This is a genomic window from Polaromonas sp. (genome assembly GCF_012927485.1).
Classification (GTDB): Bacteria; Pseudomonadota; Gammaproteobacteria; order Burkholderiales; family Burkholderiaceae_C; genus Polaromonas.
This window is the reverse complement of sequence record NZ_JABBPC010000024.1, coordinates 1-57,452: the sequence shown is the minus strand read 5'-3', so window position 1 is coordinate 57,452 and position 57,452 is coordinate 1. Positions and strand designations below refer to the sequence as shown.

Sequence of the window (57,452 nt, the reverse complement as noted above, 5' to 3'; positions counted from 1 at the left end):
ACATCGCAGCCGCCTCTGGCCCGATCAAGAATGAAATGCTTTCAGGCGAGACCTTGTTTCGGGCTTTCGGGTTAAAGGGGGTGACCCATGGTGTGAAGGTCGGCGAATCAAAAGCTATTGGCTTTTGGTGGGGGCGCGGAACGGCACCCAGAACGGCCGAAGAATGGCGGCAAAAATACGCAGTGCTCGATGAGTTCAACCGCAACGGCTGGCTGGCCGTGGTGCATATCCCGCCCGGCCATAAAGTCCCCGCTTGCACCAGCACCGTGTCTGAGCAATTTAGTAAAGACATTGCAGGCCAGTTTTTAAAAGGCGGCGGCAAGCAGGCGGCGATCGAGGCTTTGTTCGAGAAAGAAATCATGGCCGAATCAACCCGCCTTTTTAAAAAAGGCGGCGGCAAAGCCACCCTCTCCAATGGGGTTGAAATTGAAGTCAAGCAAAGCGGCTGGAAAGGCATCAACGGCAAGATCGGCTACGGTGAGATCGTGATTCCCGGTGCCTCGGTGACCGAACGCCTGGGGGTGACCGAGATTCAAACCAAAGCGGTCACACAGACCTTGCAAGGTGCAGCCAAACAACAACGCAGCAAATAGGAACACGCCATGGGATTACTCGACATCTTTAAAAGCAAATGGTCGGCGGGCAAGATGACCGAAGGCGACCGCAAGAAATTGTTCTGGTACTTGAAGCGCAAAGCCAGCCACACCGCCTGGAAACGAGAGGCCGATGCGTTTGATAGCTTTGCTGGCGTGTTTGAAAAACAGGTGCGAGAAGAGCCGATTGCAAAAGCTGGCCCCTACTCATATGAGGATATGAATTGGGAGGAGCTCTATCCTGAAATCCTGAAATGCCAAGTTCTCTATGAAAAAGCACTGGCCCAGCTCAAGCAGGGTGACCGCTCGGTCTGGCTGTACAACGAGCGCGGGCTGATGGACGATGCCTCGACCATTTCAGGACATTGGTACACGGAACTGGTGAATCATGGTCAGCAAGGTGATCATTTTCCTGACGGCAAGTACGTTGAGGAAATGACAGCGGCGATAAAGGAATATTCTCTGGCAGCTCGCGATACGGCGGGCGTCCTGCAACCGATGATGGCCGACACGTCAGCCCCATATTTTTGGGGCGAAAGCATGGAGTGCATTCTCAATAATGAGCTGTATCCCAAGGAATTTGATCCGGCTTTCTTTGTTACCCCGCATAAATTGGCGTCTTACATCCAGTACCCTGACCCTCTACCTGAAGTCCCCGTAGCCGACAGCGAAATCTTGATTCCGACCGGCCAGAACACCCCCGTCTTTGGCATCTACGAGCCGCAAGTCAAAGATGGTTGCATGAACTACCTGCTGCAAGACGTGCCCGCACCGTTCGGTCGGGATTTGTCTGGCGACAACAAGCGCGTCACCTGGAAACTCATCTGGGAAGACACCCGCTACCTCGACAGCGAAATTCCTGCTGAAGAACACCTCTATTTTCCACCGGAGCCCAACAGCGCCCAGGTGCAACAGGACGCGCCAGTGAACGATTTGCTTTCTGCCGCTACCGGCCAGCCTTGTCCTAAAGAAGGCCGTTGGTCGGTCATGGACGATCTGCAGGGCACGCTGGAACTTCATCAAGGCGAGCGCATGCCGAAACACAATGGCCGGGACGTGACTTGGGTGTGGGTGGAATAAGGCAGGCCGGGGCAACAAGGGCAGAAGGCCTGCACTTGTTTATGAAATCAGTCGCTGGTTTCCTGGACATATGTGCAAGAGGTCATTGAATAAATGGCCAATGGTTGCATCGCCCATGTCTCCAACCGCCACTCTGTCCCATGGCGTTGAGATTGAAGTCAAGCAAAGCGGCTGGAAAGGCATTAACGGCAAGATCGGCTACGGTGAGACCGCGATTCCCGGTGCCTCGGTGACCGAACGCCTGGGGGTGACCGAGATTCAAATCAAAGCGGCGAGACAACAACGCAGCAAATAGGAACGCGCCATGGGGTTACTCGACCTCATTAAAAGCAAATGGTCGATGGCAAGATGAGTGAAGCCAACCGCAAGAAATTTTTTGGTACTGAAGCGAAAAATCAGCCACACCGCCTGGAAACGGGAAACGGAGGTGCACGCCATCAGCCAAATTTGTCGCTTTGAATCGCCCGTTAACTGGCGATTTAAAGCCAGTAACAAATCTTGACGGTATCATCAGCTAATTCCTCGCCCCAAGACTTACGGAATTTAGATTGGTCTGGTAATGGGCGCGGGGTTGGGGTCTACATTCGGGTTACCCGCAGCTGGTTGCATTTACAGCACTTCAAGTCCATTACCTTCCATTGCAACTTCCGTGCGAGGGGTTTTGCCCGCTTCGCCAAGTCCTGAGGCGCGCTCCGATCAAACACCGATCAGGGGGCGTTACCACTAGGGCCGCCAATGGACTATCCCGCAATCCGGCACGAGGCCGAAGGCTGAAAGCCCCTATTTTATGGGCGACACTATGCTGTCAACGCCGAAAAAATCTATATTCTTGATGCACAACAAGGACACTTTGCGCCCGCTTGGATAGCATCTAATCGTGGCACTTTTACCAACCTTACATGGAAAACGATGGATAAATCTTTTCGGACCGACCCGGCCGTGATGGCGGGTGTTGGCCCGGCAGCGGCAGTCGCCACATTACAGGCACTTTCCCGCGATTCAGGCCTGCGGCCCTTGCAGCTCGGTGGCAAGGAGCTGATTCCCGTTGTGCAGGGCGGGATGGGCTTGGGTGTGTCTGCGGGCGGTCTGGCGGGTGCCGTGGCCTGTACGGGGGGCATGGGCACGGTTTCTTCCGTCGACCTGCGGCGTTTGCATCCGGACCTGATGGCCCAAACTGGCCACTTAAACAAAGAACCAGAGGCCGCCCAACTGATCGACGCGGCCAACCTCGAAGCGCTGGATCGGGAAATTCGCCGCGCCCGCAAACTCGCGCAAGGTCGGGGGCTGATTGCCGTCAACGTGATGAAGGCACTAAGCGCCTACGGCGCCTTGGTGCGCCAGGCACTCGTCAGTGGTGCCGATGCGTTGGTGGTGGGCGCTGGCCTGCCGCTTGATCTGCCTGAGCTGGCGCGCGAGCACCCCGGCACGGCACTGATTCCTATTTTGTCTGACGCCCGAGGCGTGCAATTACTCGTCCGCAGGTGGGAAAAAAGAGGTCGCCTGCCTGATGCCATCGTGATTGAGCATCCACGTCTGGCGGGAGGCCACCTGGGTGCCGCCAAAGTGGCGGATCTGCAGGACACCCGCTTCGACTTTGAGGTCGTCATCCCGCAGGTGCTGGCGTTTTTTAAAAGCGCGGGCATCGAGCGTGAGATTCCACTGATAGCCGCTGGCGGTATCAGCTCTCGGGAAGACATCCTGCGGCTGCAGGCGCTGGGTGCCTCGGCGGTCCAATTGGGCACGGCTTTTGCCGTCACGCAGGAGTGCGATGCAGACGCCTCATTCAAACGGGTGCTGGCCGAAGCAAAGCCGGAAGACATCGTGGAGTTTGTTAGCGTAGCCGGCTTGCCCGCGCGCGCGGTGCGTACGCCCTGGCTGGATAAATATCTCCGCCTGGAGGCCAAGCTCAAAGCGGTGGCGCACGTCAAAGCCAAGTGCAACATGTCGTTCGATTGCCTGGCGCACTGTGGTTTGCGTGATGGCGAGGCCAGCATGGGCCAGTTCTGCATCGATCAGCAGCTGGGCCATGCCTTTGACGGCGACACGCGCAAAGGCCTCTTTTTCCGCGGTGCCGGCCGTCTCCCATTTGGCGATCAAATTCGAACGGTGCAAGAATTAATGCAATGGTTGCTAGGCGGCATTCGCCCGGTAGCCCTATCAATGGAGTCTGCATGATGAAGCGTGATAGCTTTAAACGGCCGCAAGACGTGACGGCCACCCAGCCCATTAGCCACGATGTGCTGAAAGAAAAATACCTTAAACCCGGCGAAAGTGGCGTGGAAGACCTGTACCGCCGTGTGGCGCGGGCACTGGCTTCGGTCGAGGTCGAAGCAGAACGGGCGAAGTACGAGGCGCTGTTCCTGGAAAACCTGCACGCCGGCGCTATTGGCGCGGGTCGCATCATGAGTGCGGCGGGCACCTTGATCCAGGCCACCCTGATCAATTGCTTCGTGCAACCGGTCGGCGACTGCATTCAGGGCATGGATGACGGCGGCTATCCCGGCATTTACGAGGCCTTGCGCGAGGCGGCCGAAACGATGCGGCGCGGCGGCGGCGTGGGCTATGATTTCTCGCGCATTCGTCCACGCGGCGCCGAAGTGAAGGCGACGGCGTCCATGGCGTCCGGGCCGTGCAGCTACATCAACGTGTTTGACCAGTCCTGCTCCACAGTGGAAAGCGCAGGCGCCCGACGCGGTGCACAAATGGGCGTCCTGCGCATTGACCACCCCGACGTGCTTGAGTTCATCACTGCCAAGCGCACCCCGGGCCGCTGGAACAACTTCAATGTGTCGGTGGGTATGCCCGACTCGTTCATGCAAGCGCTCAACGACGACCTTCCATGGGAGTTGGTGCACCGCGCAAAACCGGGTGCCGCGCTGATCGCGAAGGGGGCTTTCCAGCGTGCCGACGACTTATGGGTCTATCAGACTTTGGCCGCGCGCGAACTGTGGGATACCGTCATGCGTTCGGCCTACGACTTCGCAGAGCCCGGCATTCTGTTTCTCGACCACATCAACGAGGACAACAACCTGCGCTATTGCGAGTCCATCGCTGCAACCAATCCTTGTGGCGAGCAGCCACTGCCGCCCTATGGTTGCTGCGACCTCGGCCCCATCATTCTGACGCGCTTTGTCCAGCACCCGTTCGGCTTTGATGGCGTGGCGGCGTTTGACTTCGAGGCGTTCGCGAAGTCCGTGGCGACCCAGGTGCGCGCACTCGACAACGTGCTGGAAGTGACCTTCTGGCCGCTGCCGCAACAACAGGCCGAGGCCGCCGCCAAGCGCCGTATCGGCGTGGGTTTCACCGGCATGGGCAACGCGCTGGCCATGCTTTGCATGCGCTATGACGCGCCCGAAGGCCGCGAAATGGCGACACGGATTGCCGTGTGCATGCGTGATGCGGCTTACACCGCTTCGGTGACGCTGGCGAAGGAAAAGGGCGCCTTTCCGAAGTTCGAAGCCGACGGCTATCTGGCGCCCGGCACTTTTGCCAGTCGCCTTCCACTGGAACTGCAGCAAGCCATCCGCGAGCAGGGCATCCGCAATAGCCACCTGCTGTCGATTGCGCCCACGGGCACCGTCAGCCTGGCGTTTGCCGACAACGCGTCCAACGGTATTGAACCGTCGTTTTCGTGGGTGTACCGGCGCAAGAAACGTGAATCCGACGGCAGTACGACCGAGTATGCCGTGGAGGATCACGCCTGGCGCCTGTACCGCGAATTGGGAGGGGACGTGGAGGCGCTACCCGACTATTTCGTCTCGGCACTCGATATGTCAGCGTCCAGTCACATCGCCATGATGGAAGCCGTGCAGCCCTTTGTGGATACCGCGATCTCCAAGACCGTGAACGTGCCCGCCGACTATCCTTATGACGACTTCAGTGGTCTTTATCAGCAGGCCTGGCGCGCGCGGCTCAAGGGCCTGGCTACCTACCGGCCGAATGCCATTTTGGGATCCGTGTTGGACCTAGGCCCGGTCCAAGCTGAGGCGGTTTCCCCGTCAGTCGTACCGGCTGCAGACCCGATGCGCACCGTCATTGAGAGCCGGCCTAAAGGCGCACTTTCGGCGGTGGCGGAAAAGGTCGATTACTGGACCCAGGAAGGACACAAGACGCTGTACCTCGTGGTGTCCTTCCTGCCGGTGTCGGGCGCCGAGGGCGCGGCCACCTTGGACCGTGCCATCGAGTTCTTCATGCCCGTGGGCCAAAGTGGCGAGTCGCAGCAATGGATCACCTCCAGTATGCGGCTGTTGTCGCTGGCAGCACGCGGAGGATTTTTGGAGCGCGCATTAAGCGACATGCGCAAGGTGGACTGGGACCGCGGCCCCGTGCGCCTGGGAACGCACCAAAAAGCAGATGGCAGGCAGGTGCCGATGTGGCATGACTCCGAGGTCGCGGCGATCGCTTTCGCCATTCAGAACATACTGGCGCGCCGCGCTGGTCATCAGGAGCAGGATGCGCCGCCGCTGAATCAGGAAAATGCGCCGGTCGCCGCCATGCCGCCTGTCATGGCGGGCAAGAAATGTACCGAGTGCGGTGCCCATGCCGTGATTCGCAAGGATGGCTGCGACTACTGCACGCAATGTGGCCACTTGTGAACCTGCGGATGAAACTGCAGCCGGCGATTCATTTTCGAATCTCCAAAGGCAAGACTTCCGCCGAGGATCGAGCGAACTTAGACCGTCGCTGGCGGGTCCGTTTTTTGTTGCTCGCACCGCATCGGCTGGGTTTTTTTCTGGCGCTGGTGGTGCTGGTGACTTCCGGGGCTTGGTGGGCGCTGGTGCAATTTGACCGCGTCAGCGGAGAGTTGGCGTTGCCCTACGCGCTTTCGCCCTCGCTGGTGCATGCCGCCGTCATGACGTTTGGCTTCATCCCGTTGTTCTTTTCGGGCTTTCTGTTCACAGCCGGCCCTAAATGGCTCGGTGTGCCGTCCCTTCAAGCCAGGCAGCTGGTGATGCCGTTACTGTTGCAGGCAAGCGGGTGGCTGCTGTGGGTGGTCGGTTCGCACCTCTACTTGTCCCTGGCCCTTGCGGCGCTCTTTATGGGCGAGATCGGCTTGACCTGGATAACGGTGCTGTTTTGGCGGCTCATCAGGCTTAGCCAGGCCGAAGACCGCCTGCATGCCCTGACCATCGGCGTGGCGTGCGTGGTGGGCTGCTTGAGCCTTGGTGGCCTGTTGCTGAGTTTGATGCTGGACGCGCCAGCCGTGGCCCGGGCCTGTGTGCTGACCGGTCTTTGGGGTTTTGTGCTGGTTGTGTTCGTTACGGTGGCGCATCGAATGATCCCGTTTTTTACTTCCAGCGCCATGCCCCTGATCACCGTGTGGCGCCCGTTTTGGGCACTCGGGCTGATGCTTGCCGCGGCGGCCGCAGAAGTTGGCGCCGTCTGGGTGGAGTTGAATGGTCCACTGCAAGGCGCAGCAGGCGCGGCGTGGACGCTCGCTCGCGGCGTTTTTGAACTGTTGGCGGGGGGTGTGCTGGTATGGCTAGCGCTGGTCTGGGGATTGATGCAAAGCCTCAAGAACCGGCTGCTGGCCATGTTGCACATCGGTTTTCTCTGGTTCGGGTTGGCACTGGTGCTGGGCGGCATCTCGCAGTTGCTGGGTTTGGTACAGGGAACCCCGGTGCTGAGTCTGGGTGCCTTGCATGCGCTGACCATGGGAAGTTTGGCTTCGCTGATGTTCGCCATGGTCACGCGCGTATCCTGTGGTCACAGTGGGCGGGCACTGGTGGCCGACAATTTCATTTGGTCGTTGTTCTGGCTATTGCAGGCGACTACGCTGCTTCGTCTTACAGCGGCGTTGCAAAGCGGGGCTGCTGCCTGGCTGCTGCTGCTGGCGGCCTTGCTGTGGACCACTCTGATGGCCGTCTGGGCAGGGCGCCTGGCAGGCTGGTATGGGCGTCTGCGCGCCGACGGACGTGGCGGCTGACCCAAGCAAGCGTGATGCCCGCGATGACTTTCTTCGTCTTTCCCTTGACCGCGACGCGCAGGATCCGCCGATGACTGACAACGATCTGGCGCCCATGGTTGCGGCGTTGATGCAGTCGCGGCAAACCATTTTGCCGAAGCGCCTTGCAGCGCCCGGGCCCACGGCCGACGAGCTGGAATTGATTTTGTGCGCGGCTGCCACTGCGCCCGACCACGGCCAGCTTCTGCCCTGGCGCTTTGTACTGGTTCCTCAGGAGGCACGTGCCCGGCTGGCGGAGGTTTTTGGTGCGGCACTGCTTGAACGCGACGCTGCCGCCACCCCCGACCAAGTGGCGCAGGCGCGCGAAAAAGCGCACCGCTCCCCGTTGCTCATGCTCGTAGTGGTCGACAGCCGTCGAGGTGATGCCGAGATCGACCTGTATGAACGCATCGTTTCGACGGGTTGCGCGGTGCAAAATATGCTGCTCATGGCGACCGCGTTGGGCTATGGCTCAGCGCTGACCAGCGGCAAGGCCCTTAAATCCAGCGGCCTGCGCGCCCTATTTGGCGTGGCAGACGGCGAACATGCGCTGTGCTTCGTCAACATCGGCACCGTGCAGTCGCGTAAAAGCGAGCGTTTGCGGCCACTGCCAGCTGACTTCATGCGCACTCTTCCCACCTAAAACGATGTACGCTGCGATCTCTTTTACTGGATGCACTCATGGATATTTCGAGTTTTGATGATCTCCTTCAGGCTGCCCGGGCTCAGTCTGCTCCGCAGCGCCTGCTGTTTGTGTTCGCCGGCGTCGAGCTGCCCGAGGACAGCACCGCAGCCCAGCGCGAGCGCTTCGAGGCCGGTGAAGGCGGGGCGTTGGTGCCACTGATGTGCGTGGATAAACGCCCCGAGGAACTGGCGTCCTTTGCAGCGCTGGTGCAGGAGTCCAGTGAATTTGGGCATGTCTGGGGCATCGTATTTGCCGCCGCCTTGGCGGGCACTCCGAACCACGCCCCCAGCAGTGAAGAGGCCGAGGCGCCCCTGCAGCGCATGGTCGAAGCCATTAAGCGAGGCGAGCATGGCGCCTTTATTCCGTTTGACCCGCAGGGGAGAGCCATACAGTTCGGCTGACAGGCATGACTCGCCCCGAATCCCCTGGGCGGTTGGGCGGTTGGGCGGCCGGGATCCCATGCGCCGCCAGGGCGTAGCCCTGAGGACGTGGGCCCGTGATCAACAGTCCAGCCCACGCGGGGTGGAGCGCGTGAGGTGCGGCTACTCCTTGCCGCCGACCGAGCCGTAATTACGGGCAGAATAGAGGCATGAACGCGCCCAATCTTCAAAATGTAATGACGCCACCCAGCGACCTTAACGCTGACGGTGAGGGCAAAGTCCGCACTGGCCCCGCTGGAATTTCGCAGCTGATGAAAATCATGGGATCCAAGGCGAAAGTGGCTTCTGCCGAAGTAGCTAGAGCGGCCACTGCTATTAAAAACAGAGCGCTTCTTGAGTTGGCGTCCTTGCTCCGCCAGGAGGTTGCCAGCTTGCAGGCTGCCAACCAGATCGACCTCGACCGCGCGGCGGCAGCGGGGCTGGCTGGAGCCTTGCTGGACCGGCTCAAGCTGAGCCCCAAAGACATTGAAACCGTCGCTTTGGGCTGCGAGCAACTGGCCGCCATGCCTGACGTGATCGGTGACATCATCGGCATGAAAGAGCAGCCCAGCGGTATTCGCGTGGGGCAGATGCGCGTGCCGATCGGTGTTTTCGGCATGATTTACGAGAGCCGACCCAACGTCACGATTGAAGCGGCCTCGCTCGCCATCAAGAGCGGAAACGCCTGCATTTTGCGTGGCGGGTCGGAGGCCATCGAGTCCAATAAGGCGCTGGCGGCGCTGGTCCAGCGTGCCTTGAGCAATGCCGGGCTGCCTGCGGACGCGGTGCAATTGGTGCCCACCACCGACCGCGAAGCCGTGGGCCAACTCATCACCATGCCGCAGTATGTGGATGTCATCATTCCGCGCGGTGGCAAGGGCCTGATTGAGCGCGTCAGCCGCGACGCCAAGGTGCCCGTTATCAAGCACCTCGACGGAAACTGCCATGTTTATGTCGACGACCCGTGCGACCTCGCGATGGCGGTCAAGATCGCCGACAACGCTAAAACGCAAAAATACAGTCCTTGTAATGCCCTCGAAAGTTTATTGGTGGCGCGTGGAGTGGCGTCCGACTTTCTACCAAAAATCGGAGCTCTCTATGCGGCAAAGGGTGTCGAAATGCGTTGTGATGCCGAGGCGCAGGGCCTTCTGGCGATAGTGGCCGGTGAGCCCGGCGCTATTATCAAACCCGCCACCGAGCAAGACTGGTACGAGGAGTATCTGGCGCCCGTTATCAGCATCAAGGTCGTGACAGACGTTGATGAAGCTATTCGTCACATCAATCAATACTCCAGCCATCACACCGATGCCATCGTCACGCGGGATCACATGCACGCCCAGCGCTTCCTGCGTGAAGTGGATTCGGCCAGCGTGATGGTGAATGCGAGCACCCGCTTCGCGGACGGTTTCGAGTTTGGGCTAGGGGCGGAGATTGGTATCAGCACCGACAAGTTTCATGCCCGGGGGCCGGTCGGAATTGAGGGACTTACCTCGCTCAAGTACATAGTACTCGGCCAGGGGGAAGTGCGTACCTGAAGGTCGGCGCTTAATGGACAGCGCGCTTAGGCCGGCATAGACGCCATCGCGAGTCGTCTTGCAACCCGCCCGGTCGCCCCCACTTCTACATATCGGCTAAAAAAAGCTGAGTTTAATAACAATAGTTAATAGCAGTTCCTTATCGAAAGTGGCCGCATGGTTCCGCACCTCATTACCGCCTTGACCGGCCCTATCAATGAACTCGAACAACGTATTCTCGACACGACGCCGGCGATAGAGCGCTGGTTTCGCTTGGAGTGGATGGAGCACACGCCACCTTTTTACTGTTCGGTGGATATTCGCAACGCCGGTTTCAAGCTCGCGCCGGTCGATACCAATCTGTTTCCCGGCGGCTGGAACAACCTCGCGCCCGAGATGCTGCCGCTGGCCGTGCAGGCTGCCATGGCCGCCATCGAGAAGATCTGCCCCGAAGCCCGTAATTTGCTGGTGGTGCCCGAAAACCATACGCGGAACAGCTTCTATCTCTCGAATGTGTTGCAGTTGCAGCGGATTTTTCACCAAGCAGGCCTCAACGTTCGCTTTGGCTCGCTCAATGCCGAGATCAAGGAGCCCACTACGCTGAACTTGTCAACTGGCGAGAGTCTCACGATCGAGCCCTTGATCCGAACGGACCGGCGCCTGGGACTGAAGGACTTCGACCCGTGTACGATCTTGCTCAACAACGACCTGTCAGCCGGCATTCCCGGCATGCTGGAAGACCTCCATGAACAGTATTTGTTACCGCCGCTGCACGCAGGCTGGTCGGTGCGTCGCAAGTCCACCCATTTCAAGGCGTACGAAGAAGTTTCCAAGCGTTTTGGCAAGTTGCTTGGAATAGATCCTTGGCTCACCAATCCCTTGTTTGCGCAATGCGGGGAAGTCAACTTTGCCGAGGGGACGGGCATGGAGTGCCTGACCACCAACGTCGATGCCTTGCTTGCAAAGATCAAGCGCAAGTACAAGGAATACGGCATCAACGAAAAGCCGTTTGTCGTCGTCAAGGCCGACAACGGCACTTACGGCATGGGCATCATGACGGTGCGTGACGTAAAAGACTTGGCTGCGCTGAGCCGTAAGACCAAAAACAAGATGGGCACGATCAAGGATGGCCAGGCGCTGTCTGACGTCATCATCCAGGAAGGCGTTTTAACCAATGAACGGGTGAATGACGCCGTAGCCGAACCGGTCGTCTACATGATGGACCGTTATGTCGTCGGCGGGTTTTACAGAGTACATGCCGAACGCGGCGTGGACGAAAACTTGAACGCGCCCGGCGCCAGCTTCGTTCCGCTGGCCTTTGCCGACAGCGGTCGTCTGCCGCAGCGGGGCGAGAAACCCGGCTCCAGCAGTCCTAATCGCTTCTACATGTATGGTGTCATTGCCAGGCTGGCCATGCTGGCCGCCAGCTATGAGTTGGAGGCGACTGATCCGAACGCCGAGGTATACGACTGATCCAGAAGCCCTTAAAAGGGCTTTTTTTTATATCTAAATTAGCTGTAAAGCTTATGGCGTAGGTCTAAATAGCTATTTAAATAATAGCGATTGTCGGCAGATAGGCGCAGTAGATACGCGGCATATTTCCCCTGCACGGTCGTATAAGTTGTTGCATTGCAACAAAACCTTCATTTGTTGGGGGCTCGGGTGTTTGCCAAGTGGCAACTTGATCACCTCAAGGCAGAATAGCGCACCCGTAGATAACCGTTACGTCGGCTTTGGTCGTTCTTGGCCGAGTTTTCTTCGGGGTAATTGCCAAAGACAGGAAGTTTTGTGTCCAGTAAAAAATCATCACTTGCAGCGCTAACCCTGGGAGCGATCGGTGTCGTTTACGGCGACATCGGAACCAGCGTCCTGTATGCATTCAAAGAGGTTTTTGTGAGCGGACATGTTCCGATCACGCCAGCCAACATCCTGGGCGTGCTGTCCTTGTTTTTTTGGACCTTGACCGTTGTGGTCTCGATCAAATACGTCGTGCTGATCATGCGCGCTGATAACAACGGCGAAGGCGGGCTGATGGCCTTGTTGGCGCTGGCCTCGCAGTCGGTCAAGGACCAGCCGCGTTTGCGCCGTGCCCTCCTGATGATCGGCGTATTCGGCGTGGCACTATTTTTTGGCGATGGCATCATCACTCCGGCTATCTCGGTGCTGTCGGCGGTGGAGGGTCTCGAAATCGTGACTCCTGCGACCAAGCCCTATGTGGTATCGATCTCGTTGGTCGTATTGGTATTGTTGTTTGCGGTGCAGCGCCGAGGCACCGCAGACATCGGCAAGTTCTTTGGTCCGGTCACCGTCGTCTGGTTTTTCGCCATCGCCTTGACCGGGTTGATCCAGATTGTGCAGAATCCGCAGGTGCTGGCGGCTGTTCTGCCAGTCCATGCGCTGCGCTTTGCGACCGAGCACTACGCCCTGGCTTTCATCACATTGGGTGCTGTGTTTTTGTGCGTCACTGGTGCCGAGGCGCTGTATGCCGACATGGGCCATTTTGGGAAGCAGCCGATCCGCCTGGCGTGGTTTGGCCTGGTGATGCCGTCGCTGATGCTCAACTATTTTGGGCAAGGTGCACTGGTCTTGACTAATCCCGAAGCGGCAAAAAACCCGTTTTACCTGATGACCCCTGAATGGGCCCTGATCCCGATGGTGGTGCTGGCCACTGCGGCAACGGTGATTGCTTCGCAGGCACTGATCTCAGGCGCTTTTTCGGCGACCAAGCAGACCATTCAGCTGGGTTTCTTGCCGCGCCTGTCGATTCTTCATACGTCGGTTCGTGACACCGGGCAAATCTACGTCCCTGCGGTGAATTGGCTGCTGCTGGCGGGCGTCGTCGCGGCGGTCGGCTTGTTTGGCTCGTCCAGCGCACTGGCTGCCGCCTACGGAATTTCGGTGAGTCTGGTGATGGTCATCACGACGGTGCTCACCTTCTTTGTCGTCCGCTATGGTTGGGGCTACCCGCTGTGGTTGTGCATCGCGGCCAGCAGCTTCTTTTTGCTGGTTGACTTGGCGTTTTTTGCTTCCAACTCCCTCAAGATCGTGCAAGGGGGCTGGTTTCCGCTTGCGCTGGCGTTTGGGCTGTACGCGGTGATGGCCACCTGGAAACAAGGGCGTCAGCTCCTCAACGAAAAGATGCGCGCCGATGCCGTCGACCTACCGAGCTTTCTGGACGCCGTGTTTGTCAGCCCACCCGTGCGGGTAGGCGGCACCGCCGTCTTCATGACTGCCGAGCCAGGCATCGTCCCCAACGCGTTATTGCACAACCTCAAGCACAACAAGGTGCTGCACCAGCAAAATCTGTTTGTAACGGTACGCAACCACGAGGTACCCTGGATTGGTTTGAACAAGCGCATTGAAGTGGAATCGCTAGGCCACGACTGCTGGCAGGTCCAAGTTCACTACGGTTTCAAAAACGACTTGGACCTGCCCAAAGCCTTGCGGGAAATCAAGGGCCGGGGCTGCGAGCTGGAGCCAATGACGACCAGTTACTTTCTTTCGCGCGACACCGTGATTCCAACCATCGGCAGCGGGATGGCGCCTTGGCGTGAAAAGCTCTTTGCGCAGATGCATCACAACGCCAGCGGAGCGGCGGACTTCTTGAATCTGCCTAACAACTCGGTGGTGGAGTTGGGTAGCAAAATCGAGATTTAAGGCGGTTCAGGCGCTAGCCGATGCGCGCGGAAGCGAACGCCAGAACGGTCGCGCCGACAAAAAAGTATTCGTGACCCAGTTCGCTGGCCGGTGCGATCACGGCGTTTGTACAACAATACGGTGACGGCGCCAGGCGTTTTTACCCTCGCTGACAGCAGCCGCCACGACACTCACACCCCAAACAACCATGAACATTCTTTTTGTTGCAGATCCGCTTGAGTCTTTCAAAATCTACAAAGACACCACTTTTTCCATGATGCGTGAGGCGCAGCGACGCGGCCACCGCATCAGCGTCTGTGAGCCAGTCGGTATGAGCTGGAAAGCCGGCGCCAGGGTTACCGCGCAGGTGCGGCACATCACCCTCACCGGCCATGCCGAGGCCTGGTTTTCCGCCGATGCTGCGCGTCCCGATGGGCGCGTCACGTTAGCGGATTTCGACGCCGTGGTGATGCGCAAAGATCCGCCGTTTGACAGCGAGTATTTCTACAGCACGCATCTGCTGGAGCAAGCCGAGCGGGAAGGTGCCGCGGTCTTCAACAAGCCGCGCGCACTGCGCGATCACCCCGAGAAACTGGCCATCATGGAGTTTTCCCAGTTTATCGGCCCCACGCTGGTTACGCGCGACGCGGAAGAGATCAAGCGCTTTCACGCAGAGCACAAAGACATCATCCTCAAACCGCTCGACGGCATGGGCGGCATGGGGATTTTTCGGGTCAAGGACGACGGATTGAACCTTGGCAGCATTATCGAGACGCTGAATAAAGAGGGTGCGCAAAGCGTGATGGTGCAAAAGTTCCTCCCTGAAATTGTCTTGGGTGACAAGCGGGTGCTGGTGATCGGTGGCAAGCCAGTGCCCTACAGCTTGGCGCGCATTCCGCAAGGGAGCGAAGTGCGTGGCAATTTGGCCGCGGGCGGCTTGGGGGTCGCGCAACCTTTGTCGAAAAGGGATCTGGAAATTGCCGAAGCGGTCGGTCCTGTATTGGCCGCGCGTGGCCTGCTGTTGGCGGGCGTGGACGTGATCGGCGATTGCGTTACAGAGATCAACGTCACCAGTCCCACCTGCTTCCAGGAGATTTTTGACCAGACCGGTTTCGATGTCGCGGCCATGTTCATTAACGCACTGGAGCAGGCCGTTGCTGCGCGCTAAGTTGGCGGGTTCATGGCTTCAATCCATGACGCTGCGCACAGGAGTTATTTTAAAATGCGCGTTGTTGGGCTGCGTGCTGATGCCTGTGTCGTCCTGGTCGGCCTCACTGGGGGAGTCCCGCGAAGAAACGATTATTTTTATCCGCCACGGCGAGAAGCCGCCTCAGGGCCTGGGACAGATCAACTGTCAAGGGCTCAACCGCGCCCTGGCCTTACCCGCCGTGCTACTGGCCAAGTTCGGCAAGCCGGATTTTGTCTTTGCTTCCGACCCGCATGAGAAAAAACCCGATGGCGGGCAGTCTTACAACTATGTGCGGCCCTTGTTGACCGTCGCGCCCACGGCGGTACAACTGGGCCTCCCCATCAACACCTCATTCGGCTACGCCGACATCGATGCCTTGCAGCAGGAGTTGGCGGCTCCGCGCTATCAGAATGCGGTTGTGCTGGTGGCCTGGGAACACCACAAGCTTGAAGAGATGGTCAGGACCATGTTGAAGCGGATGGATGGTCCGGTGAGCGAAGTGCCGAGTTGGAAAGGCAGTGATTTCGACAGCATTTACGTCGTCACCGTGCGGCGCGGCAACGGCCAAACGACCTCGTTTTTTGCGTTGGCGCGTCAGCAACTCAATGACCAGAGTCTCAGTTGCCCTTTGGCAGCAGCGCTGAAGCCGTAAGCGGCTTGCCGGATACAACCAGCACGCCACCCACAAATACCTTCAGCTCACCCGCTTGGAATGCCGCCCAGCACTCGTTGGTGGTGAGCGGCGCGGTTACTACCAGCGCCACGCGGTCGGTGGGATTGGTCTGCTCCGCAAAGTTGACGGTGACATCTTCATCGCTCAAGGTTGCATGGGCAAACGGGTGGCGCCGCTCGACGTAATACAGGCTGGTGGACGCGTGGGCCCACAATGCCTGGCCGTTGCTCAGCAAAAAGTTAAAAGTGCCGAATCCGGCGATCTGTGCCGACAACTCTCGCAGAGTGAGGCTCAGCTCCTCCACACTGGGAACGCCGGCGTGGGATTTCGCCAGTTCCTGCATGATCCAGCAAAAAGCGCGTTCGCTGTCAGTGGAGCCGACTGGCTTGAAGCTGCCATGCAGCCGTGGCGAGAAATCTTTGAGATCCCCATTGTGCGCAAATACCCAGTAGCGGCCCCACAGCTCGCGCACGAAGGGGTGGCAATTCTCTAACGCGACGCGACCCTGTGTTGCCTTGCGGATGTGCGCAATGACATTGCGACTTTTAATCGGGTAGCGCCGAATCAGCTCCGCCACCGGGGACTCCCAGGCTGACTGGTGGTCCACAAAATGGCGTAGGCCCTTGTCGCCGCCTGGGCTGCCGTCACCTTCAAAAAAAGCAATACCCCAACCGTCGGAATGTTGGTCGGTGTGGCCGCCACGTTGCGCAAAACCCCGAAAACTGAAGGTCACATCCGTGGGCGTGTTGCAGTTCATGCCGAGCAATTGGCACATGCTTAATCTTCTACGGAGGGTTTGGGTGGCAGACCTTTCGCGGCCACCCGAACACGAAGTTTCCAGGCCGCCACCATCGCCAGTGCGCATAAGCCGGCGAGCATTAAAAAAGTTTCGTTGAAGGCGGCCAGACGTGCGGGGCTGCTGCTGGCGTTGGCAAAAGAATCGCCATGCGCGGCGATGCGCCATTCCAGCACAATCCCGCAAAGACTGACGCCGATCGCACCGCCCAGCATGCGTAGAAAGTTGATGGCGCTTGCGCCCTGAGCCAGCAGGTGCTCATGCAGCGGCCGAAGTGAACCGAGGTTGAGCGAAGGCAGGATAAAACCAAGCCCGATGCGTCCCAGCGTGGCCAACATGACCAGCAGCCACAATCCCGAAGTCAGGGTCACCGTCAGCATGAGTGCAAACGAGGCGGCCAGCAAAGCCAGTCCGATGCTGACCAGCAGCCAGGTCGGTTTTTTGTCAGCCAGTCGACCGACCCCGAAGATGGTGACGGCCAGCACCAGACCCGCCGGCAGCAGGATGGTTCCCACATGGGACGCAGACAGGTTCAGGCCGAGCAGCAAGTACATCGGCAGCAGGTAGGTTGAACCAAACAGCGCGGTGCCGTAAATGAAAGCCACCACGCTGCCCATAGCGAAGGGGCGGTAGCCAAAGAGTGCCAGGTTCATTAACGGGGCGCCGCCGCTTGTGGTCATGCGGCGCTGCCACCAGACAAACACCAGCAGGGTCGTCAGGGCAGCGCCGAGAAGTGTCCCAGCTTCACCGCGGTTGCCGCTGTGCAGCTGGACCATCCCGTTCAACAGGCACAGCGTGCCCACGGTGCCTAGCAGCAGGCCGCGCCAGTCGATCCCCGCGCCTTTGCGGTTCGGTAGCATCCCGCCGGGCGCCGCCACTGGCACATAGCGGTACGCCATCCAGAGCGAAACCAGGCAAAAGGGAATGACCAGGAAGAAAACGGCGCGCCATCCGAAGATGTCGACCAGTACGCCGCCAATGCTGGGGCCAATGGCGGGCGCCAGCACCACGCCCATGCCGAAAAGGCCGCTGGCCCGGCCTTGTTCATGAGGCCCGAAGGCCCGCATGATGATGATGGCCGGAATGGGCTGCACGATGCCCGCTGCCAGCCCTTCCGCAACGCGCCCGCTCAGCACCAAGGCGAAATTGTTAGCCAGCCCGCCCATCAGTCCGCCGACCATCAGCAGCAGCATCGTACCGACATAAGTGCGGCGGTAGCCATAGCGCGCCAGGAGCCAGGGCGTGGTCAGCATTGAAACCGTCATGGCCACCATGAAGCCTGAACTGACCCACTGGGCGCGCTCCTGACCGAGAATGAAATGACGGCTCATGTCGGGGATCGCCACATTGACGATGGTCGAAGACATGATGGAGGCCATGGTGCCGAGCATCACCGAGAGCAGCAACAGCCAGCGATACCGCGGGCCGTAGCGCGCCTTTAACTCAAGAAGGGAGGACGAAGTGTTCAAGGAGTTTCCGGGCTCAGTCTCTCGGCTCTGACCAGAGTTTGCCCCCGGTCGCCCAGTTCTCGCGTTTGACATCGGTGATGAGAATGTCGACCGAATCGGGCTCGCCGCCGAGAATCTCTACGCTAACCCGGGTGATGGCTTCGGCCAGCTTCTGCTTTTGTTCCACAGTCCGGCCTTCCATCATTTCTATATGGTATGTGGGCATGGTTTTCTTTTGTGAGGCGGTGGAAAGGGACTCATCATAAAAGGAAGCGTGTACCGGCGTGCTATCGCCTGGGGAAATCCATGTGCTTAAAAGAAACGAATTTACCCGTTTGTCGAGGCGGTCCGGTGCAAACGAGCGCATACAAGCGCGTACAGGAAGGCTCATTGCTATTAAGCAGCCGCAAATTGTTTTAAAGAAAATAGTCGCTTGAGGCTAATCTCGAAGGGCCTTGTCAGCTACTATTTCTACAGTAACTGAATCGGCCACCCCTGCGTACGCAAAAAACCTGGCGAAGCACCCATGCCCTTGCCAACGCCACCGCGAAGTCACCATTACAGCGTGTATGTGATTGAACTCGCGCCCGAGGTATGGGAAGTCGCCCGGTTCCGTCGCGCTAATCCCGACTATCAGCCCGGCTTGCCTTTTGTGTACGTCGGCATGACAGGGCTGGACCCCGACGTTCGATTTGACAAGCACAAAGCAGGCCTTCAATCCAACCGCTTCGCCCGCGAATTTGGCGTGCGTCTGCTGCCGCGGCTTTACGCCATGTTCAATCCCATGCCTTACGACGCTGCGCGCGACATGGAAGTGGAATTGGGCATCGGCCTGCGGGATTCTGGGTATGGGGTGTGGCAAGCCTAAACGGTGACAGGGTGGATTCCGAGTATGTGCTCGTACACGGTCAAATCGACTTGGTAGCATCTGCAGGTGACCCTTTGAAGCGCGGCTTCATCCAGCAGCATCACGTAGCCCGGGCTGTAGCTAATTAGGCCGCGTTGTTCAAAGGAATTGGCGGCCCGTGTCACGCTTTCTCGCCGTACACCCAGCATCATGGCCAAAACTTGGTGAGTGACAAATAGCTCGCGGGAATGGGCACGGTCGCGGATCATCAGCAGCCAACGCGCCAGGCGCTGCTTGACCGAATGCTGGTTTATGCAGACAGCTTGCTGGGCTAAATGGCTCTGGCGCACAGCGACATAGCGGTGTAGGACGCGCCGCAGAGGAGCATCGCTATCCAGCCGCTGCTGCAGCGCGTCGCGATCAATCCGATAAGCTCGGCCGGCGCGTTGAACCACGCTGATAAACGCTGAGGTGGCTACGTCGAGCACGAGACCCGTGCCAAACATGCCTTCGTTGCCCACCAGCGCGACCTGGACGTTAGGGGCGTCTTCCACCGGAAGCACTACGGACACGAAGCTGTCCACCGGAAAGTAGGCATAAGCGGGGGCCTCGCCCGGCTCAATCAAAACATTGTGAAGCCTGATTTCCACCAGTTCGCTTTGTTCGAGAAATAGTCCGCGTTCGCGTGCCGGTAACGCGGAGATCAACCGGTTTGCGAGAGAAAGATCTTTTTGTATCGGCAAGCGCACCTCTTTGGCTGGGGTCTGACAGGAAAGCTTGGACAAAAAATACGGGCAAGTCTGCAGTCTTCCTCAGGCCAATAAACGAAGCCCTGAAGCGGCTCCGGAGGCCCCTAAATTAAATCACCGGGGCGCGCCTTCGTCAACCTGTTCCGGCCCGCATAAAGCCTGCGCGAGGGTCAACCCCTCGTCGTCGGCTTCGCGTCAAATGGACAGCTGCCGGCGTTTTTACAGGCGCGCGCTGACGTGTGGAACGGCCACCTTCGGCGGTCACCGGCGCCTGTGAACCATTTTAAGAAAAGTAAATAAATGTGAGGTTTGGTTGACTTGTCGTTACACGGCAAATGCAGCTTCCAAACGCGCGGATCAGGCGCTGGGGTCCGGCGCGCCCGTCTGCTCAGTCAGCCGAGCAAACTTTGGCAGTGGCCAGGCCGCGATCTCCTGTCAAAAGCGATCAAAAGACCGTCGCCAACGGGCGTCAGTATGGCGTCGTTCAGGGATAATCTGCGAATGCAGAGCAAATGGGCATTGCGCTTGATAACTGCGCTTTTGTGGGCATTGGTCGCATCCAGCGCGGTGTACTGGGGATTGCGCATGGGTGGCCGGACTGCGCGGGTTGTCGTACCCGAAGTCGCTGTTGTAACGTCAATCAACGACGCTTCCGCCAGCCAGCTTGCCATCACGCGTCTGCTGGGTGGATCGTCTTCAAAGGCGCCTGGCCTCATGCCCGGGGCGGCTGAAAGGTTCGCGCTGGCAGGGGTTATAGCCAGCGCGGCGGGCGAGGGAACTGCGCTGATTTCGGTCGACGGTAAACCAGCACGGCCTTTCGTTGTGGGTGCCCGAATCGCGCCCGGGTATGTGCTCAAAGCGGTCGGCCAACGCGATGCCACGCTCGCCGATGACCCGGAGGGGGCTGGGCGAGTGATGCTATCGCTGCCTGCCTACAAGACGGCCACTTTGATCACTTCCTTACCTGCGGGTGTCTCTGCAGCCTCTCCCGCGACGGTAGGGCAAATTACCCGGACCAGTCCGCCCCCCAGAACCGACGCGCGGCGGCTGCCGCCAGCGCCCATCCGACGCGAGGAGCGTCGCAGCCCCTGACGACGGCGCTGATGGCGAGATCGGGTCAGGTACCGGGCAAGCTATTCGAGCGCATTCACAATCACGCCCCATTCATCACAAAATGTCTTGAGAATTTTCGCAATCTGCGCGTCTTGCAGTGTCGTCACCAGCTCCACAATTCGGTTGTCACTCCCCTTGTGACTGTCGCTCACCACGACCGTGGCCGCGCTGTCGTCGGCAGCAAACAATCTTTGCAGAGAAGGCCCAAGGGAATTCATCACTTCATCGCGTTCCGCCTTGGCGGTGTCTGACTGTGCAGCGTACTGCACCTCAAAAGAGAAGTTTGTTTTCAAGTCCATGGTTAAGCTTTCGTTTGTTGGTCTACTGGCTTGGTGCGCGGTGCGTCGAAGAGAGTGATTCCGGAACACTGGGCGATACACGGGGCGGCGGGCAGCCACTTTTTGCAGCGTCAGCAAGTTCCTCGAATTTCGCTTCGTCACGGTCAATGATAGGAGACTTTCGAGGCGCCGGAGGCGTGTGCCAGGTGCACTCAGCCGCTTGTAATGGAAAAGCGCTATTCGAGTCCTGCGCGGGCCTGGTCGGTGCTACCTTTGCCCAGGTTTTTCATCTGCCAGGCAATCCGTACCAGCTCCGACTTGAGTTGCATGCGGGCCTCGCCATCCAGACTCGACAAGCTTTTCGGCAGGCTCATGTTGCGCGGAGAAATCGCCTGGTCTTTGGATGCGAACACAATGCAGTTGGTTTTGTCTTCGATCAGAACCTCGACGGCATTGCCGCTGAAGCTGCGGCAAATACGAGACGCAAATACAGCGTAATCCGGATGGTCGTAATGCAGATTGACCACCAGCAAGCCGTCGTCGGCCAATGCCGTAAAACAGTCGTCATAAAAACGCTGCGAGCACAAGGCAGCGGGTTGTCCTTCATGGTCAAAGCCATCAACCATCAGCACATCGAAGCTGGCGGTCAGGGTTTGCACATAAAGCGCGCCATCAGCAGCGATTACCTGAAACCGGTCGTCATCGTCCGGCACCAGAAACTCCTGCCGCAGCGCAATCACATACGGATTGATCTCCAGAACGGTGATCTTGCTGTCCTGCAATTGCCGGTAACAAAATTTAGCCAGTGACCCGCCCCCCAAGCCAATCATGCCGATGTGCGCCGGGCCAGGCTTGAATAGCAGAAACCCCATCATGGTTCGCGTGTAGTCGACTTCCAGGCGCCAGGGCCGCCGCACGAGCATGCTGCTTTGCAGTTCACCCAAGGTGAAGTGCAAGGATTTGGCCGCGCCGTTGTCAAGCACAAAAGGTTTGATGTACTGCAGCGACTGAAAGTCGGTGGAGGATATCGGCTCAATCGGCCCGATCGGGGGTTCGGTGGACGTGGGCTTCATCGCGATCCCGCCACTGCGCGGAATGGAAGTAATCCGGGCCGCCAGGCAGCGCTCAAACGTGTCACGATGAGCGCCAGACAGCTGGCTCCCCACCGCCTTTCGGTGTCACACCGCAAGACGTGGCTGCGCGCGGATTTTCTGGGAATAAAAACAACATAAGGCTGGATAAATACAAGGTCAAGTCAGCCCTTAGTTTATTGCTTGCACGAAGAGCGAGCGCTAAGGGGGTAAGGACAGAGCCCCTTTAACGAGTTTCCCCAGCGCTTGGGCGACCACGCCGTACGACACAATCGGACGCAATAGATGCGCCTGGATTAGGCGCTCGCCACTCCGCTTGGTCATGGAGTGCGGCTGGCCGCCATGGCTCACAAACATGAACAGCAAGCCTTTGTCGCTGACCCAAATTAATTGGGCGCGCAGCCAGTGGCGCCTGGAATACAAGTCGACCCAGTCGCCGGCCTGCAAGCTGCGCAGTATCTGTTCGGCTTCGGTCTGCGCGATGGCCGGGCTCGAGGCGCCAAAAGCAAGGTCGGGTGAGTTCGTCGGCGTTTCAGCAGGCGCTCCGGGTGGCTCGATAACCGGGCCGGTGGCGTTTTCGCCCGACACGGTGCGCAGGGTGTCTTCAAAGCCGGCTGCCTCCAGGTCATTGCGACGCAGCCAGGGGGACGCCGCCGCTTTAGCCCGGCGCTGCTCCAGAGTTGCCGCAAGCTGTTCAGGCGCCAGTGGCATCGCGCCCGACTCTTGCGCATCACGTCGGCTTTTAACGCGGCGTAGCTTGAGCACCGGCCGATGCAAGTCCATCAGACCTTCAAAAAACGCCTCGCTGGTGTGTGGCTCCCGGCCGAGCAATTCCAGTCCGGCATGCAGTTGGCCTAGCAGTCCCGGAATCATTTTGATCAGCTTGGCGGGCTGTTTCAGCGTCACGTCCTGTTTGACGCTCCAGATCAGGTCGGGCACTACCGAGCCGAAGCCCATCGGGTCGATCTGATTTCGGGTGTCGATGAGCCGGGCATGGGCCATGGCAAGCGCCCACGTATCAAACAGAAAATCAAGCACCAGGCCAGGCACCTTTTTAAGGTCTGAACGCGTACTCAGAGTAAGTGCAATCTGGTCGGCCTGCGTCTGACGTTCTTCCGCAAAGCGCAAGACTTGAAGGACGCTATTGCGGTTTTCGACCTCGTGCTGGTCCTGCCTGTCCCAGTTGAATTCCAGCGCGGCAAGCGCGCTATCGAAGCGCTGCGTATTTTGAATCGTCTGCCCGTTGAGGGCATTGACAGCGCGCGTCACCGGTTCAAAAAAAGCTTGAAACTCGGGGCTGAACGCATCGTTGTATTTAAAGCTGCGTTGCGCCACGCGCTCCATCAAACGGCGACCCGCGTGGCCCTCATCGCTAAAAAAGCGCGGATCCACCATGGCCAAACGCAGCAGCGAAGGCTCCAGCGCCACAATGGCCTGCCGCACCGGCACCAACAGCCGAGGGTCCTGGGCCACCTGGCTCACCAGCTTGCGTACCACCTCCAGCCCCAGCACCTGGCTCACGCGCAGAGCTTCTTTTTCAAGCTGCGTTCGCATCACCGCGCGCTCTCGGAAGTGTGCGTAGCGTCCCCAGATTTGCGAATTCAGCTCGCCGCGTTCTTCAACCAGAAGCTGTGAAGTAGCGAGGGGCGCAGCGGCGCCGGGCTCAGCCAGCTCGGCAGAGATTGATTCCGGCGCTGATTGCAGGGCTAGCAGCTCCTTTTCAACTGTTTCGTAATAGGAGGTCGTCAGTCCGTGGTGGGTATTGTTACCACCCTGAAGCAAAAACGCCTGAAACAACTCGTCCCTGATTGCCCGGTCGGACAGGTCGGCGTACTGAGACGGCGGTCGTGCGGCAGGCTCGCCGGACAGATCAGCGCTTTGGCTGCGGTCGGTGTCGCGGTCCCAAGGTTCAAAGCCTGATGCAGCGCCTTCGTCGTCCCTGCCCTGCGTACGGCTCCTGGGTGCACTGTCGGGCGTTGGAAGCACCCGATAGATCGCACCGCGTACGTTGTCCCGTTCGAGCTGCCGGACAACTCCTTCGAACAAGCGCTTGAGCTCCCGACCCAGTGGCGGTGCCAGATAACGGATCCACAACGAAGCGATGGCCGGCTCTACCGCTGCTTTAAAAACCAACTTGCGAAGCCGTTCTGAAAAGACATCCGGGCGCAAAGGATTGAGCTCTGGCCTAACGTTGGGAAAGCCCTGCAAGGTGCTGATCAGCGTGTTCAGTTCTGCCAGGATGTGTTCCACGGAAGGCAACACCTGCTGCAGCAATCGCGACGACTCAATCGCCTGTGACACCTCGGCGTCCGCCACGAGCGACAACGCGGTGTGCGATAAATCCGCGCCCGTTGATAGACCCATGAACCCAGACGACTGAGCTGGTGCAAAGGCCTCAGCGGGCGCGCCAGCAGTCTGGGCGGCTGCCACCACGTTGGCCTTGAAACTCGCCAGCAAGTCGAGCGGATACTGAACGCTCCATGCCGGCTTGTACTTCAGCAACTCACGCCAGGCTCTTCCCAGTTCATCACGATCGGCTACCCGCATGGTCTGGGCTTCTGCCACCTGAAGCGCGGCCACCGCGTCGTCCACGCAGCGCTCGATCAAGAACCGGGCCGCCTTGGCCGTCTTTTGAAGGCAAGATTGGAGCGCGTCAGCTTGCAAGGTCATCTGCATCGAAGCGTACAGGAAAAGCGTGATGATGACGGCTGGACAAAGGGTGTGGGACTTTCCTGGCGCAGGTCATCTTTAGGTTTAGTGAAGGACATCAATGGTCCTGGCGTTTTTGGGGAAGGCTGCCACTGAGCTTGGTTCCATTAGTGCAATGTGCAGACCTTTACATACGCGTTGTACGCTTCTGCACTTTGGCTGCACGCTTTTTCCGCAAAATTAAAGTAATCAGGGGAATAGTTAAGCGGTCGTAAAATTCAGTTGGTGGGACAATTTTTTTGCTGGATGGACTATAAATTGATGTCTTTTGGGTTGTTCAGTTCACGGTTTCGCCTGCTCGTTTTGCTGGCTATCGCATTGGCGGCAAGCTCCAGCGCCTGGTCGCAGACGGTGCTTGAAAACACGGCCTTGTTGGGGATGAGCCGCCAACAGTTGGCCTCCGCGCGGGTAGACGCCCATCCAGTCCGTTCGCCCCGGCGGCTCTCGTCGGGAGCTCTCGGAACTTTGCGCATGGCTGATGTGCTGTACGAGGGCGCGCATTTTGAGCAGACCCTGTTTTTTGGGCACCAAAAACTGGAGCAAATGGATCTGGTGTTGCTCAGCCCTGGTCCAGGCGCCGGTTCGGGAAGCGACGTAGCAGCCACCGCGGCAATCTACGCCAGCCTCGTGCAATCCTTGCGGTCTAAACTGGGACCCGAATTGGGTTCTTCCGGAACGACGCCGGGCACCGGGGCGGATACGGTTTCATGGGTCACCGCCAGCGCGGATGTGATCCTGTTTCGCTCCGGTAAGCCGGACCACCCGAGCTTGCGGGTAGTGATCAAGCAGCGCCAGCAGGTGGACGCCAGCGAGCTCTGAGTTTTTACAACCCAGTAAGACGCCAGCGCTTGTTTGAGAACCACAAGCAGCTATTTGATTTGTAGTCACTCATAGCAACTCGTGGCGCTCCGGTCAGGCGGTGCCCGCCTTCACTTTCAGGCGCCAGGCGTGCAGCAATGGCTCCGTGTAGCCGCTGGGCTGCTCTAAGCCTTTGAACACCAGATCGCACGCAGCTTTGTAGGCGGCGGACGTGTCGAAGTGATTCGCCATCGGTTTGTAGAGGGGGTCGCCCGCGTTCTGGCCGTCCACCACGGCGGCCATGCGTTCGAAGGTCTCCTTGATCTGTGCGTGCGTCACGACGCCATGGTGCAGCCAGTTGGCCATGTGCTGACTGCTGATGCGCAGCGTGGCGCGGTCTTCCATCAGGGCAATGTTGTGAATGTCGGGGACTTTGGAGCAGCCCACGCCTTGGTCGATCCAGCGCACCACGTAGCCCAGTATTCCTTGCGCATTGTTGTCAAGCTCCTGCTGCTTTTCGACCGCAGACCACTTGGCTTCTGAAACCACGGGAATGTGCAGCAATCCGTTCAGAATGGTGTCGCGTTCGGCCACGGGGTCGGTCTGGGAGGCGATCCTTTCAAGCTCCTTTTGCACTTCCGAGACCAAGACCTGGTGGTAATGCAGCGCATGCAGCGTTGCCGCAGTGGGCGAGGGCACCCAGGCGGTGTTCGCGCCCGCTTTGGGGTGGGCAATTTTTTGTTCCAGCATCGCCGCCATCAGGTCTGGCATGGCCCACATGCCTTTGCCGATTTGTGCTTTGCCGCGCAGGCCGCACGCGAGGCCGACCAGCACGTTGTTTTTCTCGTAGGCCTGAATCCAGGCGCTGGATTTCATGTCGCCCTTGCGGATCATCGGGCCGGCCTGCATGGCGCTGTGCATTTCGTCGCCAGTGCGGTCCAGGAAGCCGGTGTTGATAAACGCGACGCGCGCACTGGCTTCGGCGATGCACGCTTTGAGGTTGACGCTGGTGCGACGCTCTTCGTCCATGATGCCGAGCTTGACGGTGTTGGCGGGCAGACCCAGCAGCTTTTCAACGCGGCCAAACAGCTCGGAAGCAAAGGCGACTTCCTTGGGACCGTGCATCTTGGGCTTGACGATATAGACCGAGCCAGCGCGGGAATTTTTGATGCCCGGCTTGCCTTGGCGCTTGAGGTCGTGTACGGCAATGGTCACGGTCACCACGGCATCCAGAATGCCTTCGGGAATTTCTCGACCGCCTTCATAAAGAATGGCCGGGTTGGTCATCAGGTGACCCACATTGCGCACAAACATCAGCGAGCGACCATGCAGCGACACCGGCTTGCCGTCGGCGCCGGTGTACTGCCGATCCGGGTTGAGTCCGCGCGTAAAGGTCTTCCCGCCTTTGCTCACCTCTTCGGTCAACGTGCCCTGCAAAATGCCGAGCCAGTTGCTGTAGGCCAATACTTTGTCTTCGGCATCGACCACGGCGACCGAGTCTTCCAGGTCAAGAATCGTGGACAGTGCGGATTCGAGCACCAGGTCGCTCACACCGGCCAGGTCGGTCTTGCCGATGGCGGTGCTGCGGTCGATCTGGATGTCGATGTGCAAACCGTTATGCAGCAGCAGAACCGACGAGGGCGCTGTTGCATCGCCTTGGTAGCCCAAAAACTGGGTGGGGTCGGCCAGACCGGTGCTGCCGGTCTTTAGCGCGACCACCAACTGCCCGCCTTCGACGCGGTAGCCGGCTGATTCCTTGTGCGAGCCAGCCGCGAGAGGCGCAGCCTGATCCAGGAAGTTGCGCGCAAACGCAATCACTTTGGCCCCGCGCGCCGGGTTGTAGCCCTTACCTTTTTCAGCGCCGCCCGCATCGGAAATCGCGTCAGTGCCATACAGCGCATCGTAGAGCGAACCCCAGCGTGCGTTGGCCGCGTTCAGTGCGTAACGCGCATTGAGCACCGGCACCACCAGTTGCGGCCCGGCCTGCAAAGCCAACTCCGCATCGACGTTCGCGGTGGTGGCGGTAACGCTTGCAGGCTGCGGCACCAGGTAACCAATTTTTTCCAGGAAGGCCCGGTAGGCGGGCATATCGGCAATGGGGCCGGGGTGGGCTGTGTGCCAGCCGTCGAGCTCGGTTTGCAGCCGGTCGCGTTCGGCCAGCAACGCGATGTTTTTAGGCGCCAGGTCGGCCACGATGGCGTCAAATCCGGTCCAAAAGGCAGCGCTGGAAACATCGGTTCCGGGGAGCACTTTGTCATCGATGAAACGGTAGAGTTCGGTCGCCACTTGAAGGCGGTGACGGGTGATGCGTGCGGTCATGGAGAGAGTCCTTTTCGAAAATAAATAAGCCTGTGAAAGGGGTGGGCTACTGCGCAATGGCAGCAGGAGGGCGGCTTGAAAATTAGCCCCGCGTTTTGTAGAAATAATAAAGGGTGAGCGCACTGCCGACTGCAATGACCACGCGGCGCAACCACGGTCCCTGAATATTCCGCGCCATGCGCGCGCCCAGGTAGCCGCCTGCGCTGGCAGTGACCAGCATCACCGAGGTGTGCGGCCAGCTGACGGCACCGGCGGCAATGAAGGTGACCACGGTGACACTGTAAATAATGGCAGATAGCAGATTTTTCAACGCGTTGATGTGCTGCACATCGTCATGTCCGCCAATCGCCAGGCTAGCCATCATGAGGATACCCATTCCCGCGCCAAAAAACCCGCCGTAGACAGATACCAGCAACTGCACCAACCAGCCGCCCATCGAGCCCGCGCCGTGGCGGGGATCAAGAGTCGGTGCGGGCTGGCTAGTGGCGCTGTGCTGGCGTACCCGCTTCAGGGCGGCCGAAAGTTGCGGACTGAAAGCAAACAGCAGCGTGGCAAACGCCAGCAGCCAGGGAATCAGCGCGGCAAAGCGGGCGTCACCGGCGGCGAGTAACAGCAGCCCGCCGGCAATGCCGCCGATTAGCGACGCCAGACCCATCGGCAGGAGGTAACGCTTATAGCGCGACAGTTCCCGCCGGTAAGCCCACGCGCCGGTGAGGCTGCCTGGCCACAAGGCCACGGAATTGCTGGCGTTGGCGACTACCGGCGGCACCCCCACCGCCAGCAACGCCGGGAACGAGAAAAATGTACCGCCGCCTGCGACCGAGTTCACGGCGCCTGCTGCAAACGCGCCGGCACCGATCAGCAGAATATCTGTGGGCGTCATGCCGACAGGCGTTTCACGGCAACAGCCCCAGGCCGGGCAGCGAGAGGACATCGCGGAGGTTGCTGCCGGTAAAGACGGGGGACGTGCCGAGCTCTTCGAACGGCAGCTGGTAGCGGTTGACCCAAAGCGTTTGGTAGCCGAACCACGTGGCCGCCAGCGCGTCCCAGCTGTTGCAGCTTACAAAGGCAATCTGACGCGCTTCAAAGCCGGTGGCCTGCAAGCCCAGGGCGTAGGCATCGGGATGCGTCTTGTATTTGTGCAGCGCGTCCACGCTGATCACATGATCGAGCAGGCCGTCCAGACCAGCAGACTTGATGGCCACTGTCAGCATGGCCGGGTCGCCGTTAGACAAGATGCCGGTGACAATGCCGCGCGCTTTGAGGCTTTGCAGCACTTCCTTGTTTTCGGGAAATGCCGACAGATGCCGGTATTGGTTCATCAACTGTTGCTCGCTCTCCACGCTGAGATCCAGTGCAAGGCGTTTGCAGGCATAGCGAAGCGCGGCACGCGTCAGATCCCAAAATGGCTGGTAGTGCGCGCCGCCGTTGCTGGTGGTCACTAGGTGGGTGTATTCAATTTGCTTGTCGCGCCACAACACGCTTAAAGCCGGTCCGCGTCCCGGAAACAGCTGCTCCGCCAGCAGGCCCACGCTGTAGACATCAAACAGCGTGCCATAAGCATCAAACAACACAGCCCGGATTGGGGCAGGCACCACAGAACGAGGTTTTTCCATAAGCTCTACTGTATTTGATACAAGGGAGCGGATTAATTAACGCCAGATGGTTTTATTTGTGACTTTTTTGGGTGTAGTCGGGATTAATTTTCCGGATCGAAGTTACTTGAGCCCTCCCAAAAAAGCGGCAAAGTTGATCCGCATGGCGGGCGGGTACAACCGCCTGGGAAACTGATTTGGGGCGTTTGTCGATTTTCATGCGCATAATCTCGGCGCATGAACAAACACCAGCAGCTCAAAGCCTTGGGGTCCGGGGTCGCCCGCCGCGGTGTCGTGAAGCACTTGATTTTGTGTGCCGACGACTTCGCGGTGAATGAGTCCGTATCGCGAGGAATTGCTGCGCTGGCACGTGCGGGACGTATCAGCGCTACCAGTGCGATGGTGTTGTCGCCGCGCTGGGCGCGGGATGCCGCGCTATTGCAAAAGGTGCGCGGGCACATCGATGTGGGGCTGCATCTGGATTGGACCAGTTCGTTTGCACACGCTGCCGGGCACGGGATGTCCTTGGCTGGCGCCATGCTGAAAGCCGTGCTGGGAGGTTTTAACCAGGCCGCAGCGCGCGCGGTGATTGAGCGTCAGCTAGATGCCTTCGAAGAAGTCTGGCAGTGCCCGCCCGACCATATTGACGGGCACCAGCATGTGCAGCAGTTTGCAGGCATTCGAGACGCCCTGGTCGCTGTCGTGGAACAGCGTTATGCTATAAAAAACAGAGCGTACTTTCGTCTTTCTACCGGCGCAGCAGCGGATAAAACGTTTAAGACAAAAATTATTGCAAGCATGGGTGCGCCCGCATTAGCGGGGCTTGCGAACACGGTCGGCATCGCCTGCGCACCGGCGCTGGCGGGTATCTATGACTTTAGCGGCGGAGCCAAGCACTACGCGCAGTTAATGGAGCACTGGTTGCAGGACTCGCCCGAAGGCGGAGTCATCATGTGCCACCCCGCCGCGCGGGCCATGGCGGGTGACAAGATTGGTGCGGCACGTGCGTGGGAGCATGCCTATCTGGCAAGCGATGCTTTTCCGCAAGCGCTCAGGCGTGCCGGCGTGGTGCTCTCGTGTGGTGCGCAGTTACACTTTGAGGCGTGACTGAACAACGAAAATCCTGGCTGACGCTAGCTGCCCTTTTTTTATTTCTGTTGGTACTTGCGGCTCTGCGGCCGCTGGCCGTGCCTGACGAAGGTCGATACGGCGAAATTGCCCGCTGGATGCTGCACAGCGGCAACTGGCTGATCCCGCGCTTGAACGGGATTCCCTTTTTTCACAAACCGCCTTATTTGTATTGGCTCGAGGCGGCTTCAATGGCCACTTTCGGGGTGCATGTCTGGGCAGTGCGCCTGGTGCCCGCGCTGCACGCGGGGCTGATGCTGCTGGTCATGTACTTGAGTGTGCGTCAGTTTGCTACTGAAATAATAGCGCGCAGGACCGTGTGGATGCTCGGTACCAGCCTATCGTTCATGATTGGCGGACAGTATGTGAATCACGACATGCTGGTTGCCGCGTGGATCAGTGTGGCGATCTGGTGCTTTGCGCTGGCCTTTATGGCGGGCGACAAGCCGAATGCGAATCTGGCCCGATGGGGTTTCGTGGCTTGCGCGTTGGGCATGCTTTCCAAAGGGCTGATTGGGGTGGCGCTTCCGGGGTTGGTCGTGCTGATCTGGTTGGTCTGGACCGGGCAGCTCAAGAAAATTCGGTATCTGCCCTGGTTGTCGGGTCTGGCGTTGTTTCTTGTCATTACTGCGCCGTGGTTTTGGATTACCGAGCAGCAGTTTCCGGGCATGCTCGCCTACATGTTTGGCAAGCATCAGGTGAACCGCTTTATCGCCACAACTTTTAACAACGCGCAGCCCTGGTGGTTTTACTGGCTGTGTTTGGTCGTATTGCTGTTTCCGTGGATATTTTTTGTGATCAACCAGGCAGTAGCCCAAATAAGACGGCCCCAGGCAGCTGCAAATTCAATAGCCAGCGCCTGGACCGCCTTGTGTTGGATATGGGTTCTGGCGATCATTGGTTTCTTTTCCATTCCGAGTTCCAAGCTCATCGGTTACGCGTTGCCCGTCATGCCGCCGCTGGCGCTGCTGGCGGCGCTGGGTTGGGACCAGGCCAGGACCAAAAGCAAACTCACTCCGGCCACGCAAAACAAGTTGTTTGCAGGACTGTGCGTGGCAAGCCTTGGCCTCGCAGTGGCTGCCAACATGGCGGCGGCGGCTTACTCAAAAAAATACAGCGCGCTGGATATCGCTCAGGCACTGGAGGCGGCCGGTGCCAAACCTTCCGACACGGTGTACTTGCTGGGCGACTATGCCTACGATTTGCCGTTTTATCGCCAGGCGAGCACCCCCATGATCGTTATTCAGGACTGGCCTGAACTGCGCAAATTGCCGGGCGACGACTGGCAGCACGAGTTGCTCGAAGGGGCCGATTTTGATCCGCAAGCGGCGGACGTTCTGCAGACAGCAGAGGTTTTGGAAGAGGCACGGACGCAAAGCGGGGTGTGGGTGGTTTCGCGCCATGAGAATTCGTTGGATGGCTTTGCCTTGGTATTTAAAGGCAACGATTGGTCGCTGTACCGACCTCAGGGGGAACCCGGTCCGTCGTTAACGCCTGAAAGCCCAAAACCGGCTGAGTAGAAAAGTCTGCCCTGCGGCAACGACCAACGCTACCAACAAGGCTAGAAGCGACGGCCAGCCGGCCACGCGCAGCAGCAGCACAAACATCAGCTCATTGGTGCCAAAGCCCGCCAGCGCGGTTACCGCAAAGCGCTGAAAGCTTTGGTTCATCGTGGTGCCAGCGTCGCGGAAACTCAACAGGCGGTGGCCTCCAAAGCTGACAAAAAATGCCACCAAAAACCCTGTGGCATTTGCCAGTTCGGGCCAGATGCGGTGCTGCGTCAACGCGAATACCGCCAGGTGGGTGACTGCCGCGGCGGCACCAACAACCAGAAACCAGAAGCCGCTTCTGACCGGGTTCGCCATGGGCTGCACGGGCGTGAATGGCATTAGTCGCCGAGGCCCTGGCCGCTGCGCTGCGCCACGATATAGCTGGGCCGCTGCTTCACTTCGTCGTAAATCCGCCCCACATACTCTGCCAGGATGCCTATGCTCAGCAGTTGAATGCCGCTCAAAAACATCATGCCCACCACCAGCGTGGCGTAACCCGGCACCGAGATCCCCCAGATGAAATGGTCCAGTACCACCCAGCTGCCGTAGCCCAGCGCGGCGGTCGCCAGCAGCAGTCCCAGCCAGGTCAATAATCGAAGCGGTGCGGTTGAAAACGCCACCATGCCTGTGAGCGCCAGCGCGAACGATCCGCCCAAACCAAAATTGCTGAGTCCATCGGCGCGCGGCAAAGGCTCATAGTCAATCGCCGTGCTGTTAAACCCTACCCACGCATACAACCCCTTCATGAATCGGTTGCGCTCAGGCAGGGCGTTGAGCGCATTCACCACCTGGCGGTCCATCAGTCTGAAATCCCCCGCATTGGCCGGAATCTCAATGTGGCTGCCCCAGTTGATGAGTTTGTAAAACAGTCCCACCAAGCCCGCTTGCAAGGCCGAATGGTCGGCGCGACTTTTGCGCACGGCATACACCACGTCGGCACCTTGCTTCCATTTCAATAGCATTTCAGGCAATAAAGATGTGGGGTGCTGACCGTCCGCATCCATCAGAACAACCGTTTCACCGCGCGCTATCGCGAGTCCCGCCGTCAGGGCGGACTCCTTGCCAAAGTTGCGCGACAGCTTGACGTACACCACCTGCGTATGGTCAGCGCACAAGCCCTGCATCACCTCGGCGGTGTCGTCCCTGCTGCCATCGTCCACCACAATCAGTTCGGCCTGGGGCGATAACTGTTGCAGCGCGGTCAGGGTCTGCGGGACCCCGATGCTCAGGTTTCGCGCTTCGTTAAAAGCCGGCATAACGCAGGAGATGGAGGGAGTCGTGGAGGTGCGGGACGTCATGCCTGCATCATGCCAAAAAAAAGGGACGCAAAAAAGAAGACCCGCCAGATCCTGTGAATGTCCATAATTGCAGCGCATGGACAAACTCAAACAGCTGGAATCTTTTGTGTCGGTGGTCGCACGCGGCAGTTTGACGGCGGCGGCCAAGGCAGAGGGCGTGGCGCCCGCCATCATGGGTCGGCGGCTGGATGCCCTGGAAGCGCGACTGGGCGTGAAGCTGCTCGTGCGCACCACGCGGCGCATCGCGCTCACGCATGAAGGCAGTGCTTTTTTGGAGGACTGTCAGCGTTTGCTGTCCGATCTGGCCAATGCAGAGGCGAGTGTCTCCGCAGGCGGGGTGAAGGCGAGCGGCCACTTGCGCATCACCGCGCCGGCCGGCTTTGGCCGGCGCCACGTCGCGCCGTTGGTCACTAAATTCCGCGAGCAGCATGCGGACGTGACGATATCGCTCAACCTGAGCGACCGCGTGGTGGATTTAACGGGCGAGGGCTTCGACTGTGCGGTCCGGGTCGGCGACATGCCGGACTCCTCGCTGGTGAGTGTGCGCATGGCCGACAATCGGCGCCTCTGCGTGGCCACGCCGCGCTACCTAAAAATCCATGGCACGCCGAAGCAACCCGGCGAGCTGGCAAAATTCGACTGCCTCACGCTGTCCAGCGATGCCGCGCAAACGCGCGGCTGGGCCTTTAACGTGGACGGTGAACTGATACACCTGAAGCCGGGCGGGCCGTTGGATTGCTCGGATGGGCAGGTGCTGCACGACTGGTGCCTGGCTGACTACGGCATTGCCTGGCGCAGCACCTGGGAGGTCGAGTCGGAAATCGCAGCCGGGCGGCTGGTGGCGGTGCTGGAAGACTTTGCCGCGCCCCCCAATGGGATCTATGCCGTGTTTCCGCAGCGCAAGCATTTGCCGCTGCGGGTGCGTCTGTGGATCGATTTTTTAAAGCACCATTACAGTCAGCCCGATTTTTGGCGGTCTTCGCGGTGATCGAATAAACCGTGTCGGCTGTTGGCCGGGTGCTTTATTTGCCCAGGCGTGCTTTCATAGAGGCCTTGCGCCCATCACACCTTTTTTGCCTGTGGCGTCCGCGCTGCAAGCGGTCATCTTGCTTTGCCAGGCGGTTGTTGCAACGCTGTCAGCAGCGTGGGCCATCGGAGTCAGGCTGATCAAGAAAACAAAAGCGACCGCGATCAGGGACAACCGCTTTTTCAGGGAGGCACCCATAAGTTGCAGGAATCAAGCGGGAGTTCCGTTCGAGATTCGATCACGCAGCGCCATGGCGAGCGGGTTCGATGACTGCGTTAACCGTAAAATCAGCCAATGCTCTCGATTAAAAAAGATCTGCTCGCAGCCTTGGCTGCAGGGCTGGAACAACTTCTCCCCGGTGCGGCTGACAAAGCTGCTTTTGAATCGCCCAAGGTGGCGGCGCATGGTGATTTCGCCTGTACGGCAGCCATGCAATTGGCCAAAACACTGAAACAGAACCCTCGTCAGACGGCCGAGACCCTCCGTGGCATTTTGCTGCAGTCCCCTGCCTTTGAGCGCTGGGTGGAGGCGATTGAGATTGCCGGCCCGGGATTTATCAACATCCGGCTCAAGCCCGCCGCCAAGCAGGAAATCGTGCGTGAGGTACTGCGGGCCGGGGCGGGGTACGGCTCCCAGCCGGTCGACAGCGCGCAGCGAATGATTGTCGAGTTCGTGTCGGCCAACCCGACCGGGCCGCTGCATGTGGGTCATGGCCGGCAGGCGGCGCTGGGCGATGCCCTCTGCAACTTGTTTGTCACTCAGGGCGCGCAGGTATGGCGCGAGTTTTACTACAACGATGCCGGGGTGCAGATTCACACCCTGGCGACCAGCACGCAAGCGCGCGCCAGAGGCCTTAAGCCCGGCGACGTCGGCTGGCCAGAGCCTGCCTACAACGGCGACTACATCGCCGATATCGCGGCTGATTTCCTGGCTGGCAAGACCGTCAAGTCCGATGACCGGGAATTTACCGCCTCAGGCGACGTCGACGATATCGAATCGATTCGCCAATTTGCCGTGGCCTACCTGCGCCGCGAGCAGGATCTGGATTTGCAGGCTTTTTCGGTCCGATTTGACAACTACTATCTCGAATCGAGCCTGTACCGCTCGGGCCGGGTCGAGGCCACGGTGGAACGGCTCAAAGCCGCCGGTAAAACCTACGAGCAGGATGGCGCACTCTGGCTCAAGTCGACCGAGTACGGCGATGACAAAGACCGTGTGATGAAAAAGAGCGATGGCACGTATACCTACTTCGTGCCCGACGTGGCCTACCACTTGGCCAAATGGGAGCGCGGTTACAGCTGGGCCATCAACATCCAGGGCATGGACCACCACGGCACCATCGCCCGGGTCCGCGCCGGACTGCAGGCGGCCAACGCCGGAATTCCGCAGGGCTACCCCGACTACGTGCTGCACACCATGGTGCGCGTGGTGCGCCACGGCGAGGAAGTCAAAATCTCCAAGCGTGCCGGCAGCTACGTCACGCTGCGCGACCTGATTGAATGGACCAGTGCGGATGCCGTGCGTTTCTTTTTGCTCAGCCGCAAACCCGACACCGAGTACATCTTCGACATTGATTTGGCATTGGCAAAAAACAATGAAAATCCGGTGTACTACGTTCAGTATGCGCACGCTCGTATCTGCTCCATCCTCACCACATGGGCCGCCCAAGGAGGCGATGAGCGCCGCTTAAAAGACGTGGACCTGTCCGCGCTGACCAGCCCGCAGGCGCAGGCGCTGATGCTGCTTCTGGCCAAATATCCCGATATGCTGAGTCATGCAGCCACGGGTTTCGCGCCGCACGACGTGGCTTTTTATCTGCGCGAACTTGCGGCCTGCTACCACAGCTATTACGATGCGGAACGGATTTTGGTCGATGAAGAAAATGTCAAACTGGCGCGGCTGGCGCTGGTCGCCGCCACCGCCCAGGTGTTGCACAATGGCCTCGCGGTGCTGGGCGTCAGTGCGCCCCGCAAAATGTAAAGAGACGTAAAACGCTCAATCACTCAAAGTCATCCAAGGAAATTGGGCAAGGTATGAATAAACAACGAGGTGGAACCCTGCTGGGTTTGATTATTGGCGCACTGATCGGACTCGGCGCCGCGCTGGCCGTGGCGGTGTATATCACCAAGGTGCCGGTGCCGTTCATGAACAAAGGGCAGGCGCGCAGTGCCGACAGTGATGCCACAGAAGCCAAAAAGAACAAAGACTGGAACCCGAATGCGCCGCTAGCCGGGAAAAATCCCATCAAACCGCCTCAGGCCTCCGGGGATGTGACTGATGTGACGCCATCCGACCCCTCCGTGCTGGCGGCCCCAAAAGCGGCGGGACCCGCTGCCGCGCCGTCCGTGCTGGCCCCAGCCCCCGCAAAAACGGCCAAACCAGCCGCTTCGGACGATCCCCTGGGTGATCTGGCCAAGGCCAGAACCAAGACGGCGGCGCCGTCATTCAGTTCCAGCGTTGATCCTTTCAATTATTTCATCCAGGCGGGCGCGTTCCGTACCCCGGAAGACGCGGAACAGCAGCGGGCCAAGTTATCGCTGTTGGGTATGCAGGCCAAGGTGACTGAGCGAGACCAGGCCGGCAGAACGGTCTATCGGGTACGCCTCGGACCCTATGACAAAAAGGACGAGGCCGACAAGATGAAAGAGCGGCTCGACAACAATTCGATCGAGACCGCGCTAGTGCGGGTACAGCGATAAGCCTACTGAACTTTTATGTGTTGGACGGCACCAACTTGCCAGACCTTGTTACCGGTAAGCCGCCACCGAAGCGGTCGTACCCTAATCGCTCTTCTATTCCAGCTGTCCCCCCTTTAATCCAGGAGAAAAATTGATGCAACGACGTGCGTTTTCGCTTTCAGCCGCTTCCGTGGCAGCGGTTGCCACCTTGGGTTCAGCCCTGCTGCCCGCTGCGGCGCAAGCCCAGGCCAGAGCCTTCAAGGACGGTACCGACTATTTGACGCTCGAGAAGCCGGCACTGACCGAGGCGCCCGCCGGGCAGGTTGAGGTGGTGGAGTTCTTCTGGTACAGCTGCCCGCATTGCAACAGCTTTGAACCCCAATTTGATGCGTGGGCAAAAAAAGTGCCTAAAGATGTCAGTGTCAGGCGCGTTCCAGTTGCTTTTCGACCTGATTTCGAACCGCAGCAGCGTCTTTACTATGTGTTGGAAGGCTTGAACAAGGTCAACGAGCTCCACAAAAAGGCGTTTTACGCCATTCATGTCGAAAAGCAGGCGCTCAACACGGCCGAGGAAGTCGCGGCCTGGGCTGAAAAGCAGGGCATTAACAAAGCCAAATTCATCGAGATGTACAACTCGTTTTCAGTCAGCACCAAGGTTCGCAAAGCCACTCAGCTGCAGGATGCGTACAAGGTGGATGGCGTCCCTGCGCTCGGCGTTGGCGGGCGCTACTTCACTTCCGGTTCGCTGGCGCAAAGCATGGAGCGTGCGTTGCAGGTGGCCGATTACCTGATCGGTCAATCGCGCGGCAAAGCCAAATAAAGTCACTAAATCCACGGCAAGCGACCGCCGCTGCCGAGGCCGCGTAAAGAATCGGCAAAAAACCCGCCTTCTACTGGCGGGTTTTTTTATGAGCCAAATTTTTCGTGAACTCCATTGCCGCGGTCGGCGTGGCTACAATCATTAGTCCGCAAGCAGCAAGATTCGTGCCTTATGAAATATTCCTTTTCCATTTTGTTCCTGATGGCCGCCCTGGCGGTGGGCGCCGTGTTGCCGGTCGCGGCTGAAACAGCCGATCGCGACAAACCGATGAATGCCGAAGCGGATGCCTTGCGCTACGACGACTTGAAGCAGAACAGCGTGTTTACGGGCAACGTCGTCATCACCAAAGGCACGACCATCGTTCGAGGCGAGCGGGTGGACGTGACCCAGGACCCCGAAGGCTACCAGCAGGCGGTCGCCATTGCCGCGCCTGGCAAGTTGGCCTTCTACCGCAGAAAGCGAGATGGGGTCGATGAATACATCGAGGGCGAAGCCGAACGGATTGAATACGACAGCCGGGCCGATGTCGTTAAATTTATCAAGCGCGCAGTTGTGCGCCGCTACAACGGCGCCACGCTCGTCGATGAGACCACCGGCGCACTGATCGTTTACCAAAACACTACCGACGTGTTCACCGTCGATGGCGGCGCGCAGAACCGAACGGCGACCAATCCCACCGGTCGGGTGCGCGCCATGCTGACGCCCCACGCCGCCACCCCGGCACCGGAGGCCGTTATCCCGTCGCCCGCTGGCCCGGCGCCCAAACTACGCCCAAGCACCACGCTGGGCGGTGACAAAAAATTAGAATGAATCTGAAACCAATGAATGAAGTGACTCACACTTCGCCGGTGAGTACGGCTACCGAAACGCCTAGCCGTCTGGTCGCGCAGGGCCTGCAAAAATCTTACGGCAGCCGCAAAGTAGTTCAGGATGTCTCGCTGACTGTGCAAAAGGGCGAAGTGGTCGGTTTGCTGGGGCCCAATGGGGCCGGCAAAACCACCTCGTTTTACATGATCGTGGGGCTGGTGCGCGCCGATGCCGGCGAGATATCGATCGACGGACAGTCGATCGAGCACATGCCGATTCACCAGCGCGCCCGTTTGGGACTGAGCTACCTTCCGCAGGAAGCCTCTATTTTTCGCAAGCTCACGGTCGAAGAAAACGTCCGCGCCGTGTTGGAATTGCAGCAGGACGAAGCGGGTAAGCCCTTGGCCCGTGCCGTCCTCAATGCACGGCTGGAGACCCTGCTGAAGGATTTGCGGGTCGACCATCTGCGTGACTCGCCGGCACCCGCATTGTCGGGCGGTGAGCGTCGCCGGGTGGAGATCGCGCGGGCGCTGGCCACCCAGCCGCGGTTCATCTTGCTCGACGAGCCCTTTGCCGGCATCGACCCGATCGCCGTGATGGAGATCCAACGCATCATCGGCTTTCTGAAATCGCGCGGCATCGGCATATTAATCACCGACCACAACGTGCGCGAAACTCTGGGCATTTGCGATCACGCCTACATCATCAGCGACGGCCATGTGTTGGCCAATGGCACTCCCTCCGAGATCGTGAGCAATGCCGATGTTCGCCGCGTCTATCTCGGCGAACACTTCAAAATGTGATGCTTAAGACGCTTGTCGCTTTGGTTGCTGCTGCTCGGCTCTCCGCTCTCCTGGGGCAGGGTGCCGTTGAAATTTTTCCGCGAACTCCCAAGGCGCTGACGCCCTGATCGACTGCGCGCTATGAAGCAAGGCCTCTCTCTTCGCGTCTCGCAGCATCTGGCCCTCACGCCCCAGCTGCAGCAGTCGATTCGGCTGCTGCAGCTGTCCACGCTTGAGTTGAGCCAGGAAGTCGAGCAGATGCTCGACGAAAACCCGTTTCTTGAAATGTCCGAAGATGCCGCCGTGCGCGAAGAATTCGGCCTGGAGCATACCGACACGCCAGTCAGTCCAGACAACCAGGCGTTCGAGTCTGCTGCAAGTTCAACAACGGGTAGTGCAGACGGACCGGGCGCATCAAGCCAAAATGATTCTGAAGCCAATGCAGAAATAAGCCAGGAGCCCAAGCTGGAGGAGAGCTGGGACGGTGACGGCACGGTCGAGTCTGCACCTGACGACAGCGAGTGGGGCGGCGACGCGCCCGCCCGAAAAAACAACCTGGACGACAGCGATTCAGAGGCGTCCGATCTGACGGGTAACCACCAATCGCTGCAAGACTATTTACATCGACAGTCGCTTAGCCTGCGCCTCTCGGAAGAAGACCGCGCCGCCCTGCATTTCCTGATCGAATCGCTCAATGACGACGGTTACCTTGAAGACAGCCTTGCCTCGTTGGCGACGGGCCTCGCGGGGGATGACTTAGAGCAGGTAGAAGAGTTGGAACAGTGCTTTGCCATGGCGCTGAAGCTGCTGCACCACATGGAGCCCGCTGGCGTCGGTGCGCGCAACCTGGCCGAATGCCTGGGCCTGCAGCTACTCGACTGCAAGGACTGCGAAGAAACCCGTGCCGCGATGGCGATGTGCAAGCAGCCCATGGAATTACTGGCCAAGCGAGACGTCAGGCGCCTGTCCCTGCTGTGCGGTTTTTCGGAGGCCGTGATCAAGGGTGCGATTGGCGTGATTGGGCGGCTCGACCCCAAGCCCGGGCGCCGCTTTGTCAATGTCGAGCGCAACCTCGTCGTGCCCGACGTCATCGTCGTGAAGTCGGGCCGGGGTTTCAAGGTGTCGCTCAACAGCGACGTCATGCCGCGACTGCGCGTGCATGACATTTATGCCAACGCGCTGAAGCAGCACAAAGGCCAGGGCGGGCAGGCGCTGCAACAGCGTTTGCAGGAAGCGCGCTGGTTCATCAAGAACATTCAGCAGCGTTTCGACACGATCTTGCGGGTGAGCAGTGCGATTGTGGAGCGGCAAAAGAATTTCTTCACGCATGGCGAGCTGGCGATGCGCCCGCTGGTGCTGCGTGAGATCGCCGATGAACTGGGTCTGCACGAGTCCACCATCTCGCGTGTGACCACGGCCAAATATATGAGCACGCCATTCGGCACCTTCGAGCTCAAATACTTCTTTGGCTCGGCGCTCGGCACGGAAACCGGCGGCAACGCTTCCAGCACGGCGGTACGTGCACTCATCAAGCAGTTTGTGGCGTCGGAGAACGCCAAAAAGCCGCTCAGCGACCACCAGATTTCAGAAATGCTCAAGGAGCAAGGCATTGAATGCGCGCGCCGCACCGTGGCCAAATACCGCGAGGCGCTGCGGATCGCGCCCACCACCTTGCGCAAAGCGCTGTAGCGGTAAATCTTTCAAGCATTACTTATGAATCAACTTCAACTATTTTTGCCATGCGCCGCCGGCGTGGAGGCTCTGCTGGCTAACGAGGTTCAGCGTATCACCGGGATTCAGGGCAAAGCCTGGCGCGCCGGCGTGCAGTTGCAGGGGTCGTGGCGCGATGCCCTGCAACTCAACTTGCACAGCCGCTTGGCCCAACGCGTCCTGATCGAGTTGCAGCACAGTTCCTACCGCAGCGAGCAAGACCTTTACAACGCGGCAGCCGGTGTGGCGTGGGAGATCTGGTTCACCCCCAAGCAGACCTTCAAGGTCGAGATCACGGCCCAGCACAGCCCGTTGACCAGCCTGAATTTTGCAGCGCTCAAGATCAAGGACGCGATTGCGGACCGCTTTCGCGCCAAGTTCGATGTGCGCCCTGACGTGGATACTCACTGGCCCGACGTGCGGGTGTATGCGCACCTGACCACCGACACCGTCACCATCTACATTGACACATCGGGCGAGCCGCTGTTCAAGCGCGGCTGGCGCGAAGACAAAGGCGATGCGCCGCTGAAAGAAACCTTGGCCGCCGCCATGATCGCCGCCAGCGGCTGGGACCAGCTCTGCAAAGAAGGTGTGCCGCTGTACGACCCGTGCTGCGGCTCCGGCACCATCGCCATCGAGGCGGCGCAGATTGCCTGCAACATTGCACCGGGCATTAACCGCCGCTTTGCTTTCCAGAAATATCTGCCATTCCAGAGCCACGTCTGGGAAGGCTTGCTGGACCAGGCTGAAGCCGCCATCACCGAGCCCGCCGCACCAGTGTTTGGCAGCGATGTCTCGTTCCGAATGGTCGATTTTTCGGAACGCAATGCTGAACGGGCCGGCGTGGCCAACGCGGTGGAGTTCCGCGGCGGCGACGCGCTGCAGCGCATGCCCCCCGCCCCGACAGGCGTCATGCTGGTCAACCCGCCTTATGGCGAGCGAATCGACGTCGCGGGCGTGGCGGGTATGTCGGGGCTGCAGAGCCGAAATCAAAGGGACGAGCGGCGCCAGAGCGTTGACGAGTTTGGCCAGCCGCTGCGCCGAAACGACGCCTCAATGGACACCCCACGGGACCGCTCGGCCAACCCGGGGCGGGAACAGGCGCAGACTGCCAGCGGCGAAGAGGCCTCCGATTTCTTTCCCCAGTTGGCGGCGCACTGGAAGAACCATTACGCGGGCTGGACCGCCCATGTCCTGACGCCCGATCTGAAGCTGCCGAGCAAGATGCGCCTGAAGGAGTCGCGGCGCGTGCCGATGTGGAATGGCCCGATCGAGTGCCGGTTATTCCGCTTTGACATGGTGGCCGGTTCTGCGCGCGGAAAACCAGTCGACCGGCCGGCCGATTAAGCCGCCCGTCGCGTGAACCGTCAACCACCCCAGCCGGTCATTCTGGACACCAACATCGTTCTCGATCTGTTGCTCTTCAACGATGTGGCTGCACGGCCCCTGAAGAAAGCGCTGGAGGCGGGGGAACTGAAGTGGATCGCGACGCAGCCCATGCGCGACGAATTGGCGCGCGTGCTGGCTTATCCAAAAATCGTCGAGCGGCTGGCGTATTACCAGCTCAGCGCAGAAGACGTCTTGGCGGGCTTTGACGAACAGGCCCGGTTGACCGACGTTGCCGCCCCGGCCCACGCAAGCTGCAGCGACCCGGACGACCAAAAATTTATCGATCTGGCGGTGGCGCACCAAGCCCTATTGCTGAGTAAGGACCGCGCCGTACTTTGCATGGCAAAACGGCTTTTGTCCCATGCGGTGACCGCCCAAGCGACCCTTTAAATCCTGGCGTTGAACGCCTGGCGCTCAAAGCCTTGAACCATTGGGCCAGGCGCGAACGAAAGGACCCGCCGAGCAAGCCCGCGGCAGGCCCTGGTCATGGATGCAGGTTGCCGTTTAGGCGATCTTGATCTGATCGCCGACCGCGACGCCACCCAGCGCTGGGTCGCTGATCGTGGCTTCGCTAGTTTCCACACGGCCCGCGAAACGCCGCGAGTAACCGGGCAAGCCCTTGACCGTCACCGTAAAGTCGTACCAGTGGCCGCTGGCCTGCAAAGACCAGTGCTGTTCGACCTGGCCCGCAGCCGCTACCGTGCCAGCCCAGGGACCATCGGTCAGGTAGGCATTCGCCGTGATCGTGTAGTTTGCCGCCACACTCGCGCTGTTGGCCAGCTTGAGATAGACGTTGCCGTTGGCGATGTCATAGCAGACCTGCACTTCGGGCAGCGGGTCGGCTGCCGTTGTCACGGCCGTGCCGGTGAAGTGGCGGTGGTAGCCAGCGGGGCCGAGTACCCAGAGGTCATAGGCGCCGCTGTCGGCGCTGAGGTCCCAACGACCGACGAGCTGTTTGCCGGCCTCGACGGTGTAGCGGCGCGGAATCTGGTCGAGGTGCTTGCGATCGTAGACCTGAAACACGGCGGCGGCGTTGCCGGTATTGCTGAAGGTCAGTCCAATCGTGGTGGCCGACAGCACCTTGGCAGCGGTGTGCAATTCATAGGGCAGCGCGCGCGACGGCCGGGTTCCGATGGCTTGCGTCGGCAGATCGGGCAGGGCGGGCGTCGGCGGTATCGTCTGCTTCGGCAGCGCGCGCGCACGATTGGCCAGCGTAACGGTAGCCGGGAATTTTTTGAAAAACTCGGTATTGTCCGGATCCTTGAAGTTGAATGCGGTGGTCAGATCACCGCAGACTGCGCGGCGCCAGGCGCTGATGTTGGGTTCCATCACGCCGAAACGTTGCTCGACAAAGCGGAGTACCGACGTGTGGTCAAACACTTGCGAGTTGACCCAGCCGCCCTTGGACCAGGGCGAGATCACGTACATTGGCACACGCGGGCCCAAACCGTAGGGACGGTGCAGCGCCAGTGGTTCATTCGGGTTGGTCTGGTAGGACAGGATAATTTCGTGGTATTCGCCGTTCGTATTGACGGTGGAAGCGCCGGCCAACACCGCCTTGGCTGGATCGGCGTCGTAGGTTGTGTAGCTGGGTGCCGAGGGCGGCGGCACGTGGTCGAAGAAGCCATCGTTCTCGTCAAAGTTGAGGAACAGCACGGTCTTGCTCCAGACCTCGGGATTGGCAGTCAGTGCGTCCAGCACTTTGGCCGTGTAGTCCGCGCCCTGGGCCGGGCTGGAGGGACCGGGGTGCTCCGAGCCTTCGGCCGTTGCCACAATGAAGCTGACTTGCGGCAACTTGTTGGCAAGGACGTCCGCCTTGAGCAGGTCCAGGTCGCGCGTGCTGACACCGCGGTCCTTCAGCGATTGGGAATACCCCGGCAACGCTGAAAAGGCGTCACGGAATACCTTGAAGCCGGCTAACGGGTTATCGGTGAAGTTATCGGCCATGTTTTCGTACACCTGCCAGCTGATGCCCGCAGTTTCGAGCCGCTCCGGGTAGGTAGTCCAGGTATAGCCGCCGTTCTTTCCGGGGTCGGAGGCGAACCAGTCGTAGTCGTTGTAAGTCGCCGGGCCATTGCCCTTGCCGAGCGGATCGTTGGTACCCGTCCAGTTAAACAGACGGTTAGTGTTGGTGCCTCCCTGAAACGAGCAGTGGTAGGCGTCGCAAATAGTGAATGCGTTGGCCATCGCATACTGGAACGGCATGTCTGCTTCGGTGAAGTAGCCCATCGAGTGGTTTCTCTTCCATTTCGGCCAGGCGTTCATGCGGCCGTGGTCCCAGGCGGCTTGGGCGTCCAGCCAGCTGTGCGGCGTACCGTTCACGCGCATGTAGTCGAAAGTCTGCACCGTGTTCAGGCGAAACGGCGCAATCATGCGGGGGTTGGCGGGGTCTGTGTCGTTGGCCTGGTACCACACGTTCTTGCCCTTGTCGCCAAGTGCATCCATGACCGGAATCGGGAAACGATCGCTGAAACCGCGCACGCCGGCCAGCGTGCCAAAGTAGTGGTCGAACGAGCGGTTTTCCTGCGTGAAGATGACGATGTGCTCAACGTCCTTGATCGTTCCCGTCTGGTTGTTGGCCTGAATCGCCAGCGCTTTGCGGATGGCCGGCGGGAACATGGCAAGCGCAGCCGTTGCGCCGGCGGTACCGGCGACGGTGCGCAAAAAATTGCGTCTGCTAGGGATAGTCATGAGTGGGTTTCTAAAAAGTGGGTGAGTTCGAATCGCAGCGGGGTGTGGGCGCTTACGGCGCGCAACGAATTTGCGGTGTTTTTGCGTCGGCCGGCGCGCTCTGATCGCTACCCTTAACGTCACCGCCGCCACAAGCCGCCAGCAGCGCGGTGGTCAGCAACAGGGCGACAGCGAGCGGGCTGCACAAGGCCGGAACGGTTGCGCGTCCGGCTTTGGCCGAATCGCTGCAAGCTGCCGCAGAACGTGAAATGGGATGCAAGATTAATCTCCTTGGATTCATGGGGGAAGCCCCATTGGGTGAGCGAAATCCAGTCAGGCCGACTGGAGCAGCCACCGAGAATAAAGGCGCGATAAGACAAGCTTGTGACTGCTTATGGAGCGGTGCAGGGGTGCGATTGCCGAGCGTTGAAACGTGAAATTTCAAGGAACTACGACAATGAAACAGCTGGCGGCGCTTCGTCTGCCGCCAATGGGTTGACGACCATTGACGAAATTGCATCCCTCCTTGGAAAGAGTGTGTTTTTCGTCCGATTCGTCAAACGCAAAAAGGGCAAAATGAGGCAGGAAAAAATCCAGCTATAAGCCGATCAAACGAAAAACGACCACCATGAACCAAGACTTGCCCCATTCTTCTGTGGACACTGCCGCTGCAGCGTCCGTCCTTACGCCCGAGTTCCTGGAAGTGGACGCCTTCGACGAGCTCGATGCCATCCTCGACGATCTCCGGACCCGCCACGACGAAACGCCACAGTGGGAGTTTTGTGAGGGCTTCATGGCTGCCGTGATTTGCTCGCGTCGCCCGATCGATGCGGCTGAATACCTGCCGGTGCTGCTGGGCACCCCTGCCGACGGCGAGGCGCCAGACGCGGAAAGCGGCTCGTTTGCCAGCGAAGCGCAGCATGCACGCTTCGTCACGATTTGGAACCAGCGCTGGAACGAGGTCGTCACAGCGCTCGACGCCGAAGTGAATTCTCTGGAAGACGATCACTGCTACCACCCTGAAGTGATGGACATTCGCGGCGCAGTGGCCGAGATGCCGCCCGAGGAGCAAAGTGTGTTCAAGGACGAAGAGCTCCCGGCGTTTGCCCAGGTGTGGGCGCTTGGGTTCATGTTCGCCGTGGAAAGCTGGCCCGACGAATGGATGGCCCCCCGCGACAAGGACGCCGCCAAATGGCTAGACGGTGCGCTGGAGGCGGTGGTCGCCATGACTGAAGACGACGAAGCCGTGCCTGCGGTGTCGCCCCTTAGCGAAGATGGCCCGCCCAGCACCAGCATTGCCCGGTTGAATGCCTTTGGCGAAGCGATTTGGGCGGTCTATGACCTGCGCGAACTATGGACGACGATGGGTCCGCGTGTCGAAACCGTACGCAAGGACGCGGCGCCAGGTCGCAACGACCTGTGCCCCTGCGGCAGCGGGAAAAAATACAAGAAGTGCTGTGGGGCGACGTGAAGTGGGGGCTGACGATGCTGGCGCCGTCAAATATCACGGTGAAATAGTTTCAGGGCACAGCTCGGCGCTCGACGCGCTGGATGGTTTCACGCAGCCCGCAGGCTGACCACCAGAATCCAGATAAACAATGCCAGTTGCACCAGGTTCAGCGCTACGCTCAAAAAGTGCAGCGTTTTGAAAACCTGGGGCTTCTTTTCGTCCCGCGCCCGGTTGACACGCGGCGTGAGCCAAAACCGGCTGAAGAAAAAGACCAGCGCGCAGAGCGCCAGACTGCCTTGCAATAAAGGCGTCCCCGCGAGCGCCGCCGCAATGGCGGTGGTGATGCCCAGAAACAAATAGTATTTAGGAAAAAACGAGCGCACATACGCGCTGGCCCACTCCAGCGGCAACACGACAAAAATCGTGGGCGCCACCGCCACCGTAAAGAACAGCATGATGCCCACGTTAGCGGCAACGATCAGGTCACTGAGGTGTGTCAGCATCAGGCGGCTCCGGGAATGGGTGAAAAGTGGCAGCTCGCGAAGTTGTTGAGTTCAAGCGTCATGGCAATGCGGTGTACTTATGCCAGAAGATGCTGGAACTAGGTTGTACCTGAACGCTTCAAGCCATGGGGACCGCGCTTGAATGGGCCTATGAAAGCAGGGTTCAAAAATCGCTCCAAAGAAAATGGCCGCTGCGCACCCAGCGCTTTGCGGCCGTTTAATAAGTCCCGGTACCTATATTTTCAGTGCAGCTGCTTGGTTACAAATCCAATTACCAGCCCCTTGGCCGTGACCGTGATGGTGCCCGGCTCAAGCCCCAGGCCGTCTGCCACCATCAAATCTTGCGGCTTGAGCCGGTGCACCACTACCTCCTGCAAGGTCTGCCCGGCAATGCTGGGGCCGTAAGCCTCGAGCAGCGCAGACGGTCCAGGCGGCAGGCCCGACAGCCGCAGTGAGTTAACGCGCAGCTGGTAGGCGCGTATCGACTGGTCACTAGCCTCATAACGCAGCGCAAAATCCACGTCGAATGTGCCCGTAGAGCTGCGAGCCAGAGCCGGGCCGGTCGCGTCGATAACCATCTCGGTGCCTAAGCGGTTGAGTGCCGGGATCAAGCGCAGGCGCGGCGTCTGCAGGGTCAGATCAAGCAGCCCACTCACCGGATAATGCATCGGGAAACGTTGCGCGACGGCCTCCTGCAATTGCTGGGCCGACACCGTGTAGCTGGGCTGGGCGTGTGCGGCCGGCAGGGCCTGCAAACCGGCGCCGCCCAATGCCACCCAGGCGGCAAGCGTTAACAACCATTTGTGTTTCATTTGCTTCCTTCGTTGGACTGTGAATTGTGCTCCCGGGGATTTTGAATACCGTCGGCGGGCGCGCGAGGTTCAGCCACCGGGCTGGCGCGCACTATAGACCGGCTCGCAGCGCACTTCAGTTTTCACTGAATTGGCAAGATAGCAAGCGTCATGCGCTGCGTGGTGAAGCTGGTCAAGCGCCTCCCGCGTGGGCAACGGGGTTCCGGAAAATAGCACCTCGGGCCGCAGCGTCACAACGGTAATGGCTACTTTCCCGTCCGCGTTCTTTTCCATCAGGCCGGTTGCCGCATCCGCGTAGCGGGACACGCAAAACTTGCGCTCGGCCGCAATCGATAGAAACCAGAGCATGTGACAGCTCGACAGTGATGCGACAAACGCCTCCTCAGGGTCTAGCGCCGACGCATCCGACCAGGGCAGCGGCACCACCTGCGGTGACGAAGAGCCCGGTACTTCCAGGCCGCCGTCAAAACGCAGCAGATGGCGGCGGCTGTAACGGTTGGCCAAAAAATCCCGGTCAGACTCTGCATCTGCGCGATGCCATACAACCTCTACGGAGTAAGTCGACATGGTCAGCTCGCTGGGTTAATTAAAAAAATGCCGGAGCGCCTTTGCGGTGGCCTCCGGCTGCTCTTCAGGGATGAAGTGGCCCGCTGCCAGGGCGTGTCCGGAGACCTCCGCACTGCACTGGTCTTGCCAGAGTGCCAGCGGATCAAAGAGTCGATTCACCACGCCGCGCTCGCCCCAAAGCACCAGCATATCGCTGGCCACCTTCAGGCCCTGCGCACGGCTTTCGCGGTCATGCGCCAGGTCGATAGCGGCGCTGGCCCGGTAGTCTTCGCACGCCGTGTGGAGCGCTTCGGCGTTGCAAAAGCAGCGCTCGTATTCGGCCAGGGCGTGGGGCTCGATGTAGTCCAGTCCCATGCTGCCCCAACCCCCCAGTTTGGCGTGCAGATAGGCTCGGGCGGTTTCCGGGTGGTTGGCGCCCATCATGATCTCAGGCAGCGGTGAGGGCTGAAGCATGTGAAACCAGTGGTAGTAAGCGCGGGCGAATTCCATGTACGGCTGCGTCATGCTCCGGCCCTCGTACATGTCCAGCGTGGGCGCGATGTCGATGACGCAAAGCCTTTTCACACGCGACGCGTGGTCCAGCGCGAGCCGGTGAGCCACGCGCCCGCCACGGTCGTGACCGCACAGGTCAAACTGGTCTTTCCCCAAGGCATCCATCACCGCCACCATGTCGTGAGCCATGTTGCGTTTGCTGTAGTTGCTGTGATCCGGCAAGCCCGGAGTTTTGGAGGAGTCGCCGTAGCCGCGCAAGTCAGGCAGGACCAGAAAATAATGCGGGCTCAAGTGCTGCACCACCCGATGCCACATCACATGCGATTGTGGAAAGCCATGCAACAGCAGCAGAGCCGGGCGAGGCGTATCGCCCGCCGTCACTGAAGAAAAACGGGCATGGATGGAGGCGCCATTCACTTCGAAACTGCGCGATTCAAAACCGTCAAACCAAGTCATTCTTTAACTCCTGTTGGGGGTATCGGATAAACGGTATTTTTGCAGATTGGCCGCAGCGGTGCATTTACCTTACGGCCTCACAACAGTGTGCGTTCAAAGCGGTCCTCGAGTCCACCTAAAATAGACCGCACAGGGAGAACGTATGACGCCAGAGCAAAAAGCCAGAGTCAGCATCGATGCGTTACTGCAGCAAGCTGGCTGGCACGTCTGCGATATGGCGCATGCCAACATCCATGCCGCGCGGGGTGTGGCGCTGCGTGAATTTCCCCTTAACGCCGGTTACGGCTTTGCCGACTACCTGCTGTATATCGACGGTAAAGCCGCTGGCGTGATCGAGGCCAAGAAGGAAGGCAGCACCCTCACCGGCGTCGAGGTGCAGTCGGCCCGCTACGCCCAGGGCCTGCCGAGCGTGCTGCCCGCCTGGCGTCGGCCCTTGCCGTTCAGCTACGAATCCACCGGCATCGAAACCCACTTCACCCAGGGGCTGGACCCGCAACCCCGCGCCCGCAGCGTCTTTGCCTTTCACCGGCCCGAAACGCTGGCCGCGTGGTTGAAAGATCTGCCCGGAAAAATTGGGGAGAAGGGCTGGGAATCGTCTGCTGCTGTACACACCGGCCCCACCAGCCCTGGCACCGCCAGCGAAACCAGTCCTGGCTTTGCGGTACCTGCCGCGTCTGCAGCAAGCGCTGGCACCTTTCTAGCCCGCCTGCAAACCATGCCACCGTTGATAGAAGACGGCCTGTGGCCCGCCCAGAAAATCGCCATCCGCAATCTGGAGGCCTCGCTCAAAGCCAACAAACCCCGTGCCCTGATCCAGATGGCCACCGGCAGCGGCAAGACCTTTACCAGCATCAGCTTTATCTACCGCCTCATCAAGTTCGCCGGGGCCAAGCGCGTGCTGTTTCTGGTCGACCGGGGCAACCTTGGGCGGCAGACCAAGAAGGAGTTTGACCAATACACCTCACCGTATAACAACTACAAGTTTGGCGAGGAATACATTGTTCAGCACCTCACCAGCAACCAGCTCGACACAACAGCCCGCGTCACCATCTGCACCATTCAGCGCCTGTTCAGCATGCTTAAAGGCCGAGAACTGGCGCCCGAAGACGACGAGCAGAGCGTCGATGGTCTTGGCAAGCTGTTCGCCAAACCCGAACCCATTGGCTACAACCCCAGCTTCCCGATTGAAACCTTTGACATCATCGTCACCGACGAAGCGCACCGCAGTATTTACAACCTGTGGCGTCAGGTGCTGGAATACTTTGACGCCTACCTCATCGGCCTGACCGCCACGCCATCCAAGCAGACCTTCGGCTTTTTCAACCAAAACCTGGTCATGGAATACGGCCACCAGCAGGCCGTGGCCGATGGCGTCAATGTCAACTACGACGTGTACCGCATCCGCACCCAGGTGAGCGAACACGGCAGTCAGGTCGAGGCCGGTTACTCCGTCGGCTACCGCGACCGCCTGACCGCAAAACCCGCTGGCAAGAGCTGGACGAAGACATGGCCTACGACGCCGACGCGCTGGACCGCGCCGTGCAAACCCCGGATCAGATCCGCACCATAGCCCGCACCTTCCGCGACAAGCTCTTCACCGAGATATTCCCCGGCCGTACCGAGGTGCCCAAGACCATCGTGTTTGCCAAGGACGACAACCACGCCGAGAAGATTGTCGAAATCCTGCGCGAAGAGTTTGCCAAGGGCAACGACTTTGCCCAAAAGATCACCTACCGCACCACCGGCGAAAAGCCCGAGAACCTGATCAACGCCTTTCGCAACAGCTACTTTCCGCGCATCGCCGTCACCGTGGACATGATCGCCACCGGCACCGACATCAAGCCGGTCGAAATTGTGATGTTCATGCGCTCGGTCAAAAGCCGCAACTTCTTCGAGCAGATGAAAGGCCGTGGCGTGCGCATCATCGCGCCCACCGACTTGCAGGCCGTGACGCCCGACGCCAAAGCCAAAGACCACTTCGTCATCGTCGATTGCGTTGGCGTATGCGAGCAAGACAAAACCGACTCCGCCCCCATGGACCAGAAAAAGTCCGTGCCTTTCGACAAACTGCTGCAAGCCGTGGCGTTGGGCAATGTGGAACCCGAAGTGCTGTCCAGCGTCGCCGCCCGCCTGGCCCGGCTCGACCGCGAACTGACCGAGCCCGACCGACTCAAGATCATGCAAGCCAGCGGCGGCTATTCCCTGAAAGACCTGGCGCGCGGCATTGTGGACGCGCTCGACCCCGACCTGGCCGCCGATCACCCGGAGCGGGTCGAAGAGCGCTTGACCAACGCCACCAAACCCCTGTGCGACCCGGCGCTGCGGAACCTTTTGATCGACTTGAAAAAGAAGGCCGAGCAAATCATCGACACCGTCACGCAAGATATGTTGATTGAGGCCAACTTTAGCGAAGCCGCCCGTGACCGGGCCCAAGGCACGGTTGACTCCTTTGAGCGCTTTATCGCCGATCACAAAGACGAAATCACCGCCCTGCAAATTCTTTATAGTCGCCCGCAGCGTTCCCCTGAACCCCTGACGTTTGAAGCGCTCAAGACTTTGGCCGACGCCCTGCAAGCCCCGCCGCACCTGTGGACCGAGGGCCAGCTCTGGCAAGCCTACGTCGCGCTGGACAAAACGAAAGTCAAAGGCGACAACCGCCGCCGCATCCTGACCGACCTGGTCAGCCTGGTGCGCTTCGCCATGCACCAGGACAATGAGCTGGTTCCATTCCCCGAGCGCGTCAATGCCAACTTCAAAGCCTGGTTGGCGCAAAGCGGCACCTCCTTCACCCCCGAACAACTGCACTGGCTAGAAATGATCCGTGATCACATCGCCGCAAACCTTGGCATCGAACCCGACGACTTTGACTACTCCCCGTTTGCGCAGGAGGGCGGCATCGGCAAGGTGCATCAGTTGTTTGGCGCGGAATTGCCGAAGGTGCTTGAGGCGATGAATCGGGAGTTGGCGGCGTGAGTGCAAAGCAACGGATTTTCATTAGCTCGGTACAAAAAGAGCTGGCATTGGAGCGACGGGCAGTCAAAGACTTCATTCACGCCGACCCGCTGTTGTCTCGGTTTTTTGAGGTTTTCCTGTTTGAAGACCTGCCCGCTGCAGACCTGCGTGCTGACGCGGTGTACTTGAGCGAAGTAGACCGTTGCACGCTCTACCTGGCCTTGTTTGGCAATGACTACGGATTCGAAGACGCCCAAGGCATCTCGCCAACTGAACGCGAATTTGACCGTGCCACGACCTTGGGCAAACCCCGCCTGATCTATGTCCGTGGTGGTGATGACAGCGCGCGCCACCTCAAAATGCGTGCGCTGGTGCGCAAGGCGGGCGACCAGCTGATTCGCCGCCGCTTTGGCGATATTCCAGAACTGATTGCCGCCATCCATGCCAGCCTGGTGGATCACCTGGTTGATCAGGCGCCGGATTTTGTGCTGTCCAAAATTGCCAGATCCGTGGGCACCCGCGCAGCAGGCGCACAGGCCCCGGTTGACTATGAGCTGCCGCGCGAAGCTGTGGCCGAAGCCATCGTCAACGCCGTAGCGCACCGGGACTACACCTCCAACGCCTCGGTGCAGGTCATGCTGTTTGCAGATCGGCTCGAAATCTGGAACCCCGGCGAGTTGCCTCCGCAACTGACCGTGGACAACCTGCGCCGCCCGCATGCATCCATTCCCCGCAGCCCGCGCATTGCCGAGCCGCTGTTTTTGGCCCGCTACATTGAAAAGGCAGGCACCGGCACGCTGGACATGATCAACCTGTGTGCCCAGGCAGGCTTGCCTGCGCCGGAGTTTCGGCAAGACGGTGGGCAATTCATCCAGACTTTGTGGCGGCCCAAGGGCACGACAGGTGGTGCCGAAGTGACCACCGCAGGGACCAAGCCAGGGACCAAGTTGGGACCAAGTGGGGACCAAGTCGAAATCCTCGCAAAAGCCAGCACTGGCGCGGCCTTAACCGATTTGATGGCCGTGGTCAATCGGACCAACCGGACCAAGTTCAGGGACCAAGTCATCCAGCCATTGATGGACCAAGGCCTGTTGGAAATGACGCATCCAGACTCCCCCCGTAGCCCCCAACAAAAATACCGCCTCACCGCGCAAGGCCAAGCGTGGCTGGCCAATCAGACTGAAAAGAAAAAATGAACATGCGCGAATACACAGCAGGCTACCTCTTTCTCTTCGCCCAGAAAGGCGGCATGGCCCGAGTGGTCCGACTGGTTGGCGCGGAATTGACTAAGGTGCTTGAGGCGATGAACCGGGAGTTGGCGGCGTGAGTGTTGTACCTGATGATGTGATCGCCGCCGCGCACATCGTGCCTCTGTCCCAAGCAGTGGAGGTCAATCCCAAGCTTGACCGCAGTTCACTGAATGATGACTTGGACGTGTCATTCGTTCCGATGGCTGCGGTCGAAGCGCTGTCTGGCGGCATTGATGTATCGACCATTCGCAAATACGCGGATGTCAAAAAAGGTTACACACATTTCCGTGACGGCGACATCCTGTTTGCCAAGGTCACCCCGTGCATGGAAAACGGCAAGATGGCCATTGCCCGCATGCTGGTAAACAGCGTTGGCTTTGGCTCGACTGAGTTTCACGTTCTTCGCCCGCGTTCTGGCGTTGACGCACGGTACATCTACTACTTCGTGTCCAGCCAGACATTCCGCAAAGAAGCGTCCGGCCACATGACCGGAGCTGTTGGACTTCGTCGAGTGCCAAGCGCGTTCCTCGAAGACCAACGGATCCCATTGCCAGACATTGAGCAACAGCGTGAAATCGTCGCCGAACTCGAAAAGCAGTTCTCCCGCCTCGACGAAGCCGTCGCCAACCTGAAACGCGTCAAGGCCAACCTCAAACGCTACAAAGCCTCCGTCCTCAAAGACGCCGTGGAAGGCCGCCTCGTCCCCACAGAAGCCGAACTAGCCCACCGGGAAGGGCGCAGCTTTGAGGCTGGTAGGCAGCTTCTGCAGCGGATTCTTGAGGCGCGGCGTAAAGAGTGGAAAGGGAAGGGCCAGTACAAGGAGCTCGCGCCATTACACACTGAAAATCTGGGCGACTTGCCAAGTGGATGGGTTTGGGCAGCAGTAGAGATGCTCTGCGAGCAGATCGTAGATTGCCCCCACAGTACTGCTCGGTTTCAAGATGATGGTTTCCCATGTATTGACACCACATGGATGACAGCGGAGGGGCTTGTTAAGGAACGAGCACGGTATGTTGATCAGGCTACTTTTCAGGATCGAATTTCTCGCCTTGCGCCACGCGCCGGTGACATCGTGTTTGCCCGCGAGGGAACAATTGGCACCGCAATCATGATTCCAGACCAAATGACCCCCTGCCTTGGTCAGCGTGTGATGCTGTTGCGCTCATCTGCTGGCTTTTCAAGTGGCCTACTCATGCACACGCTGCATTCTGAAGTTGTGAAGTCGCAATACCGCGCCCAAGCTCTTGGGAGCACGGTGGCGCACATCAATGTCGGCGACGTTAAGCGATTCGCCATTCCCGTGCCGCCTTTGAAAGAGCAGCACCGTATCCTTGCTGAAGTTGACCGACGCCTGTCCCTTATTCGCGGCGTTGAGGTGGAAGTCGACAGCAATTTGACGCGTGCCAAGAGTCTTCGGCAGACGGTTTTGATGAAATGTTTTTCTTATTGAACTGCGAACCAAAAGGATGAAATAGGTATGACAAATGTTGATTTAACCGGAAACAACGGGGCGATAAGTCCCAGAGAGTTAGTTGCCTTCGCATTTGTCGAAGAAGCCTATTCAAAGACAGGTGACTTAGTGGCCGGGCTGGTGCCATTGTTCGTTCCTATTCTCGCGAAACGCGCAAACAGGCGCTTTGACCCAGCGGAGTTTTCGAGCGCGGTTGAGAAAGCCTATGACATCCCAATGAGTCCGCTTGTTGCGGCTGGCCTAGCAGAGAAGCTCGCGGAGTTTAGATTGTTGCGAATCGACCCAGGTGAGCCACATACATATCGGGTTGAACCCTCCCCACATGTGGAAACTCCATTGAATGACTCTGGAATAAATCAGCTGCTGGCATCGTTTAGCCAATTTGCATCAGAGTCGCTAAAGAAAATTGACATACATGTACCCGATGATTCTTTGCAAAATGCCTTTTTGAAGAGACTAACAAGCGTTGATTTTTTGAGCTTCGTGGATCGACGCGAGAAAAACTACTACAAAGGAAAGAAGCTTGTTCTCAATGATGTTGTAGATGATGAACAGGATGCAGTTCACCTGGATCAAGCTCTTGATGTACTGTCTGCAGCCTTTGCACTTCAGACGATTGAGCAAGGTGGATCTGGCGCCGACCTAATAACGCGGCTCACGGGTGGTGCGCTTATTGCTGAGGTGGTGCTCACGTTGCAGGTGCCAAGTTCTTCGGCTGCCTTAAACAACATTTCGATGTCGTTCGACGGCCCCCTGATCCTTGACTTCTTAGACCTCAGTACTCCTGAATTGCACGATTTCTCTAAAGACCTGTTCGCATTGATCGAAAAGGCCGGAATACGGAAGGTCGTCTTTGCTCATGTTGTTGCGGAAATGAAGGGCACGCTTCGCGGTCCGTTGGAGGCAATGCAAAGAGGTGAAACACCTTTCGGCCCACTAGGCAACAGAATTCGCAGTGACTCTAGTCACGCGGGCTATGCACGTGCGACTCTCGACAATTTGGAGTCGCAGCTAGTCACAATGGGTTTCGAAATCCTGGATGCAAATACCTGCGCCATTGAAGACTTGTTTGTTTTTTGTGACCTTGCGACTGAAGAAGGATTGCGGAATACGATTGGACCACTCCATACTAATCTTGAACGACGGATACGAGACGCGCGATCAATCGCGACTGTGCTTCGTTTGCGTGGAGCTATACAGCATGCGAAGTCAATTGCTGACGCGAAATGGCTGTTCGTTACGCGCAATGATGTTGTTGCTTCCAAGTCCAGCAGTTTTGTCGTCTACAAGAACCTGCTGAAAAGAGACGATGTTCCCGCTGCCTTGACCGATCGGCGATTGGCGGGGTATCTGTGGTTTGCGGTTGGAGGCAATCTCGGCAATCTTTCGCGGAAGAAGTTAATTGCGAACTGCTCCTACGTGATGAATCCGCAAACTGATTTGGTAAGTAAGGTGAGGCAGTACCTCACGGAGCTTGATCCAAAAAAAGCGGAGATTTTCATGGCGTTGATGCGTGATCAACGCGCCCAACGCTGTTTGGTGCAGTCCACTATGGCCTTTCCGAGTTTGATCAGGTTGGATAACGTGGATGATCTACTTGAAGTTGTTCGGTTGAGTACGGCGGAAGAGGTTCGGACCATAGCCGAACAGCGGGAGGCGGCATTGACGCGGGAGCATAGTGAAGCGCTTGCGGTGGCGACTAAACGCCATGCGGATGAAGAGTTTGAACGGCAAAGTCAAATATTGCGACTTGAAGAAGCCCATGCGCACCAGAGACAAGCGGCTGAGAAAGCGGTTACGTTACGTGATGGGCAGATTGGTGACCTCGCTAATCGATTGAGTGAAATTGAGGTCGCTGCTAACGCTAATATTGATTTGCGTATGGAAAAGGCCCTGCGCAGCGCTGAAAACGCGACGCAACTGCTTAAATGGGCACTCTTCATCACGTATCTGATCGCTGTGGGGACGGCATATTGGTACGCTCCTACGGATAAGACTCCCTCTTTCTTTTTCGTAACTTTGTTGTTAGCCGCCATAGGTTATTGGATGATCCCTGCGTACATATTTGACACGTTGAGGCGGCCCCTATGGCTGTGGAAATTTCACGGCAGATGTGAAGAACTCCAAGTCTCGCAACATTTGTCCAAATTCCAGATTGATGATT

Annotated in this window: 53 protein-coding genes (1 of these 53 running past the window's edge); 34 read left to right on the top strand and 19 right to left on the bottom strand. The window is 59.0% G+C overall.

What is annotated here, in order from left to right:
* The 13 genes from HHJ16_RS09590 to HHJ16_RS09530 all read left to right on the top strand — a co-directional run.
* Window positions 1-593, top strand: partial view of a hypothetical protein gene (locus tag HHJ16_RS09590; protein WP_293642424.1) — the 3' portion only. Its footprint begins 946 nt before the window's first position; the window shows 593 of its 1,539 coding nt (coding positions 947-1,539); its start codon lies beyond the left edge, outside the window; its stop codon occupies window positions 591-593.
* Between the two features lie 9 nt (window positions 594-602).
* Window positions 603-1,673, top strand: a complete 1,071-nt coding sequence (locus HHJ16_RS09585; RefSeq protein ID WP_293642423.1) for an Imm71 family immunity protein — start codon at window positions 603-605, stop codon at window positions 1,671-1,673.
* Between the two features lie 115 nt (window positions 1,674-1,788).
* Window positions 1,789-1,968, top strand: coding sequence for a hypothetical protein (locus HHJ16_RS09580; RefSeq protein WP_293642422.1), 180 nt, complete (start codon window positions 1,789-1,791; stop codon window positions 1,966-1,968).
* Between the two features lie 614 nt (window positions 1,969-2,582).
* On the top strand, window positions 2,583-3,848 hold the full coding sequence (locus HHJ16_RS09575; protein WP_293642421.1) for a nitronate monooxygenase family protein: 1,266 nt from the start codon (window positions 2,583-2,585) through the stop codon (window positions 3,846-3,848).
* On the top strand, window positions 3,848-6,268 hold the full coding sequence (locus tag HHJ16_RS09570; RefSeq protein ID WP_293642419.1) for an adenosylcobalamin-dependent ribonucleoside-diphosphate reductase: 2,421 nt from the start codon (window positions 3,848-3,850) through the stop codon (window positions 6,266-6,268). The genes HHJ16_RS09575 and HHJ16_RS09570 overlap by 1 nt, the downstream gene beginning before the upstream one ends.
* A gap of 8 nt (window positions 6,269-6,276) precedes the next feature.
* Window positions 6,277-7,599 (top strand): NnrS family protein, encoded by a 1,323-nt coding sequence (locus HHJ16_RS09565; protein ID WP_293642417.1) that lies wholly within the window; start codon window positions 6,277-6,279, stop codon window positions 7,597-7,599.
* Between the two features lie 70 nt (window positions 7,600-7,669).
* Complete coding sequence (locus HHJ16_RS09560) at window positions 7,670-8,260, top strand: nitroreductase (RefSeq protein WP_293642415.1); 591 nt, start codon at window positions 7,670-7,672, stop codon at window positions 8,258-8,260.
* 38 nt (window positions 8,261-8,298) lie between these two features.
* Complete coding sequence (locus HHJ16_RS09555; protein ID WP_293642413.1) at window positions 8,299-8,703, top strand: ribonucleotide reductase subunit alpha; 405 nt, start codon at window positions 8,299-8,301, stop codon at window positions 8,701-8,703.
* A gap of 290 nt (window positions 8,704-8,993) precedes the next feature.
* Window positions 8,994-10,256, top strand: a complete 1,263-nt coding sequence (locus tag HHJ16_RS09550; RefSeq protein ID WP_293642471.1) for a glutamate-5-semialdehyde dehydrogenase — start codon at window positions 8,994-8,996, stop codon at window positions 10,254-10,256.
* Between the two features lie 156 nt (window positions 10,257-10,412).
* Complete coding sequence (gshA, locus tag HHJ16_RS09545; RefSeq protein WP_293642411.1) at window positions 10,413-11,708, top strand: glutamate--cysteine ligase; 1,296 nt, start codon at window positions 10,413-10,415, stop codon at window positions 11,706-11,708.
* A 315-nt stretch (window positions 11,709-12,023) separates the two neighbouring features.
* Window positions 12,024-13,892, top strand: a complete 1,869-nt coding sequence (locus tag HHJ16_RS09540; RefSeq protein ID WP_293642409.1) for a potassium transporter Kup — start codon at window positions 12,024-12,026, stop codon at window positions 13,890-13,892.
* Window positions 13,893-14,079: 187 nt separating this feature from the next.
* Window positions 14,080-15,039: a glutathione synthase gene (gshB, locus tag HHJ16_RS09535; RefSeq protein ID WP_293642408.1), complete on the top strand. Its 960-nt coding sequence runs from the start codon at window positions 14,080-14,082 to the stop codon at window positions 15,037-15,039.
* A 25-nt stretch (window positions 15,040-15,064) separates the two neighbouring features.
* Complete coding sequence (locus HHJ16_RS09530) at window positions 15,065-15,712, top strand: histidine phosphatase family protein (protein ID WP_293642407.1); 648 nt, start codon at window positions 15,065-15,067, stop codon at window positions 15,710-15,712.
* Here HHJ16_RS09530 and HHJ16_RS09525 read toward each other — a convergent pair.
* From HHJ16_RS09525 to HHJ16_RS09515, 3 genes are read right to left on the bottom strand one after another with little or no spacing between them, the layout of a single operon-like run.
* Entirely contained in the window at window positions 15,678-16,508 is an 831-nt protein-coding gene (locus HHJ16_RS09525; protein WP_293642406.1) for a class II glutamine amidotransferase, read from the bottom strand. The genes HHJ16_RS09530 and HHJ16_RS09525 overlap by 35 nt on opposite strands.
* Before the next feature lie 2 nt (window positions 16,509-16,510).
* A complete protein-coding gene (locus HHJ16_RS09520) occupies window positions 16,511-17,998 on the bottom strand; it encodes an MFS transporter (protein ID WP_293642405.1) in 1,488 nt (495 codons plus the stop codon).
* A 13-nt stretch (window positions 17,999-18,011) separates the two neighbouring features.
* Window positions 18,012-18,344 carry a 4-oxalocrotonate tautomerase gene (locus HHJ16_RS09515; protein ID WP_293642470.1) on the bottom strand — a complete coding sequence of 111 codons (333 nt, stop codon included), beginning with the start codon at window positions 18,342-18,344 and terminating at the stop codon, window positions 18,012-18,014.
* Window positions 18,345-18,503: 159 nt separating this feature from the next.
* On the opposite strand from HHJ16_RS09515, the gene HHJ16_RS09510 reads away from it, so the two are divergent.
* A complete protein-coding gene (locus HHJ16_RS09510) occupies window positions 18,504-18,845 on the top strand; it encodes a hypothetical protein (RefSeq protein ID WP_293642404.1) in 342 nt (113 codons plus the stop codon).
* Here HHJ16_RS09510 and HHJ16_RS09505 read toward each other — a convergent pair.
* Window positions 18,842-19,567: a Crp/Fnr family transcriptional regulator gene (locus tag HHJ16_RS09505; protein ID WP_293642403.1), complete on the bottom strand. Its 726-nt coding sequence runs from the start codon at window positions 19,565-19,567 to the stop codon at window positions 18,842-18,844. The two genes, HHJ16_RS09510 and HHJ16_RS09505, sit on opposite strands and share 4 nt — an antisense overlap.
* A 507-nt stretch (window positions 19,568-20,074) precedes the next feature.
* Here HHJ16_RS09505 and HHJ16_RS09500 point away from each other — a divergent pair.
* The gene (locus HHJ16_RS09500; RefSeq protein WP_293642402.1) at window positions 20,075-20,665 is read left to right on the top strand and encodes a general secretion pathway protein C; all 591 of its coding nucleotides are present in this window, start codon (window positions 20,075-20,077) and stop codon (window positions 20,663-20,665) included.
* Window positions 20,666-20,706: 41 nt separating this feature from the next.
* Here HHJ16_RS09500 and HHJ16_RS09495 read toward each other — a convergent pair whose 3' ends face one another.
* The 3 genes from HHJ16_RS09495 to HHJ16_RS09485 form a co-directional block, all read right to left on the bottom strand.
* Entirely contained in the window at window positions 20,707-20,985 is a 279-nt protein-coding gene (locus HHJ16_RS09495; RefSeq protein ID WP_293642401.1) for a hypothetical protein, read from the bottom strand.
* Window positions 20,986-21,200: 215 nt separating this feature from the next.
* Window positions 21,201-22,037: a fused MFS/spermidine synthase gene (locus tag HHJ16_RS09490; RefSeq protein WP_293642400.1), complete on the bottom strand. Its 837-nt coding sequence runs from the start codon at window positions 22,035-22,037 to the stop codon at window positions 21,201-21,203.
* A gap of 219 nt (window positions 22,038-22,256) precedes the next feature.
* Window positions 22,257-24,725, bottom strand: coding sequence for a DUF1631 family protein (locus HHJ16_RS09485; RefSeq protein ID WP_293642399.1), 2,469 nt, complete (start codon window positions 24,723-24,725; stop codon window positions 22,257-22,259).
* Window positions 24,726-25,025: 300 nt separating this feature from the next.
* On the opposite strand from HHJ16_RS09485, the gene HHJ16_RS09480 reads away from it, so the two are divergent.
* The gene (locus tag HHJ16_RS09480; RefSeq protein WP_293642398.1) at window positions 25,026-25,583 is read left to right on the top strand and encodes a hypothetical protein; all 558 of its coding nucleotides are present in this window, start codon (window positions 25,026-25,028) and stop codon (window positions 25,581-25,583) included.
* A 93-nt stretch (window positions 25,584-25,676) separates the two neighbouring features.
* On the opposite strand, the gene HHJ16_RS09475 is transcribed toward HHJ16_RS09480, so the two are convergent.
* The 3 genes from HHJ16_RS09475 to HHJ16_RS09465 all read right to left on the bottom strand — a co-directional run bounded on the left by HHJ16_RS09475 (window position 25,677) and on the right by HHJ16_RS09465 (window position 29,497).
* A complete protein-coding gene (locus HHJ16_RS09475; protein ID WP_293642397.1) occupies window positions 25,677-27,881 on the bottom strand; it encodes a malate synthase G in 2,205 nt (734 codons plus the stop codon).
* 82 nt (window positions 27,882-27,963) lie between these two features.
* Entirely contained in the window at window positions 27,964-28,764 is an 801-nt protein-coding gene (locus tag HHJ16_RS09470) for a sulfite exporter TauE/SafE family protein (protein ID WP_293642395.1), read from the bottom strand.
* 13 nt (window positions 28,765-28,777) lie between these two features.
* Window positions 28,778-29,497, bottom strand: coding sequence for a haloacid dehalogenase type II (locus HHJ16_RS09465; RefSeq protein ID WP_293642394.1), 720 nt, complete (start codon window positions 29,495-29,497; stop codon window positions 28,778-28,780).
* A gap of 216 nt (window positions 29,498-29,713) precedes the next feature.
* On the opposite strand from HHJ16_RS09465, the gene HHJ16_RS09460 reads away from it, so the two are divergent.
* Window positions 29,714-30,583 (top strand): ChbG/HpnK family deacetylase, encoded by an 870-nt coding sequence (locus HHJ16_RS09460; RefSeq protein WP_293642393.1) that lies wholly within the window; start codon window positions 29,714-29,716, stop codon window positions 30,581-30,583.
* Window positions 30,580-32,124 (top strand): glycosyltransferase family 39 protein, encoded by a 1,545-nt coding sequence (locus HHJ16_RS09455; protein WP_293642392.1) that lies wholly within the window; start codon window positions 30,580-30,582, stop codon window positions 32,122-32,124. Before HHJ16_RS09460 ends, HHJ16_RS09455 begins: the two co-directional genes overlap by 4 nt.
* On the opposite strand, the gene HHJ16_RS09450 is transcribed toward HHJ16_RS09455, so the two are convergent.
* Complete coding sequence (locus HHJ16_RS09450) at window positions 32,092-32,493, bottom strand: GtrA family protein (protein ID WP_293642390.1); 402 nt, start codon at window positions 32,491-32,493, stop codon at window positions 32,092-32,094. The genes HHJ16_RS09455 and HHJ16_RS09450 overlap by 33 nt on opposite strands.
* Window positions 32,493-33,452: a glycosyltransferase family 2 protein gene (locus tag HHJ16_RS09445; protein ID WP_293642388.1), complete on the bottom strand. Its 960-nt coding sequence runs from the start codon at window positions 33,450-33,452 to the stop codon at window positions 32,493-32,495. The genes HHJ16_RS09450 and HHJ16_RS09445 overlap by 1 nt, the downstream gene beginning before the upstream one ends.
* A 76-nt stretch (window positions 33,453-33,528) precedes the next feature.
* On the opposite strand from HHJ16_RS09445, the gene HHJ16_RS09440 reads away from it, so the two are divergent.
* Window positions 33,529-34,440 (top strand): LysR family transcriptional regulator, encoded by a 912-nt coding sequence (locus HHJ16_RS09440; protein ID WP_293642386.1) that lies wholly within the window; start codon window positions 33,529-33,531, stop codon window positions 34,438-34,440.
* A 54-nt stretch (window positions 34,441-34,494) separates the two neighbouring features.
* Here HHJ16_RS09440 and HHJ16_RS16890 read toward each other — a convergent pair whose 3' ends face one another.
* Complete coding sequence (locus tag HHJ16_RS16890) at window positions 34,495-34,557, bottom strand: hypothetical protein (protein ID WP_366557482.1); 63 nt, start codon at window positions 34,555-34,557, stop codon at window positions 34,495-34,497.
* A gap of 216 nt (window positions 34,558-34,773) precedes the next feature.
* Here HHJ16_RS16890 and argS point away from each other — a divergent pair, with 216 nt between their 5' ends.
* The 8 genes from argS (at window position 34,774) to HHJ16_RS09400 (ending at window position 43,055) form a co-directional block, all read left to right on the top strand.
* Complete coding sequence (argS, locus tag HHJ16_RS09435) at window positions 34,774-36,459, top strand: arginine--tRNA ligase (protein WP_293642384.1); 1,686 nt, start codon at window positions 34,774-34,776, stop codon at window positions 36,457-36,459.
* A gap of 53 nt (window positions 36,460-36,512) precedes the next feature.
* On the top strand, window positions 36,513-37,178 hold the full coding sequence (locus HHJ16_RS09430) for an SPOR domain-containing protein (protein WP_293642382.1): 666 nt from the start codon (window positions 36,513-36,515) through the stop codon (window positions 37,176-37,178).
* A 133-nt stretch (window positions 37,179-37,311) separates the two neighbouring features.
* Window positions 37,312-37,977 (top strand): thiol:disulfide interchange protein DsbA/DsbL, encoded by a 666-nt coding sequence (locus tag HHJ16_RS09425; RefSeq protein ID WP_293642380.1) that lies wholly within the window; start codon window positions 37,312-37,314, stop codon window positions 37,975-37,977.
* 171 nt (window positions 37,978-38,148) lie between these two features.
* Window positions 38,149-38,787 (top strand): lipopolysaccharide transport periplasmic protein LptA, encoded by a 639-nt coding sequence (lptA, locus tag HHJ16_RS09420; protein ID WP_293642378.1) that lies wholly within the window; start codon window positions 38,149-38,151, stop codon window positions 38,785-38,787.
* Window positions 38,788-38,798: 11 nt separating this feature from the next.
* On the top strand, window positions 38,799-39,587 hold the full coding sequence (lptB, locus tag HHJ16_RS09415) for an LPS export ABC transporter ATP-binding protein (RefSeq protein WP_293642469.1): 789 nt from the start codon (window positions 38,799-38,801) through the stop codon (window positions 39,585-39,587).
* A 120-nt stretch (window positions 39,588-39,707) separates the two neighbouring features.
* A complete protein-coding gene (locus tag HHJ16_RS09410) occupies window positions 39,708-41,255 on the top strand; it encodes an RNA polymerase factor sigma-54 (protein ID WP_293642376.1) in 1,548 nt (515 codons plus the stop codon).
* Between the two features lie 24 nt (window positions 41,256-41,279).
* Window positions 41,280-42,623, top strand: coding sequence for a THUMP domain-containing protein (locus tag HHJ16_RS09405; protein WP_293642375.1), 1,344 nt, complete (start codon window positions 41,280-41,282; stop codon window positions 42,621-42,623).
* Between the two features lie 12 nt (window positions 42,624-42,635).
* A complete protein-coding gene (locus HHJ16_RS09400; protein ID WP_293642374.1) occupies window positions 42,636-43,055 on the top strand; it encodes a putative toxin-antitoxin system toxin component, PIN family in 420 nt (139 codons plus the stop codon).
* Between the two features lie 114 nt (window positions 43,056-43,169).
* Here the strand turns inward: HHJ16_RS09400 and HHJ16_RS09395 are convergent, their stop codons facing one another.
* Window positions 43,170-45,356: a phosphocholine-specific phospholipase C gene (locus HHJ16_RS09395; RefSeq protein ID WP_293642373.1), complete on the bottom strand. Its 2,187-nt coding sequence runs from the start codon at window positions 45,354-45,356 to the stop codon at window positions 43,170-43,172.
* Between the two features lie 52 nt (window positions 45,357-45,408).
* Complete coding sequence (locus tag HHJ16_RS09390) at window positions 45,409-45,615, bottom strand: hypothetical protein (RefSeq protein WP_293642371.1); 207 nt, start codon at window positions 45,613-45,615, stop codon at window positions 45,409-45,411.
* A 348-nt stretch (window positions 45,616-45,963) separates the two neighbouring features.
* Here HHJ16_RS09390 and HHJ16_RS09385 point away from each other — a divergent pair, with 348 nt between their 5' ends.
* Complete coding sequence (locus tag HHJ16_RS09385) at window positions 45,964-46,806, top strand: UPF0149 family protein (protein WP_293642370.1); 843 nt, start codon at window positions 45,964-45,966, stop codon at window positions 46,804-46,806.
* Window positions 46,807-46,892: 86 nt separating this feature from the next.
* On the opposite strand, the gene HHJ16_RS09380 is transcribed toward HHJ16_RS09385, so the two are convergent.
* The 4 genes from HHJ16_RS09380 to HHJ16_RS09365 form a co-directional block, all read right to left on the bottom strand.
* On the bottom strand, window positions 46,893-47,288 hold the full coding sequence (locus tag HHJ16_RS09380; protein ID WP_293642369.1) for a DUF4149 domain-containing protein: 396 nt from the start codon (window positions 47,286-47,288) through the stop codon (window positions 46,893-46,895).
* Between the two features lie 242 nt (window positions 47,289-47,530).
* Complete coding sequence (locus tag HHJ16_RS09375) at window positions 47,531-48,100, bottom strand: DUF1439 domain-containing protein (RefSeq protein ID WP_293642368.1); 570 nt, start codon at window positions 48,098-48,100, stop codon at window positions 47,531-47,533.
* 69 nt (window positions 48,101-48,169) lie between these two features.
* Window positions 48,170-48,667, bottom strand: a complete 498-nt coding sequence (locus tag HHJ16_RS09370; protein ID WP_293642363.1) for an OsmC family protein — start codon at window positions 48,665-48,667, stop codon at window positions 48,170-48,172.
* A gap of 15 nt (window positions 48,668-48,682) precedes the next feature.
* Window positions 48,683-49,615, bottom strand: coding sequence for an alpha/beta hydrolase (locus tag HHJ16_RS09365; protein ID WP_293642361.1), 933 nt, complete (start codon window positions 49,613-49,615; stop codon window positions 48,683-48,685).
* A 142-nt stretch (window positions 49,616-49,757) separates the two neighbouring features.
* Here HHJ16_RS09365 and HHJ16_RS09360 point away from each other — a divergent pair, with 142 nt between their 5' ends.
* From HHJ16_RS09360 to HHJ16_RS09335, 6 genes are all read left to right on the top strand, one after another.
* Complete coding sequence (locus tag HHJ16_RS09360; protein ID WP_293642360.1) at window positions 49,758-51,185, top strand: DEAD/DEAH box helicase family protein; 1,428 nt, start codon at window positions 49,758-49,760, stop codon at window positions 51,183-51,185.
* A complete protein-coding gene (locus HHJ16_RS09355) occupies window positions 51,122-52,588 on the top strand; it encodes a type I restriction-modification enzyme R subunit C-terminal domain-containing protein (RefSeq protein ID WP_293642359.1) in 1,467 nt (488 codons plus the stop codon). Before HHJ16_RS09360 ends, HHJ16_RS09355 begins: the two co-directional genes overlap by 64 nt.
* Window positions 52,585-53,763, top strand: coding sequence for an ATP-binding protein (locus HHJ16_RS09350; RefSeq protein ID WP_293642358.1), 1,179 nt, complete (start codon window positions 52,585-52,587; stop codon window positions 53,761-53,763). Before HHJ16_RS09355 ends, HHJ16_RS09350 begins: the two co-directional genes overlap by 4 nt.
* Entirely contained in the window at window positions 53,760-53,894 is a 135-nt protein-coding gene (locus HHJ16_RS09345; RefSeq protein WP_293642357.1) for a hypothetical protein, read from the top strand. The genes HHJ16_RS09350 and HHJ16_RS09345 overlap by 4 nt, the downstream gene beginning before the upstream one ends.
* Complete coding sequence (locus HHJ16_RS09340) at window positions 53,891-55,267, top strand: restriction endonuclease subunit S (RefSeq protein WP_293642356.1); 1,377 nt, start codon at window positions 53,891-53,893, stop codon at window positions 55,265-55,267. Before HHJ16_RS09345 ends, HHJ16_RS09340 begins: the two co-directional genes overlap by 4 nt.
* 27 nt (window positions 55,268-55,294) lie before the next feature.
* Window positions 55,295-57,452 (top strand): hypothetical protein (locus tag HHJ16_RS09335; RefSeq protein WP_293642355.1); only part of this gene is annotated, 2,158 nt, incomplete at its 3' end.

Bases quoted from the DNA above. Each gene is read 5' to 3' on its own strand.
- HHJ16_RS09550 (WP_293642471.1), top strand. From the start codon at position 8,994: ATGAAAATCATGGGATCCAAGGCGAAAGTGGCTTCTGCCGAAGTAGCT.
- HHJ16_RS09585 (WP_293642423.1), top strand. From the start codon at position 603: ATGGGATTACTCGACATCTTTAAAAGCAAATGGTCGGCGGGCAAGATG.
- HHJ16_RS09370 (WP_293642363.1), bottom strand. From the start codon at position 48,667: ATGTCGACTTACTCCGTAGAGGTTGTATGGCATCGCGCAGATGCAGAG.
- HHJ16_RS09430 (WP_293642382.1), top strand. From the start codon at position 36,513: ATGAATAAACAACGAGGTGGAACCCTGCTGGGTTTGATTATTGGCGCA.
- HHJ16_RS09530 (WP_293642407.1), top strand. From the start codon at position 15,065: ATGACGCTGCGCACAGGAGTTATTTTAAAATGCGCGTTGTTGGGCTGC.
- HHJ16_RS09385 (WP_293642370.1), top strand. From the start codon at position 45,964: ATGAACCAAGACTTGCCCCATTCTTCTGTGGACACTGCCGCTGCAGCG.
- HHJ16_RS09470 (WP_293642395.1), bottom strand. From the start codon at position 28,764: ATGACGCCCACAGATATTCTGCTGATCGGTGCCGGCGCGTTTGCAGCA.
- HHJ16_RS09465 (WP_293642394.1), bottom strand. From the start codon at position 29,497: ATGGAAAAACCTCGTTCTGTGGTGCCTGCCCCAATCCGGGCTGTGTTG.
- HHJ16_RS09450 (WP_293642390.1), bottom strand. From the start codon at position 32,493: ATGCCATTCACGCCCGTGCAGCCCATGGCGAACCCGGTCAGAAGCGGC.
- HHJ16_RS09485 (WP_293642399.1), bottom strand. From the start codon at position 24,725: ATGACCTTGCAAGCTGACGCGCTCCAATCTTGCCTTCAAAAGACGGCC.
- HHJ16_RS09440 (WP_293642386.1), top strand. From the start codon at position 33,529: ATGGACAAACTCAAACAGCTGGAATCTTTTGTGTCGGTGGTCGCACGC.
- HHJ16_RS09575 (WP_293642421.1), top strand. From the start codon at position 2,583: ATGGATAAATCTTTTCGGACCGACCCGGCCGTGATGGCGGGTGTTGGC.
- HHJ16_RS09380 (WP_293642369.1), bottom strand. From the start codon at position 47,288: ATGCTGACACACCTCAGTGACCTGATCGTTGCCGCTAACGTGGGCATC.
- HHJ16_RS09515 (WP_293642470.1), bottom strand. From the start codon at position 18,344: ATGCGCTCGTTTGCACCGGACCGCCTCGACAAACGGGTAAATTCGTTT.
- HHJ16_RS09375 (WP_293642368.1), bottom strand. From the start codon at position 48,100: ATGAAACACAAATGGTTGTTAACGCTTGCCGCCTGGGTGGCATTGGGC.
- HHJ16_RS09410 (WP_293642376.1), top strand. From the start codon at position 39,708: ATGAAGCAAGGCCTCTCTCTTCGCGTCTCGCAGCATCTGGCCCTCACG.
- HHJ16_RS09355 (WP_293642359.1), top strand. From the start codon at position 51,122: ATGGCCTACGACGCCGACGCGCTGGACCGCGCCGTGCAAACCCCGGAT.
- HHJ16_RS09395 (WP_293642373.1), bottom strand. From the start codon at position 45,356: ATGACTATCCCTAGCAGACGCAATTTTTTGCGCACCGTCGCCGGTACC.
- HHJ16_RS09345 (WP_293642357.1), top strand. From the start codon at position 53,760: ATGAACATGCGCGAATACACAGCAGGCTACCTCTTTCTCTTCGCCCAG.
- HHJ16_RS09525 (WP_293642406.1), bottom strand. From the start codon at position 16,508: ATGTGCCAATTGCTCGGCATGAACTGCAACACGCCCACGGATGTGACC.
- HHJ16_RS09460 (WP_293642393.1), top strand. From the start codon at position 29,714: ATGAACAAACACCAGCAGCTCAAAGCCTTGGGGTCCGGGGTCGCCCGC.
- HHJ16_RS09500 (WP_293642402.1), top strand. From the start codon at position 20,075: ATGCAGAGCAAATGGGCATTGCGCTTGATAACTGCGCTTTTGTGGGCA.
- HHJ16_RS09365 (WP_293642361.1), bottom strand. From the start codon at position 49,615: ATGACTTGGTTTGACGGTTTTGAATCGCGCAGTTTCGAAGTGAATGGC.
- lptA (WP_293642378.1), top strand. From the start codon at position 38,149: ATGAAATATTCCTTTTCCATTTTGTTCCTGATGGCCGCCCTGGCGGTG.
- HHJ16_RS09555 (WP_293642413.1), top strand. From the start codon at position 8,299: ATGGATATTTCGAGTTTTGATGATCTCCTTCAGGCTGCCCGGGCTCAG.
- HHJ16_RS09560 (WP_293642415.1), top strand. From the start codon at position 7,670: ATGACTGACAACGATCTGGCGCCCATGGTTGCGGCGTTGATGCAGTCG.
- HHJ16_RS09570 (WP_293642419.1), top strand. From the start codon at position 3,848: ATGAAGCGTGATAGCTTTAAACGGCCGCAAGACGTGACGGCCACCCAG.
- HHJ16_RS09495 (WP_293642401.1), bottom strand. From the start codon at position 20,985: ATGGACTTGAAAACAAACTTCTCTTTTGAGGTGCAGTACGCTGCACAG.
- HHJ16_RS09475 (WP_293642397.1), bottom strand. From the start codon at position 27,881: ATGACCGCACGCATCACCCGTCACCGCCTTCAAGTGGCGACCGAACTC.
- HHJ16_RS09480 (WP_293642398.1), top strand. From the start codon at position 25,026: ATGTCTTTTGGGTTGTTCAGTTCACGGTTTCGCCTGCTCGTTTTGCTG.
- HHJ16_RS09445 (WP_293642388.1), bottom strand. From the start codon at position 33,452: ATGACGTCCCGCACCTCCACGACTCCCTCCATCTCCTGCGTTATGCCG.
- lptB (WP_293642469.1), top strand. From the start codon at position 38,799: ATGAATGAAGTGACTCACACTTCGCCGGTGAGTACGGCTACCGAAACG.
- HHJ16_RS09580 (WP_293642422.1), top strand. From the start codon at position 1,789: ATGTCTCCAACCGCCACTCTGTCCCATGGCGTTGAGATTGAAGTCAAG.
- HHJ16_RS09565 (WP_293642417.1), top strand. From the start codon at position 6,277: ATGAAACTGCAGCCGGCGATTCATTTTCGAATCTCCAAAGGCAAGACT.
- gshB (WP_293642408.1), top strand. From the start codon at position 14,080: ATGAACATTCTTTTTGTTGCAGATCCGCTTGAGTCTTTCAAAATCTAC.
- HHJ16_RS09510 (WP_293642404.1), top strand. From the start codon at position 18,504: ATGCCCTTGCCAACGCCACCGCGAAGTCACCATTACAGCGTGTATGTG.
- HHJ16_RS09405 (WP_293642375.1), top strand. From the start codon at position 41,280: ATGAATCAACTTCAACTATTTTTGCCATGCGCCGCCGGCGTGGAGGCT.
- HHJ16_RS09425 (WP_293642380.1), top strand. From the start codon at position 37,312: ATGCAACGACGTGCGTTTTCGCTTTCAGCCGCTTCCGTGGCAGCGGTT.
- argS (WP_293642384.1), top strand. From the start codon at position 34,774: ATGCTCTCGATTAAAAAAGATCTGCTCGCAGCCTTGGCTGCAGGGCTG.
- gshA (WP_293642411.1), top strand. From the start codon at position 10,413: ATGGTTCCGCACCTCATTACCGCCTTGACCGGCCCTATCAATGAACTC.
- HHJ16_RS09490 (WP_293642400.1), bottom strand. From the start codon at position 22,037: ATGAAGCCCACGTCCACCGAACCCCCGATCGGGCCGATTGAGCCGATA.
- HHJ16_RS09360 (WP_293642360.1), top strand. From the start codon at position 49,758: ATGACGCCAGAGCAAAAAGCCAGAGTCAGCATCGATGCGTTACTGCAG.